This window comes from Streptomyces sp. NPDC020299 (assembly GCF_044387825.1).
In the GTDB taxonomy this organism is placed as follows: domain Bacteria; phylum Actinomycetota; class Actinomycetes; order Streptomycetales; family Streptomycetaceae; genus Streptomyces.
Genome location: NZ_JBIRWL010000007.1, coordinates 270,968 through 327,444, shown reverse-complemented (window position 1 = coordinate 327,444; position 56,477 = coordinate 270,968). Strand labels below are relative to the sequence as shown.

51 protein-coding genes, 1 tRNA gene and 1 pseudogene (1 of these 53 cut by a window edge) are annotated in these 56,477 nt (G+C 70.9%); 29 read left to right on the top strand and 24 right to left on the bottom strand.

Going from position 1 to position 56,477, the window contains the following annotated elements:
• On the bottom strand, window positions 1-1,515 hold the 5' portion of the coding sequence (locus ACH45E_RS20500; protein WP_361443507.1) for an FtsX-like permease family protein. It extends 1,068 nt beyond the left edge of the window; only the first 1,515 of its 2,583 coding nucleotides appear in the window; its start codon is at window positions 1,513-1,515; the stop codon falls past the left edge of the window.
• Window positions 1,512-2,300: an ABC transporter ATP-binding protein gene (locus ACH45E_RS20495; RefSeq protein ID WP_361443504.1), complete on the bottom strand. Its 789-nt coding sequence runs from the start codon at window positions 2,298-2,300 to the stop codon at window positions 1,512-1,514. The genes ACH45E_RS20500 and ACH45E_RS20495 overlap by 4 nt, the downstream gene beginning before the upstream one ends.
• Window positions 2,301-3,081: 781 nt before the next feature.
• On the opposite strand from ACH45E_RS20495, the gene ACH45E_RS20490 reads away from it, so the two are divergent.
• A complete protein-coding gene (locus tag ACH45E_RS20490; RefSeq protein ID WP_361443501.1) occupies window positions 3,082-3,516 on the top strand; it encodes a DUF485 domain-containing protein in 435 nt (144 codons plus the stop codon).
• Complete coding sequence (locus tag ACH45E_RS20485; RefSeq protein WP_361443498.1) at window positions 3,513-5,117, top strand: cation acetate symporter; 1,605 nt, start codon at window positions 3,513-3,515, stop codon at window positions 5,115-5,117. The genes ACH45E_RS20490 and ACH45E_RS20485 overlap by 4 nt, the downstream gene beginning before the upstream one ends.
• A gap of 212 nt (window positions 5,118-5,329) precedes the next feature.
• Here the strand turns inward: ACH45E_RS20485 and ACH45E_RS20480 are convergent, their stop codons facing one another.
• From ACH45E_RS20480 to ACH45E_RS20470, 3 genes are all read right to left on the bottom strand, one after another.
• Window positions 5,330-6,214 carry a cellulose-binding protein gene (locus tag ACH45E_RS20480; RefSeq protein ID WP_361443495.1) on the bottom strand — a complete coding sequence of 295 codons (885 nt, stop codon included), beginning with the start codon at window positions 6,212-6,214 and terminating at the stop codon, window positions 5,330-5,332.
• A gap of 194 nt (window positions 6,215-6,408) precedes the next feature.
• A complete protein-coding gene (locus ACH45E_RS20475; protein ID WP_361443492.1) occupies window positions 6,409-9,072 on the bottom strand; it encodes an SUKH-4 family immunity protein in 2,664 nt (887 codons plus the stop codon).
• Between the two features lie 9 nt (window positions 9,073-9,081).
• On the bottom strand, window positions 9,082-10,080 hold the full coding sequence (locus tag ACH45E_RS20470) for an SMI1/KNR4 family protein (RefSeq protein ID WP_361443489.1): 999 nt from the start codon (window positions 10,078-10,080) through the stop codon (window positions 9,082-9,084).
• 235 nt (window positions 10,081-10,315) lie between these two features.
• Between ACH45E_RS20470 and ACH45E_RS20465 the strand changes: the two genes are divergently transcribed.
• Window positions 10,316-10,831: a YwqJ-related putative deaminase gene (locus ACH45E_RS20465; protein ID WP_361443486.1), complete on the top strand. Its 516-nt coding sequence runs from the start codon at window positions 10,316-10,318 to the stop codon at window positions 10,829-10,831.
• A 47-nt stretch (window positions 10,832-10,878) separates the two neighbouring features.
• Window positions 10,879-11,373 carry an SUKH-3 domain-containing protein gene (locus ACH45E_RS20460; RefSeq protein ID WP_361443483.1) on the top strand — a complete coding sequence of 165 codons (495 nt, stop codon included), beginning with the start codon at window positions 10,879-10,881 and terminating at the stop codon, window positions 11,371-11,373.
• Between the two features lie 31 nt (window positions 11,374-11,404).
• Here ACH45E_RS20460 and ACH45E_RS20455 read toward each other — a convergent pair whose 3' ends face one another.
• Entirely contained in the window at window positions 11,405-12,706 is a 1,302-nt protein-coding gene (locus tag ACH45E_RS20455; RefSeq protein ID WP_361443480.1) for a histidine kinase, read from the bottom strand.
• Window positions 12,707-12,872: 166 nt separating this feature from the next.
• Here ACH45E_RS20455 and ACH45E_RS20450 point away from each other — a divergent pair, with 166 nt between their 5' ends.
• From ACH45E_RS20450 to ACH45E_RS20420, 7 genes are all read left to right on the top strand, one after another.
• The gene (locus ACH45E_RS20450) at window positions 12,873-13,730 is read left to right on the top strand and encodes a hypothetical protein (RefSeq protein ID WP_361443477.1); all 858 of its coding nucleotides are present in this window, start codon (window positions 12,873-12,875) and stop codon (window positions 13,728-13,730) included.
• Between the two features lie 29 nt (window positions 13,731-13,759).
• A tRNA-Gln gene (locus tag ACH45E_RS20445) sits at window positions 13,760-13,834 on the top strand.
• A 110-nt stretch (window positions 13,835-13,944) separates the two neighbouring features.
• Window positions 13,945-15,393 (top strand): bifunctional UDP-N-acetylglucosamine diphosphorylase/glucosamine-1-phosphate N-acetyltransferase GlmU, encoded by a 1,449-nt coding sequence (glmU, locus tag ACH45E_RS20440; RefSeq protein WP_361443474.1) that lies wholly within the window; start codon window positions 13,945-13,947, stop codon window positions 15,391-15,393.
• Between the two features lie 88 nt (window positions 15,394-15,481).
• Window positions 15,482-16,462: a ribose-phosphate diphosphokinase gene (locus ACH45E_RS20435; RefSeq protein ID WP_361443471.1), complete on the top strand. Its 981-nt coding sequence runs from the start codon at window positions 15,482-15,484 to the stop codon at window positions 16,460-16,462.
• Window positions 16,463-16,680: 218 nt separating this feature from the next.
• Window positions 16,681-17,277: a 50S ribosomal protein L25/general stress protein Ctc gene (locus ACH45E_RS20430; RefSeq protein WP_361443468.1), complete on the top strand. Its 597-nt coding sequence runs from the start codon at window positions 16,681-16,683 to the stop codon at window positions 17,275-17,277.
• A 79-nt stretch (window positions 17,278-17,356) separates the two neighbouring features.
• Window positions 17,357-17,953 carry an aminoacyl-tRNA hydrolase gene (pth, locus tag ACH45E_RS20425; protein WP_361443465.1) on the top strand — a complete coding sequence of 199 codons (597 nt, stop codon included), beginning with the start codon at window positions 17,357-17,359 and terminating at the stop codon, window positions 17,951-17,953.
• Window positions 17,954-17,995: 42 nt separating this feature from the next.
• The gene (locus tag ACH45E_RS20420) at window positions 17,996-18,508 is read left to right on the top strand and encodes a hypothetical protein (RefSeq protein WP_361443462.1); all 513 of its coding nucleotides are present in this window, start codon (window positions 17,996-17,998) and stop codon (window positions 18,506-18,508) included.
• Between the two features lie 67 nt (window positions 18,509-18,575).
• Here the strand turns inward: ACH45E_RS20420 and ppc are convergent, their stop codons facing one another.
• Window positions 18,576-21,308: a phosphoenolpyruvate carboxylase gene (gene ppc / locus ACH45E_RS20415; protein ID WP_361443459.1), complete on the bottom strand. Its 2,733-nt coding sequence runs from the start codon at window positions 21,306-21,308 to the stop codon at window positions 18,576-18,578.
• A 311-nt stretch (window positions 21,309-21,619) separates the two neighbouring features.
• Here ppc and ACH45E_RS20410 point away from each other — a divergent pair, with 311 nt between their 5' ends.
• The 4 genes from ACH45E_RS20410 to ACH45E_RS20395 all read left to right on the top strand — a co-directional run bounded on the left by ACH45E_RS20410 (window position 21,620) and on the right by ACH45E_RS20395 (window position 23,862).
• The gene (locus tag ACH45E_RS20410) at window positions 21,620-22,627 is read left to right on the top strand and encodes a fatty acid desaturase (protein ID WP_361443456.1); all 1,008 of its coding nucleotides are present in this window, start codon (window positions 21,620-21,622) and stop codon (window positions 22,625-22,627) included.
• Window positions 22,624-23,301: a TetR/AcrR family transcriptional regulator gene (locus tag ACH45E_RS20405; protein ID WP_361443453.1), complete on the top strand. Its 678-nt coding sequence runs from the start codon at window positions 22,624-22,626 to the stop codon at window positions 23,299-23,301. Before ACH45E_RS20410 ends, ACH45E_RS20405 begins: the two co-directional genes overlap by 4 nt.
• Window positions 23,302-23,362: 61 nt before the next feature.
• Window positions 23,363-23,617 carry a type II toxin-antitoxin system Phd/YefM family antitoxin gene (locus ACH45E_RS20400; protein ID WP_361443450.1) on the top strand — a complete coding sequence of 85 codons (255 nt, stop codon included), beginning with the start codon at window positions 23,363-23,365 and terminating at the stop codon, window positions 23,615-23,617.
• On the top strand, window positions 23,614-23,862 hold the full coding sequence (locus ACH45E_RS20395) for a type II toxin-antitoxin system RelE/ParE family toxin (RefSeq protein WP_361443447.1): 249 nt from the start codon (window positions 23,614-23,616) through the stop codon (window positions 23,860-23,862). Before ACH45E_RS20400 ends, ACH45E_RS20395 begins: the two co-directional genes overlap by 4 nt.
• Here ACH45E_RS20395 and ACH45E_RS20390 read toward each other — a convergent pair.
• Window positions 23,837-24,040: pseudogene (locus tag ACH45E_RS20390) on the bottom strand (glyoxalase); the annotation flags it as partial. The gene ACH45E_RS20395 and the pseudogene ACH45E_RS20390 sit on opposite strands and share 26 nt — an antisense overlap.
• 52 nt (window positions 24,041-24,092) lie before the next feature.
• Window positions 24,093-24,905 carry a trans-aconitate 2-methyltransferase gene (locus ACH45E_RS20385; protein WP_361443441.1) on the bottom strand — a complete coding sequence of 271 codons (813 nt, stop codon included), beginning with the start codon at window positions 24,903-24,905 and terminating at the stop codon, window positions 24,093-24,095.
• A gap of 104 nt (window positions 24,906-25,009) precedes the next feature.
• Between ACH45E_RS20385 and tamR the strand changes: the two genes are divergently transcribed.
• Window positions 25,010-25,507 carry a MarR family transcriptional regulator TamR gene (gene tamR, locus ACH45E_RS20380; RefSeq protein WP_361443438.1) on the top strand — a complete coding sequence of 166 codons (498 nt, stop codon included), beginning with the start codon at window positions 25,010-25,012 and terminating at the stop codon, window positions 25,505-25,507.
• 96 nt (window positions 25,508-25,603) lie between these two features.
• On the opposite strand, the gene ACH45E_RS20375 is transcribed toward tamR, so the two are convergent.
• On the bottom strand, window positions 25,604-26,377 hold the full coding sequence (locus ACH45E_RS20375; protein ID WP_361443435.1) for a response regulator transcription factor: 774 nt from the start codon (window positions 26,375-26,377) through the stop codon (window positions 25,604-25,606).
• 231 nt (window positions 26,378-26,608) lie between these two features.
• Between ACH45E_RS20375 and ACH45E_RS20370 the strand changes: the two genes are divergently transcribed.
• The gene (locus ACH45E_RS20370; protein ID WP_361443432.1) at window positions 26,609-27,064 is read left to right on the top strand and encodes an N-acetyltransferase; all 456 of its coding nucleotides are present in this window, start codon (window positions 26,609-26,611) and stop codon (window positions 27,062-27,064) included.
• Here ACH45E_RS20370 and galK read toward each other — a convergent pair.
• Genes galK through galT form a run of 3 tightly spaced genes read right to left on the bottom strand, consistent with a single transcriptional unit; the run spans window position 27,057 to window position 30,237 of the window.
• Window positions 27,057-28,211 carry a galactokinase gene (gene galK, locus ACH45E_RS20365; RefSeq protein ID WP_361443429.1) on the bottom strand — a complete coding sequence of 385 codons (1,155 nt, stop codon included), beginning with the start codon at window positions 28,209-28,211 and terminating at the stop codon, window positions 27,057-27,059. The genes ACH45E_RS20370 and galK overlap by 8 nt on opposite strands.
• Complete coding sequence (gene galE / locus ACH45E_RS20360) at window positions 28,211-29,179, bottom strand: UDP-glucose 4-epimerase GalE (RefSeq protein WP_361443426.1); 969 nt, start codon at window positions 29,177-29,179, stop codon at window positions 28,211-28,213. The genes galK and galE overlap by 1 nt, the downstream gene beginning before the upstream one ends.
• Window positions 29,176-30,237: a galactose-1-phosphate uridylyltransferase gene (galT, locus tag ACH45E_RS20355; RefSeq protein WP_361443423.1), complete on the bottom strand. Its 1,062-nt coding sequence runs from the start codon at window positions 30,235-30,237 to the stop codon at window positions 29,176-29,178. Before galT ends, galE begins: the two co-directional genes overlap by 4 nt.
• Window positions 30,238-30,358: 121 nt before the next feature.
• On the opposite strand from galT, the gene ACH45E_RS20350 reads away from it, so the two are divergent.
• Window positions 30,359-32,044: a sodium:solute symporter family protein gene (locus ACH45E_RS20350; RefSeq protein WP_361443420.1), complete on the top strand. Its 1,686-nt coding sequence runs from the start codon at window positions 30,359-30,361 to the stop codon at window positions 32,042-32,044.
• Window positions 32,045-32,065: 21 nt separating this feature from the next.
• Entirely contained in the window at window positions 32,066-32,401 is a 336-nt protein-coding gene (locus ACH45E_RS20345) for a hypothetical protein (RefSeq protein ID WP_361443417.1), read from the top strand.
• 31 nt (window positions 32,402-32,432) lie between these two features.
• Here ACH45E_RS20345 and ACH45E_RS20340 read toward each other — a convergent pair whose 3' ends face one another.
• From ACH45E_RS20340 to ACH45E_RS20325, 4 genes are all read right to left on the bottom strand, one after another.
• Window positions 32,433-33,110, bottom strand: coding sequence for a response regulator transcription factor (locus tag ACH45E_RS20340; protein ID WP_361443414.1), 678 nt, complete (start codon window positions 33,108-33,110; stop codon window positions 32,433-32,435).
• Between the two features lie 215 nt (window positions 33,111-33,325).
• Window positions 33,326-35,089 (bottom strand): PQQ-binding-like beta-propeller repeat protein, encoded by a 1,764-nt coding sequence (locus ACH45E_RS20335; RefSeq protein ID WP_361443411.1) that lies wholly within the window; start codon window positions 35,087-35,089, stop codon window positions 33,326-33,328.
• A 67-nt stretch (window positions 35,090-35,156) separates the two neighbouring features.
• Entirely contained in the window at window positions 35,157-36,851 is a 1,695-nt protein-coding gene (locus tag ACH45E_RS20330; protein ID WP_361443408.1) for a PQQ-binding-like beta-propeller repeat protein, read from the bottom strand.
• A gap of 172 nt (window positions 36,852-37,023) precedes the next feature.
• A complete protein-coding gene (locus tag ACH45E_RS20325) occupies window positions 37,024-38,832 on the bottom strand; it encodes an ABC-F family ATP-binding cassette domain-containing protein (RefSeq protein ID WP_361443405.1) in 1,809 nt (602 codons plus the stop codon).
• 170 nt (window positions 38,833-39,002) lie between these two features.
• Here ACH45E_RS20325 and ACH45E_RS20320 point away from each other — a divergent pair, with 170 nt between their 5' ends.
• Window positions 39,003-39,608 carry a Uma2 family endonuclease gene (locus ACH45E_RS20320; protein ID WP_361443402.1) on the top strand — a complete coding sequence of 202 codons (606 nt, stop codon included), beginning with the start codon at window positions 39,003-39,005 and terminating at the stop codon, window positions 39,606-39,608.
• A 424-nt stretch (window positions 39,609-40,032) separates the two neighbouring features.
• Here ACH45E_RS20320 and ACH45E_RS20315 read toward each other — a convergent pair whose 3' ends face one another.
• The 6 genes from ACH45E_RS20315 to rsmI all read right to left on the bottom strand — a co-directional run bounded on the left by ACH45E_RS20315 (window position 40,033) and on the right by rsmI (window position 45,831).
• Window positions 40,033-40,947, bottom strand: a complete 915-nt coding sequence (locus ACH45E_RS20315) for a 4-(cytidine 5'-diphospho)-2-C-methyl-D-erythritol kinase (protein ID WP_361443399.1) — start codon at window positions 40,945-40,947, stop codon at window positions 40,033-40,035.
• Window positions 40,944-41,849 carry a 16S rRNA (adenine(1518)-N(6)/adenine(1519)-N(6))-dimethyltransferase RsmA gene (gene rsmA / locus ACH45E_RS20310; RefSeq protein ID WP_361443396.1) on the bottom strand — a complete coding sequence of 302 codons (906 nt, stop codon included), beginning with the start codon at window positions 41,847-41,849 and terminating at the stop codon, window positions 40,944-40,946. Before rsmA ends, ACH45E_RS20315 begins: the two co-directional genes overlap by 4 nt.
• A gap of 33 nt (window positions 41,850-41,882) precedes the next feature.
• Window positions 41,883-43,256, bottom strand: coding sequence for a ubiquitin-like domain-containing protein (locus ACH45E_RS20305; RefSeq protein WP_361443393.1), 1,374 nt, complete (start codon window positions 43,254-43,256; stop codon window positions 41,883-41,885).
• Window positions 43,257-43,388: 132 nt separating this feature from the next.
• The gene (locus ACH45E_RS20300; RefSeq protein WP_361443390.1) at window positions 43,389-44,288 is read right to left on the bottom strand and encodes a TatD family hydrolase; all 900 of its coding nucleotides are present in this window, start codon (window positions 44,286-44,288) and stop codon (window positions 43,389-43,391) included.
• Between the two features lie 34 nt (window positions 44,289-44,322).
• Window positions 44,323-44,736, bottom strand: a complete 414-nt coding sequence (locus ACH45E_RS20295) for a hypothetical protein (protein WP_361443387.1) — start codon at window positions 44,734-44,736, stop codon at window positions 44,323-44,325.
• A gap of 243 nt (window positions 44,737-44,979) precedes the next feature.
• Window positions 44,980-45,831 carry a 16S rRNA (cytidine(1402)-2'-O)-methyltransferase gene (gene rsmI / locus ACH45E_RS20290; protein WP_361443384.1) on the bottom strand — a complete coding sequence of 284 codons (852 nt, stop codon included), beginning with the start codon at window positions 45,829-45,831 and terminating at the stop codon, window positions 44,980-44,982.
• A gap of 107 nt (window positions 45,832-45,938) precedes the next feature.
• On the opposite strand from rsmI, the gene ACH45E_RS20285 reads away from it, so the two are divergent.
• The 3 genes from ACH45E_RS20285 (at window position 45,939) to ACH45E_RS20275 (ending at window position 51,191) form a co-directional block, all read left to right on the top strand.
• Window positions 45,939-47,681: a phospholipid carrier-dependent glycosyltransferase gene (locus ACH45E_RS20285; protein ID WP_361443381.1), complete on the top strand. Its 1,743-nt coding sequence runs from the start codon at window positions 45,939-45,941 to the stop codon at window positions 47,679-47,681.
• A gap of 126 nt (window positions 47,682-47,807) precedes the next feature.
• Window positions 47,808-49,418: a penicillin-binding transpeptidase domain-containing protein gene (locus ACH45E_RS20280; RefSeq protein ID WP_361443378.1), complete on the top strand. Its 1,611-nt coding sequence runs from the start codon at window positions 47,808-47,810 to the stop codon at window positions 49,416-49,418.
• 105 nt (window positions 49,419-49,523) lie between these two features.
• Window positions 49,524-51,191 carry a penicillin-binding transpeptidase domain-containing protein gene (locus tag ACH45E_RS20275; protein ID WP_361443375.1) on the top strand — a complete coding sequence of 556 codons (1,668 nt, stop codon included), beginning with the start codon at window positions 49,524-49,526 and terminating at the stop codon, window positions 51,189-51,191.
• 7 nt (window positions 51,192-51,198) lie between these two features.
• Here ACH45E_RS20275 and ACH45E_RS20270 read toward each other — a convergent pair whose 3' ends face one another.
• Window positions 51,199-51,561: an SsgA family sporulation/cell division regulator gene (locus tag ACH45E_RS20270; RefSeq protein WP_361443372.1), complete on the bottom strand. Its 363-nt coding sequence runs from the start codon at window positions 51,559-51,561 to the stop codon at window positions 51,199-51,201.
• A 142-nt stretch (window positions 51,562-51,703) separates the two neighbouring features.
• Between ACH45E_RS20270 and ACH45E_RS20265 the strand changes: the two genes are divergently transcribed.
• The 6 genes from ACH45E_RS20265 to ACH45E_RS20240 all read left to right on the top strand — a co-directional run.
• Window positions 51,704-52,747, top strand: coding sequence for an energy-coupling factor ABC transporter permease (locus ACH45E_RS20265; RefSeq protein WP_361443369.1), 1,044 nt, complete (start codon window positions 51,704-51,706; stop codon window positions 52,745-52,747).
• Between the two features lies 1 nt (window position 52,748).
• Entirely contained in the window at window positions 52,749-53,510 is a 762-nt protein-coding gene (cbiQ, locus tag ACH45E_RS20260; protein ID WP_361443366.1) for a cobalt ECF transporter T component CbiQ, read from the top strand.
• Window positions 53,498-54,295, top strand: a complete 798-nt coding sequence (locus ACH45E_RS20255; protein WP_361443363.1) for an ABC transporter ATP-binding protein — start codon at window positions 53,498-53,500, stop codon at window positions 54,293-54,295. Before cbiQ ends, ACH45E_RS20255 begins: the two co-directional genes overlap by 13 nt.
• Window positions 54,292-54,759: a MarR family transcriptional regulator gene (locus ACH45E_RS20250; protein ID WP_361443360.1), complete on the top strand. Its 468-nt coding sequence runs from the start codon at window positions 54,292-54,294 to the stop codon at window positions 54,757-54,759. The genes ACH45E_RS20255 and ACH45E_RS20250 overlap by 4 nt, the downstream gene beginning before the upstream one ends.
• 105 nt (window positions 54,760-54,864) lie before the next feature.
• Window positions 54,865-55,311, top strand: a complete 447-nt coding sequence (locus tag ACH45E_RS20245) for an organic hydroperoxide resistance protein (RefSeq protein WP_361443357.1) — start codon at window positions 54,865-54,867, stop codon at window positions 55,309-55,311.
• 74 nt (window positions 55,312-55,385) lie between these two features.
• Window positions 55,386-56,477: serine hydrolase domain-containing protein (locus tag ACH45E_RS20240; RefSeq protein WP_399041122.1), on the top strand; the 1,092-nt coding region annotated here is incomplete at its 3' end.

Below are 56,477 nucleotides of genomic sequence, written 5' to 3'. Positions count from 1 at the left end.
GATCATCAGGGCCGCGCCGGTGGCGCCGGTGCGGCGCGGGTTGCGCAGGGCGTTGCGCTCGGCCATCCGCCCCACCGGGCCGAAGACCCGCAGCAGCACGGCGCTGAGCACCCGTACCAGGCCGCCGGCGAGCAGCGGGCCGATGACGACGAAGCCGATCAGGGTCAGCACGATGCCCAGGCCGAGGTACGGGGTGCCGTCCTTGGCCTTGTCGACCGAGGCGGCCGCGTACAGGCTCAGGCCGCCGGCGCCGGTGAGGACGGTGCCGATCAGGGCGCGTATCCAGCCGGCCCTGGCGTCGGCCGGGGTGCCCGCGTCGCGCAGCGCGGCCATCGGGGAGACCTTGCCGGCCCGCCGGGCGGGCAGGTAGGCGGCCAGGACGGTGACCACGACACCAAGGACCAGACCGACCACCGGGGTCGTCCAGGCGACCGTCAGATCGTCCGTGGACAGGTGCATGCCCATCAGCCCCATGAGCTTCATCAGGCCGACCGCGATGCCGACGCCCGCGCCGACACCGAGCACGGACCCGACCACGCCCAGCAGCAGGGCCTCGGCCAGCACCGAACGGTTGACCTGCTTGCGGGAGGAGCCGATGGCCCGCATCAGGCCGATCTCCCGGGTGCGCTGGGCGACCAGCATCGAGAAGGTGTTGACGATCAGGAAGATGCCGACGAGGAAGGCGATCCCGGCGAAGCCGAGCATCGCGTACCTCATGACGTTCAGGAGGCTCTCGACGCCCTTCTTGTTGGCGTCGGCGACCTCCTTGGCCGTCTGCACCTTGTAGCCGCCGCCGAGTTCGGCCGTCACGTTCTTCTTCAGCTGGGCGTCGGTCACGCCCTTCGCCGCCGTGACGTTGACGTTCGTGTAGACGCCGGTCTCGCCGACGAGCGTCCGCTGGGCGGTGCGGGTGTCGTAGTAGAAGATCGCCGCGCCGGGGTTGGTGACCTGGAAGGTGGCGATGCCGGAGATGCGGGCGGTGTGCGTGCCGACCGTGGTGATCACACCGATCTCGTCGCCGAGCTTCAGGTGGTGCTTGTCGGCGGTGTCGGCGTCGACCATGATCTGGCCGGAGCCCTTGGGCGCCGTACCGGAGGTGATCTTCATGGTGCGGGCGTCGTTGCCGTTCCAGCTGCCGACGATGGTCGGCGCGCCGCTGCTGGGCGAGAGGTCGTCCTTGTCGGCGTCGACGACGGTGGCATTCGTGGAGAACACCGTCCCCTCGGCCGCCTTGACGCCCTGGGCCTTGCGGACCTTGCCGAGCACCGAGGCGGGCATCACCGGCGGCTTGCCGTTGTCGGAGGTCGTCTCACCCGTGTCGGAGGCGTCCTTGGCGCTGACCTGCACATTGGAGGAGGTGGCCTGGAACAGCTTGTCGAAGGTGGTGTTCATGGTGTCCGTGAAGACAAGAGTCCCGCTCACGAACCCCACCGACAGCAGCACCGCTATCGCCGACAGCGCCATGCGGCCCTTGTGCGCGAAGAAGTTGCGCATCGAGGTCTTCAGGACGGTCATGACGTACGCCCCCGGGCGTCGAAGTCCTTCATGCGGTCCAGGACCTGATCGGCCATCGGCTGGTACATCTCGTCGACGATCCGGCCGTCGGCGAGGTACAGCACCCGGTCCGCGTACGACGCCGCCACCGGGTCGTGGGTGACCATCACGATGGTCTGGCCCAGCTCGTCCACGGACGTGCGCAGGAAGCCGAGGACTTCGGCGCCGGCGCGCGAGTCGAGGTTGCCGGTCGGCTCGTCCCCGAAGATGATCTCGGGGCGGGCGGCCAGGGCGCGGGCCACGGCGACGCGCTGCTGCTGGCCGCCGGAGAGCTGGGTGGGCCGGTGCCTCAGCCGCCCGGCGAGGCCGACGGTCTCCACCACGCGGTCCAGCCACCCCTGGTCGGGCTTGCGTCCCGCGATGTCCATGGGCAGCGTGATGTTCTCGAGCGCGTTCAGCGTCGGCAGCAGGTTGAACGCCTGGAAGATGAACCCGATCCGGTCCCGGCGCAGCTGGGTGAGCTTCTTGTCCTTCAGGCCGGTGATCTCGGTCTCGTCCAGGTAGATCTGGCCGCTCGTCACCGTGTCGAGCCCGGCCAGGCAGTGCATCAGCGTGGACTTGCCGGAGCCCGAGGGGCCCATGATCGCGGTGAACTGGCCGCGGGCGATGTCCACGTCGACGTGGTCCAGGGCGACGACGCGGGTCTCCCCCGACCCGTACGCCTTCACGACCTGCCGCGCCCGCGCGGCAACGGCCGTACGCCCTCCAGTGCCCCCGTGCCTGGGAATGGTCACAGCCGATGTCACGGTAAGTCTCCTATATCGGTCGGCAGGTGTGCGGATGCGCCCCGGTGAGCCGGTGCGTCGTCCTGGATGCGTCGTTTGGAACGTCGTTCTGGGTACGTCGATGAGTCTCGCGTCCGGCGGGGCCGCGGCGCGCTGGTGCGAAGCCCCGTCTTCCAGGGGGGTTAACCCCACCCCCGCCGGTTCGGTCAGCCGCCCCCCGACGGCGTAAAGCCAGGTTAAGGAGGCAACGGGTGCCGTCTCGTCCTCCGGCGGTACGAACCCTCCCCTGGCCGTTGTACGGAGGAACCCCTAGGGGCGTTCCACCCGCGGGTGGAGCCGGTCTCGGGGTCCACTCCACCCGGCGGCCCGTTCAGGCTGCATCCTCCGGTGCTCACGAGTGCGCTCGGCCGGTCAGGGCAGCCGGACGGACACCTCGGGGTTCCGCGGTGCCGGCCCGTCGAGCAGCGGCTGCGGGATGCAATCTGCTCATGCCCCCAGACGCTAGGCGGCGGTCCGCGGACCGGCATCGCCTCAGGGAGGTAGGCGCCCCTGGTCCCGCAGGGGCACAGGAGCCCCTGCGGGCGGACATCCGGGGCCGGGCGTCCGACTCCGGTCGCACGTCCGCGAGTTAACGCCGGTAACACCCGAGGTCAGACACGTTTTCGCATAGTAAGCGCATACCGACCGTCCAGTTTGGTGAAAACCCCACGCGCCCCGGAAGCCTGCGAGTAGCGTGCGCAATCGCTCCCCCCACCTCCCTGCGGTCCGCCGCCACGGACCCGAGCCACGCAAGGAGCACGGGATGTCCTACGACCCGTCGCCGCGCCACCCCACGCACCACCCCGCACACCACGCCACGCACCTCACCTACCCCTGGCAGCCGCCACCCCCCGAACCCCAACGCCCCCGCAGCGCACCTCAGCGCGAACCACTCGGCCACCACAGCGATCTGCGGATCCTGCGCAGCGCCTACCGCTGGCAGCGCCGCACCGCCACCCTCACCGCACTCGGCTACTTCACCCTGTTCCTGCTGCTGTCGGCGTTCGCACCGGACCTGATGACGGCCCCCGCCACCGACGGCATCCCCACCGGCCTGCTCCTCGCCCTGGCCCAACTGCCCGTCACCTGGCTGGCCATCGCCCTCTACGAGCACACCGCACGCCGCCGCGTCGACCCCCTCGCCGACCGCATCCGCAAGCACGCCGAACTCGACGCCAAGCGGGGGGCCGCACGATGACCGGCTTCAGCGACTCGGCGCAGGCGTGGTCGCTGGTCGCCTTCTGCACCGTCGCCACCATCACCCTGCTGCTGTGCGTGATGACCGGCCCGGACCGGGACGACCTCGACGAGTTCTACACCGGCTACGGCTCACTCTCCCCGCTGCGCAACGGCCTCGCCATCGCCGGCGACTACATCTCGGCGGCGACCGTGCTCGGCACCGGCGGCGTGATCGCCCTGTGCGGCTACGACGGGATCGTGCTGGCCCTGAGCACGGCCCTGTCGCTGATGCTGCTGATGTTCCTGCTGGCCGAACCCCTGCGCAACACCGGCCGCTTCACCATGGGCGACGCGCTCGCCCGCCGCACGCCCGGACGCGGCGCACGGATCGCGGCCTGCGCGGTCACCATCGCCGCGCTGCTGCCGCTGATGCTGGTGCAACTGGCGGGCGCGGGGCAGCTGATGGCGTTCCTGCTCGGCTTCTCCAACGAGTCGGTGAAGACCGGCTGCGTGGTCGGCATCGGTGCCCTGATGATCAGCTACGCGGCGATCGGCGGGATGAAGGGCACCGCCCTCATCCAGATCCTGAAGATCGTGATGCTGCTCGGCTCCGGCGCCGTCATCGCCGTCCTCGTGCTGCACCGCTTCGACTGGGACCCCGGCGCGCTGTTCCACCAGGCCGCGCGGCAGAGCGGCGCGGGACCGGCCTTCCTCCACTCCGGTCTGCAGTTCGCGGGCGGTGCCGCGCCCCGCCTGGACATGATCACGTCCGAGCTGACGATCGTGCTCGGCGGTGCCTGCCTGCCGCACATCACCATGCGGATGTACACCGCGTCCAGCGCCCGTCAGGTGCGCCGCTCGATGTCCTGGGCGGTGTCCTGCGTGGCCCTGTTCGTGCTGGTCATCACGGTCGTGGGGGTCGGCGCGACGGCGCTCGTCGGCAGCAGGGCCATCGCGGGGGCCGACCCGCAGGGCAACACCGCCTACCTGCTGGGCGCGCGGGCCGCGTTCGGCTCCGACATCTCGACCGCGGAGACGCTGCTGTTCACCACGGTCACGTCCGCGATCTTCCTGACCCTGCTGGCGTCCGTCGCCGGGATGATCCTCGCCTGCGCCAACTCCCTGGCCCACGACGTCTTCGCCGCCCGCGTGCAGGAGATGCCCGCTCCCCGCGAGATGGCCCTGGCCCGGCTCTCGGCCCTCGCCATCGGCATCCCCGCGGTCCTTCTGGCCACCCTGGTCCAGCACCACAGCCTGCAGCCCCTGGTGACCCTCTCCTTCTGCCTGGGCGCCTCCGCCATCGCCCCCGCCCTGGTGTACAGCCTCTTCTGGCGCCGCTACACCCGAACGGGCCTGCTGTGCACCCTGATCGGCGGCTCCCTCACCGTCCTGCTGCTCATGCCGGGCACCAACCTGGTCTCCGGCTCCCCCGTCGCCGCCTTCCCCGACGCCGACTTCAACTGGTTCCCGTTCACCACCACCGGCCTGGTCTCCATCCCGGCCGGCTTCGCCTTCGGCTGGCTGGGCACGATGGCCTGCGGCCGGCACAAGGCCGAGGAGCAGCGACGGCAGTACGAGGCGGTGGAGGGCTGGATTCTGGCGGGGGTGGTACGACGGTAAAGGCGGCGCCGGAGGAAGGACAGCGGGCGTGACCGGGGCGGAACGCACGCGGCGCGACGCCGACGAAGCCAGGCCGCACGGCCCGCACCAGCCGGGCAAGCCACGCGGCCGAGCACCAGCCCGGACAAGGCGCACCCCCCACCACCACCCAGGGCCGGCCGGGGCGAGGCCCGTCGGCCCGGTAGCCGCGCGGGGACGTGCGTCTCCTCCGGCTACTCGGCCGCTCGGCCCTTCCATGTCGTGAGGCTGCTGCGTACGTAGTCCATCTGTGCCTGCATGGCGTCCCACGTCTCCCCGTGCTCGCGCAGCACCCGCTCGGTCTCCCGGGCGATGAGGTCCTCGCGTACCCGGGCCTCGGCGAGGATCTCGGCGGCACGCGCGCGTGCCTCCTCCTGCCCGGGCGCGTCCCACTCCTTCGCCGCCACGAGTTCCCGCTCGGCGTCCGTCACCGCGGCCTCCGCCCGGGCCACCTGCTCGGCGTGCAGGGCATCGAGCGCGGCCGACCGCTCAACCTCCTCCCGTTCCAGCGCCGCCCATCGCTCGGCGTGCTCCTGGGCCTGCTCGGTCAGCATGCCCGAGGTCCGCTGCCGTACCTCCCGCAGGGCCGCGAGCGCCTCGCTGCGGCCCTCCTTCACCGCCCGCCGCGTACCGACCCGGAGCGCGTCGGCCTCGGCCTGCGCCGCGAGGAGCCGCTGGCGGGCCCATTCCTCGGCATCCCCGACGAGCGCGTCCGCGTACTCCTCGGCCGCCCGGCCCACGCTCTCGGCGTACGCCCGCGCCTCCGTGAGCTCGGCCCGCGCGGCGTCCCGCGCGGACTCCCGTACGGCGTGCGCCTCTTCCACCCCGAGCTGGAAGAGACGCCGCGCGCTCTCGCCGAGCGACTCGTACGTCGGCGGTGCGAGCTGCGCGATCGTCTCGCGCAGCCGGGCCACCTCCGCCGCCATGTCCTTGGCGAGCACGGTGAGCCGGGCGGCCCGCTCCCAGGCGGCGTCCCGGTCCCGAGAGAGCGCCTCCGTGAACGCGTCGGCCCGGTCGGGCCGGTAGCCGCGCCCCCGGACGGAGACGAAGCCGTGCGGCGACACCGGTGCACTGCCCATCCTGTGAACCCCTCTCCGTCAGACACACACGAAATGATGATTTCGCGCATATCTTGATGTATCGGACGCAAGTGTTCATAACGCGACACTCCGCAGACACAACACGGCAAGGTTCTGGCAGCACGCGGAGGGGCCGGCCCCGGTCACCCGGGGCCGGCCCCTCCGACTGCAAAACAATCGCTACGACAACCGAGCTACAGCAGCCCGTCCCACATCTGCTCCAGCAGCACCGACCACCAGTTCTCCGGCGACCCCAGCGCCGCCGGGTCCAGCGAGGCCAACTGCGCCTGGAAATCGACCGTCCAGCGACCCGCCTGCTCCGGATTCAGACCGAACCGCAGCCGCCACATCCGGCCCAGCAGCGCCAGACAACGCGCGAACTCCGGCAGCCCCGAGTTCACGAACTGCGGCGGTACGGGCCCACCGCCCGGCCCCGCCTCCACCGGCACGGCGACGATGTTCGCCGTCCCGTACTGCACGCAGATCGCCTTGCCGAAGTCCGTACCCATGACCAGGTACGACCCCGCGTCCGGCGCCGGCTGCACCCCGCGCTCCGCCGCCAGCTCCGCCAGCGTCGGCACCGGACGCCCCGGCTGCGCCTGCGCCCAGAAGAACGGACCCAGGTCCAGCGGCAGCCCGGCCACCACCAGCGTGTGCGCCACGATCGGCGGCACACCCTGCCGCGACACCGCCCCCTGGTCGAACCGGAACACCCCCGGCCCGAACGCCGCCGCCAGCTCCTGCGCGATCGCCTCCGGCGGAATCGGCGGCGCCGACTGCACCGGCGGCAGCGGCGCCCGCACCGGCGCCGGCCGCGCGGGACCGTCCGCCACCTGGTGCAACTCGCCCTGGTGCGCAAGCAACTGCTGCATGCCCTGCTGCCGGCTCGCGTGGTCCGTCCCGTACGGCGCGATGCTCGCGATCCGTGCCTGCGGCCACTGCTCCCGGATCATCCGCGCACAGTACGCACCCGGCAGCTCGCACGACTCCAGCTCCGTGTGCAGCTCCAGCACCTGGTTCGGCGGCACGTTCATCGCACGCAGCTCATGGAAGATCTGCCACTCCGGATGCGGCGTACCCGGCGCCGAACGCCGGATCAGCTGCTGCTCGGAACCGTCCTGCGCGCGATAGCGCAGCACGGCCTGATACCCCGGGCCGACCATCGGCTGTCCCTGCTGCTGCGGGTAGCCGTACGCCGGAGGCTGCCCGGGCGGCGGCATGGCACCGGGGGGCGGCATGGCACCAGGCGGGGGCATGGCACCAGGCGGCGGCATCGAACCGGGAGGCGGCATGGCGCCCGGCGGCATCGGCTGCGGGGCAGCCGGTACACCGGGGGCAGGCGGCGGAGGCGCACCGGGCCCGGACACCGGGGGTGCGGCCAGCACGGTCTCCGCGTGATGCACCCCGCCAGGCCCACCACCCGTCGAAGGCCCTTGCGGAGCAGGCGGCTTGGGCACACCCGGGCCGGCCGGAGCACCCGGCGGCTGCGGACCCGCGGGCCCCTGAGGACCGAGCGCCGACACCATCTGCGTCGGCACATACCCGCCCGCCGACGCACCCGGCGCACCCGGCGCTCCAGGCGCACCCGGCGGAGGCGGCGGCGCGGCACCCGGCATCCCCGGAGCACCCGGCGGAGGCGGCGGCGCACCCGCCCCGCCGCGCGCCCGGCGCGGCGGCGGCGCGGCCTTGCTCGTCGCGGCGTCCGCGATGTCCCCGGCGTTCGGCGCCAACGGCCGCCCCGGACCAGCCGGACCAGCCGGACCACCCGGCCGCCCCGGACCGACCGGAGGCTGAGGCGCGCCCGGAGCACCCACCGGCGCACCCGGGCCCTGCGGATAACCGTATCCAGGAGCACCCTGCGGGCCACCAGACGGCGGCGGAGGCGGCGGAGGAGCGCTGCCCTGCGGCACGCCCACGTTCGGCGGCGGAGGCGGCGTACTCCCCTGCGGCACACCCGGCGCCTGCGGGTAACCGTACGACGCCGCACCCGGCGGCGGAGGCGGTGGCGTGTTCCCCTGCGCAGGCCCCGGAACCGGCGCGGCAGGCGGAGCCCCCGGACCGTCCACCGCCGGCTCGACAGCCGTAGGCGGCAGCTGACTGCCCCCCGACAACAGCGCCGTCTTGGCATCCGGCGGAGTCGGCGGAGTCGGCGAACCGTTGCCGGACTCGCTCAACGGCGGCGAGAACACCGTCGCGGGCAACGGCACGGACCGGTCCTCACCCGCGTCCCCGTTGGTGTCCGTACCCGCCCAAGGCGTCGCCCCCGCGGGCACCGGCCCAGCGGAGCCACCCCGCTCACCGGCCCCGGCGGCCGGCCACGGCGCACCGCTAGCCGGCGCGCCGTCCGACGGCGCACCATGCGCCGGCACGGCATCCGAAGGCACCGCGTCCGAAGGCTCGGCCCCCGAAACACCAGCAGGCCCCGAGACCGGCACCCCCGCCTGCGTCCGGGGCAACTCGCCGCCCTGCGACCGCCGATCCGGAATCCCCAGCTTGTCCGCCGCCTCCTGCAACCACTCCGGCGGACTCAACAAGAACGACGTCTGATTCAGATCCACCCGCGCCGCGGGCGCCGGCACCGCATCCGCCGGCTCGGCCTCACGGCCGTACTCCTCCTCGTACCGGCGGATCACCTCACCCACCGGCAACGCCGGCCACAGCGTCGCCTCACCACTGTCCCGGGCGATGACCAGCCGCTGCCCGCCCGCGTCCGAACGCGGGCCCTCCGCTCGGTCCTCACCCCACACCACGAAGCCGAGGTCGAACTCCCGCACCCGCACCTCACGGTGCTGGTACACCGGCACGTCCCCGTTGATCCACTCTTCCGCGCGCTCCTGCGCCTTCGCGAACGTCACCATCGCCGAAGCTCACTCCCCCACGGAAGAAACGGAAGACACCGCAACGGCACGCGCGAAACCGCCGTCCACCATCAGGTTCGCCACCGTCTCCAACTCCGGCGGACTGCCCGCCAGCCGCGACAGAAAGGCGTCGAAGTCGTCACCGCACGGCAGCAGCAACCGCTCCACCCGCTCCGCCGGGGGCCACGCCGGATCCACGTCCCGCGCGTCGTCATACGCGCAGAACCACACCGAACCGGCCCGCTCCCCGCGCACCTTCACCGCCAGCAGACCACCCTGCACGAAGGCCACCCCCAGGTAGTCCTTCGTCAGATGGTCACGCAAGCACTTGTTCACATACACCAGGTCATTGACCGCCGCCTCATCACGCACCGTGAAGAACGGCTGATCCACCAACAACCCCAACTCGGCGACCAACGCCGTCCCCACCGGCGCACACCCACCCGCCGCCTTCAGGAACGACCGGTAAGCACCCGGCAACCGGTACCCCAGGTCCTCCTCGACCCCCTGCACCTGCTGCTCCGTCACCGCCACACCCGACTTCGGCAGACCGAAATGCGCCGGACGCGTCTCCTGCAACGGCCGCGTCCCCCGCTTCCCGTGGTCCACACCGGCCGTGGCCACCCCACCGTGATGCCGCAGCAACGCCTTCACCTCGACCGGAACCAGCTCCAGCCGCCGCGAACCCACCACGTGATGCCACGTCCAGCCATGCGGCGTCGCCACATCGGGCACCGTGTCCCACAACTCGTGCCCCGACGCCGCCAACGCCGCGTTCGCCGACACATAGTCCGTCAGCCGCAACTCATCGACACCGAAACCCTCAGGCGGCTCGGCGACCTCCGCCGCCGCACGCGCATACGGCGAGAAATCGGGGTACCCGCGCTCATCGACACGTACCCCCCTCGGGTGACGTGCCGCCCGGACCGGATCCGGGAAATGCACGACCTGCCCGGCATAGGCCGCGTTCGGCGGCGCGGCTTGCTGCCCGAGCCGACCTGTCGTCATGGCGGTAGCCCCCTGCGGCGTTCTCTCAGGCCTGTACGGCGGATTCGATCGCGGATGCCGACAGCCTATGCGGTACGCAGACCCCGGTCACCGGCCCTCCACTTCCGTGACCAGCCGTCACCCCGCCGTGACAGCCCGACCCGAACAGGGCGTGTCGCACCGCCCCAGCTTCCGCACCCGCCACGCGATTTGGCAATCTGTGTCCCTCGGGGGACGCCCGGGAGGGAAGAGGACCATGAACACCATGCGGGCCGGAGGCGGTGGAGAAGTACACGCGGGCGACCCCCGCATCGGCTGGAGCAGCGCCGAAACACCCCTGACCCCCACCCTCGCGCACCGCCGCGACGGCATCCTGCCCACCGTCGCCGCCGCCCTCTCCGTCCGCGGCACCACCCTCACCGGCACCGCCGCCCGCAGCGACCACACCCCGGCCCTGCACCCCCTCGTCCAGGACTTCCTCGACACCCTCGGCAGCGCCCAGCGCGACCGCTTCACCGGCCGCTGCGCCGAAACCATCCTCATCTCACGCCACATCACCGCCGCCGACGCCGAACGCAGCAGGCGTGCCGCCCGCAAACCCATGACCAACGGCGAAGCGCGCAAAGCCCTGAAACAAGCCAAACTCACCGCCCGCCGCATACGCGAGGACGGCGACCCCCTCCACGGCAGCTTCGCCACCCCCTGCCGCGCCTGCACCGCCCTCAGCGCCCACTTCGGCGTCCGCATCGTCGACCCCACCACCGACGACTGAACCCACCACCCGCACCAACCAGTACAAGCACGACGAACGAAGGGCAGATGCACGCCGACCGCACCGCCACCACACGCTTCCCCGTCCCCGTCGACGCCGCCCTGCGCACCGCCGGCTGGCAACCCGGACGCTGGGACATAAAGCAGGCGGAATACTGGGCCGACACCCTCCGCGACCACACCTCACCCGCCGGCCACCGCCACACCGTCTTCCCCGCGGCCGTCGAAGCCTGGGCCGAATTCGGCGGCCTCCGCATCACCCCCACCGGCCCCGGCCGCCAGATCGCCCCCGCGACCCTCCACCTCGACCCGCTGCACGGCGTCCACCACGCCCGCAGCCTCGGCGACCTCGGCCGCGCCCTCGGCACCGACGTCTGCCCCCTCGGCGAGGAGACCGACACCCACTCCCTCCTCGCCATCGACGCCGCGGGCCGCGCCTACGCCCTCGACCACACCGGCGACTGGTACCTCGGCCCCGACATCGACCACGCCCTCACCGCACTGATCTCCGGCATAGAACCGGTACGCCTCACCGCCGGCTGACCCCACCGGCCCCGCGACTCACTCAGTCGGCTCACGCCGCCGGAATCACCGCCGACACCCGGAAACCCCCCGCATCCGTCGGCCCCGACACGAACACCCCGCCCAGCGCCGAGACCCGCTCCCGCATCCCCACCAGGCCGTTACCACCCGACGGCAACCCCACCGCCGACGCCGACCCCACCTCCGGCGGCGGCTCGTTCTCCACCTGCATCGCGATCTCCGACACCCGATGCGCGAGCCGGACATACGTCTTCGCACCCGCCGCGTGCTTGTGGACGTTCGTCAACGCCTCCTGCACCACGCGGTACGCCGTCTGCTCGATCTCCCGCGCATACGACCGCGCGTCCCCCTCCACCGACAGATCCACCACCATCCCCGCGGCGGCCGACTGCCCCACCAGCTCGTCCAGCTCCGACAGACAGGGCCCGTCCTCGTCCACGGCCCGGGAAGCCGCCTTCGCGGCAGCCACGTCCACAGCCGCCAACTGCGCCTGCGCGGCCCGCCGCTCCACCCCGTCCCCCGACCGCAGCACCCCCAGCATCTCCCGCAGCTCGGTCAGCGCCTGCCGCCCCATGTCCCCCACCAGCGCCGCGTTCCGCACCGCCTTCTCGGGATCCTTGCGCGCCACCGCCTGCAACGCGGCCGCGTGCACCACCATCAGGCTCACCCGATGCGCGACCACGTCGTGCATCTCCCGCGCGATCCGCGTCCGCTCCTCACCACGCGCCCACTCGGCCCGCTCCTCCGCCCGCTCGGCCAGCAACTGAAGCTCCCGCTCCAGACTGTCCGCCCGCTCCCGCAGACTCTCCATGAGCCGTCGCCGGGCCCCCACGTACAGGCCGAGGAGCAGCGGGGGCGCGGTCAGCCCGAGGGACGTCGTGATGGAGGCGAAGGGAACGAACCAGTCCCCCAGCGTCAGATCCCCCCGCGCCATGTCCTGCCGCACCCGCACGAACGTCACGATCATCGTCCCCACCAGGGACATCCCCGCCAGCGCCACGATGATCCGACGCGGCAGCTCACACGCGGCCAGCGTGTACAGGCCCACGATCCCCATCAGGAAACCCATCTGGGCCGGCGTGATCGCGATCGCCACCAGCACGACGGCGATCGGCCACCGGCGGCGAATCAGCAGCACCGACCCCGCGAGCAACCCGAACACCATGCCGACGGCCACCGGAATTCCGGCATCACGCGCGAACGGGATCCCCTCCGCGCCACACTCCAGAGCCGACACCAGCGCGAGACTCCCGTCGAGCACCGCACTGCGCCGCCTCCCCCACCACCATGGGCCGGTCGGGCCCGTGGCGTGCTCTTCCCCCGTCGTGGTCATGCGTCCAGCCTACGGTCGGCAGGTGCCGCTTTTCCGGTGAGTTTCGCGGACTGGCCTACACCACACTCGGTAATCGAATCACTGCGAAACCGGCCGGTATCCCTCGAACTGCTGAACCACGCCCGTTCGAGGCCGGAACCGGGCATTCCGCCTGGATGGTATGCCTATGGCACATTCATTAGGCAAGTACGTGGACTTCGAGGCACTGCGGGAGCGGGCGGTCGCCTTGCGGCGGGCGGGGCTCAGCCGACGGCAGATCCGCGATCGGCTCCACGTGGACAACAACGACATCCTCAACCGGCTACTGGAGGGCGAGCCGCCCCCGGAATGGACCAAGCGGCCGAACGCGAAGGACGACCTGAGGGACAGGGCGAGGGAGCTGAGACTCCAGGGGTGGACCTACGACCAGATCCAGGTGGAGCTGGGGTGCTCGAAGAGTTCGATCTCGCTTTGGGTACGGGAGCTTCCGAAGCCGGAGCGCAAGCGCAGCCCCGAGGAAGCGGCAGCCATCGCGAGAAAGGGATGGGAGGAGAAGCTGCGCCTCCGCGACGAGGCGCGTCGACAAACAAAAGAGGAGGCCATGCAATCGATCGGCGGACTGTCGGCCCGCGAACTGCTCCTGGTCGGCGTCGGCCTCTACTGGGCCGAGGGCAGCAAGGACAAACTCTACGACCGCCGCGAAAATGTCACGTTCGTCAACAGCGACCCGGGGATGATCAAGCTTTATCTCGCCTGGCTCGACCTGCTCCAAGTCGAGCGTGAGCGCCTGCGCTTCAACGTCATGATCCACGAGAACGCGGACGTACAGGGCGCCGAACAGTACTGGGCCGACCTCGTCGGCGCCGACGTCTCCTCGTTCAACAAGACAACACTCAAGAAGCACAACCCGAAGACGGTCCGCAAGAACGTCGGCGACTCCTACCGAGGCTGCTTGGTCATCAAAGTCCTGAAGGGTGCCGAGTTGTACCGTCGCATCGAGGGCTGGTGGTACGGCATAGTAGATGCCGCGGCTTCAACGGACTGACCGAATGTCCGTTTCGGCACTATAAGCACTCCCCTGTGGTGTAATCGGCAACACGGGTCACTTTGGATGATTTGTTCCAGGTTCGAGTCCTGGCAGGGGAGCCAAACGTAATCCGGGCCCTGACACCTCTGTCAGGGCCCGCTCCCATGTCCCCCAAGAAACGCCCCGGTATCCTGCGGATGTCCCCACCCGTCCAAAGCCGAAGGGCAACCCCGTGAGCGTCATTCGCCCGGCAGCCGTCGTCGTTCTCGCAGCGGGTGAGGGCACCCGTATGAAGTCGGCCACACCGAAGGTCCTGCACGAGATCTGCGGCCGTCCCCTGGTGGGCCATGTACTGGCCGCCGCCCGTGAGTTGAACCCCGAGAACCTGGTCGTCGTGGTCGGCCACGCCCGCGAGCAGGTCACCGCCCACCTGGGCGAGGCCGACCCGAGCGTGCGCACGGCGGTGCAGGAGCAGCAGAAGGGGACCGGCCACGCCGTGCGGATGGGCCTGGAGGAGCTGGGCAGCGGTGTGGACGGGACGGTGGTCGTCGTCTGCGGCGACACGCCCCTGCTCACCGGGGCGACGCTCCAGCGGCTCGCCGAGACGCACCACGCGGACGGCAACGCCGTGACCGTGCTGACGGCGGAGGTCCCGGACGCGACCGGGTACGGGCGGATCGTCCGTGACGATGCCACCGGTGCGGTCACCGCGATCGTCGAGCACAAGGACGCCACCGCCGCCCAGCGGGAGATCCGGGAGATCAACTCCGGGGTGTTCGCCTTCGACGGGCAGCTGCTCGCCGACGCGCTGAAGAAGGTGCGGACGGACAACAGTCAGGGCGAGGAGTACCTAACCGATGTGCTCGGGATCCTGCGTGAGGCGGGTCACCGGGTCGGGGCTTCCGTCGCGGGTGATCACCGTGAGATCGCCGGGATCAACAACCGTGTGCAGCTCTCCGAGGCGCGCCGGATCCTCAACGACCGGCTGCTGGAGCGGGCGATGCTCGCCGGCGTGACGGTGGTCGACCCGGCGACGACGTGGGTCGACGTCACCGTCACCTTCGAGCAGGACGCCGTCGTGTACCCGGGCACGCAGTTGCACGGTTCCACCCACCTCGCCGAGGGTGCGGAGGTCGGCCCCAACAGCCGGCTGAGGGACACGCACGTGGGTGCGGGGGCCCGGGTGGACAACACGGTGTCCGACGGGGCGCGTATCGGAGCGCGGGCGAGTGTGGGGCCGTACGCCTATCTGCGTCCGGGGACCCGGCTGGGTGTGAAGGGCAAGATCGGGACGTACGTGGAGACGAAGAACTCCTCCATCGGTGAGGGGACGAAGATCCCGCATCTGTCGTACGTGGGTGACGCGACGATCGGTGACTTCACCAACATCGGTGCCGCGAGCGTCTTCGTGAACTATGACGGGGAGAGCAAGCACCACACCACCGTCGGGTCGCATTGCAAGACGGGTTCGGACAACATGTTTGTGGCGCCTGTCACGGTCGGGGACGGTGCTTACACCGCCGCGGGGTCCGTGATCACGAAGGATGTGCCGCCCGGTTCGCTGGCCGTGGCCCGTGGTCAGCAGCGGAATATCGAGGGCTGGGTGGCTCGTAAGCGTCCGGGCAGTGCGGCCGCGAAGGCGGCCGAGGCGGCTTCCGGGCAGGGGTCGCGCGAGGACTGACCGGAAACGGCCGCGTCGGACACGGCGTACCGTGATAAATGCAGATCCTGCACCCCACCTGCTGAGAGACCTCTGAGGAGACAGTGCTGTGACCGGGATCAAGACGACCGGCGAGAAGAAGTTGATGTTCTTCTCCGGCCGCGCCCACCCCGAGCTTGCCGAGGAGGTCGCCCTCCAGCTGGGTGTCGGGGTCGTCCCGACGAAGGCCTTCGACTTCGCGAACGGCGAGATCTATGTGCGGTATCAGGAGTCGGCGCGCGGTGCGGACTGCTTCCTGATCCAGAGCCACACGGCTCCGATCAACAAGTGGATCATGGAGCAGTTGATCATGATCGACGCGTTGAAGCGTGCGTCGGCCCGCTCCATCACCGTCATCGTGCCGTTCTACGGTTACGCGCGGCAGGACAAGAAGCACCGTGGCCGTGAACCGATCTCGGCGCGTCTGGTAGCGGACCTGATGAAGACGGCGGGTGCGGACCGGATCCTGACGGTGGATCTGCACACGGACCAGATCCAGGGCTTCTTCGACGGGCCCGTGGACCATCTGTTCGCGCTTCCGCTGCTGGCGGACTACGTGGGTGGGAAGGTCGACCGGGAGAAGCTGACCGTGGTGTCCCCGGACGCGGGTCGGGTGCGGGTGGCGGACCGTTGGTGCGACCGGCTCGGGGCGCCGCTGGCCATCGTGCACAAGCGGCGTGACAAGGACGTGGCGAACCAGGTGACCGTCCACGAGGTCGTGGGTGAGGTCAAGGGGCGTGTGTGTGTCCTCGTCGACGACATGATCGACACGGGTGGGACCATCTGTGCCGCCGCCGACGCGCTGTTCGCGCACGGTGCGGAGGACGTGATCGTGACGGCGACGCACGGTGTGCTGTCGGGGCCGGCGGCGGATCGGCTGAAGAACTCCCGGGTGAGTGAGTTCGTGTTCACGAACACGCTGCCGACGCCGGGTGAGCTGAACCGGGAGCTGGACAAGATCACGGTGCTGTCGATCGCTCCGACGATCGCGAGTGCGGTGCGTGAGGTGTTCGAGGACGGTTCGGTGACGAGTCTGTTCGACGAGCAGTGAGTTTGCAGTGAGGTTTCTGCACGGCCCGCGCGCGGGCTAGTTGAAGATCCTTTTGGTCCGGCCTCCCTTGCCGAGTAGACTGCTTCAGTTGCTCGGCGAGGGAGGCCGTACCCCGTTCTCGGGACCGTACGGCGATCCGTTATCGACGCGCTCTTCGTAGCAGGCCGTTCGTGGCCGGGTGACCACATTCGTTGCCTACGTTTCTACGAGGAGTGAACATGTCCGAGGTGAAGATCGCCGCCGAGACCCGTAGCGAGTTCGGCAAGGGTGCCGCCCGTCGTATCCGCCGTGACAGCAAGGTTCCCGGTGTGCTGTACGGCCACGGTTCGGACCCGCTGCACCTGACCCTTCCGGGCCACGAGCTGCTGCTGGCGCTGCGTACGCCGAACGTCCTGATCTCCCTGGACATCGACGGCAAGACCAACGAGCTGGCGATCCCGAAGTCCGTGCAGCGCGACCCGATCAAGGGCTTCCTGGAGCACGTGGACCTGCTGCTGGTCAAGCGTGGCGAGAAGGTCACGGTCGAGATCCCGGTGCACACCGAGGGCGAGCTGGCCCCGGGTGGCAACCTGCTCGAGCACGTCCTGAACGCGCTGCCGGTCGAGGCCGAGGCCACGCACATCCCCGAGTCGGTCACGGTGTCCGTGGAGGGTCTGGAGGCCGGTGCCTCGATCCACGCCAAGGACATCAAGCTGCCGAACGGCGTGACCCTGGCCGTCGACGAGGACGCCGTCGTTCTCCAGGTCCTGGCCGCCCAGGTCGAGGAGGCCCCGGAGGGCGAGGAGACCGCGGGCGAAGAGGTCGCCGAGGCCTGATCCCCGCCTCTCATCACCGTTCGCCGGCCGCTGTTCCCGTACGGGGACAGCGGCCGGCGCGTATCAAGGAGACACGGACGTGAGCACTCCCGCCAATGCCCCCTGGCTCGTCGTCGGGCTCGGCAATCCCGGGCCCGAGTACGCGATGAACCGGCACAACGTGGGTTTCATGGTGGCCGATCTGCTGGCCGAGCGGATCGGGGGGAGGTTCAAGCGTGCGGGCAAGGCGCAGGCGCAGGTGCTGGAGGGGCGGATCGGTCCTCCGGGGCCGGCGAACCGCCGGGTGATCCTGGCGAAGCCGATGTCGTACATGAATCTGTCGGGTGGTCCGGTGAACGCGTTGCGGGACTTCTACAAGGTGCCGGTGGCGAACATCGTGGCCGTCCATGACGAGCTGGACATCGATTACGGCGTGCTGCGGCTGAAACTGGGTGGCGGGGACAACGGGCACAACGGGCTGAAGTCGATGACGAAGGCGATGGGGTCGGACTATCACCGGGTGCGGTTCGGGATCGGGCGGCCGCCGGGGCGGATGCAGGTGGCCGATTTCGTGCTGAAGGACTTCTCCTCCGCCGAGCGGAAGGAGCTGGACTACTTCGTGGACCGGGCGGCGGACGCGGTGGAGGCCCTGGTGATCGAGGGGCTGGAGCGGGCGCAGAGTACGTACAACTCCTGACTTGTCGCCCGGCGAGGTTGACCGGTCGTAGGGGGATGGCCAATGATCCCGGCCATGCCAGCCACCGCCACCGCCGCCACTCGTTCTCGCCAGGCCTCGAATGCCGCGCTCCGTTTCGGTCGGGTCGCCGCGATGGGGACGGTCACGGCGCTGATCCTGATCGCGGGGGTGTGGGCGTCGTGGGGTACGGCGCAGCACGTGATGCTGACGAAGGGGCGGGAGCACGGCACGATCACGGTGGCGTCGTGCGGTGACAACACCTGTACGGGGTCGTATCGGCCGGTGTCCTCGGGGTCGCGGGCGCGGGGCCGTGTGGTGATCCCTCAGACGGTGGCGGTGCACCGGGGCGGTGTGTACAGCGTGGTGGTGAAGCCCGGGACGGACGAGGTGGTGCGTTCGGGTCCGGCCGGGATTGTCTATGCGTGGGTGCCGTTGGGCGGTGCGTTGTTGCTGGCGTCGGTGGTGGTGGCGGGTGGTCTGCGGCGGACGCGGGCGGCCTGGGTGCTGGCGGGGTCGGGGGTCGCGCTGCTGACGGCGGCTTTCGTGATGGTGTGACCGTATGACATGAGGGTGCCCCGGGTTCGTGTGAACCCGGGGCACCCTCATGTCGTGTCCGGGTGGGTCAGCCGGTGTTGCGCAGGCCCGCCGCCACGCCGTTGACGGTGAGCAGCAGGGCGCGGGAGAGCAGCGGGTCGGGCTGTTCACCGGCGGTCGCGGCGTCGCGCTGGCGCTTGAGGAGGGTGACCTGGAGGTAGGAGATGGGGTCCAGGTAGGCGTCGCGGATGGCGAAGGTCTGCTTGAGGACGGGGGTGGCGTCGAGCAGTTCCTTCTCGCCGGTGACCTTGAGGATCTCGGTGACGGTGAGCTCGTGTTCGGCCTTGATGGTGTCGAAGACGTGCTTGAGTTCGTCGGGGACGAGGGTGTCGACGTAGTGCTGGGAGATGCGCAGGTCGGTCTTGGCGAGGGTCATCTCGACGTTGGAGATGAAGTTGCGGAAGAAGTGCCACTGCTCGTGCATCTCGTCGAGGACGGTGTCGAGACCGGCCTCGCGCAGGGCCTTCAGGCCGGAGCCGACGCCGAACCAGCCGGGGACGATCTGGCGGGACTGGGTCCAGCCGAAGACCCACGGGATGGCGCGCAGTCCGTCGAGCGAGACGCCCGAGCCGGGGCGGCGGGAGGGCCGCGAACCCAGGTGCAGGTCGGCGAGCTGGTCGACCGGCGTGGAGGCGAGGAAGTACGTCGGCAGGTCGGGGTCCTCGACGAGCCTGCGGTAGGCGGCGTGGGCCGCGTCGGAGACGACGTCCATGGCGGCGTCCCAGCGGGCGAGGGCCTCGTCGGACTGGCGGGGTGCGGTGTGCAGGGCGGAGGCCTGGAGGGTGGCGGCGACCGTCAGTTCCAGGTTCTCCCGGGCGAGGGACGGGATGAGGTACTTGTCGGAGATGACCTCGCCCTGTTCGGTGACCTTGATCTCGCCTTCGAGGGTGCCCCAGGGCTGGGCGAGGATGGCGTCGTGGCTGGGGCCGCCGCCGCGGCCGACGGTGCCGCCGCGGCCGTGGAAGAGGCGCAGGCGTACGCCGTAGCGGTGGGCGACGTCGCGGAGGCGGCGCTGGGCGCGGTGGATCTCCCACTGGCTGGTGGTGATGCCGCCGAACTTGGAGGAGTCGCTGTAGCCGAGCATGACCTCCTGGACGTCGCCGCGCAGCGCCACGAGGCGGCGGTACGACGGGTCGGAGAGCATGTCCTCCAGGATCGTGTCGGCGGCCTTGAGTTCGTCGGTGGTCTCCAGGAGGGGGACGATGCCGATCTTGGCCCAGCCGGCGTGGAGGTCGAGGAGGCCGGCCTCGCGGGCGAGGACGGAGGCGGCGAAGACGTCGTCGGCGCCCTGGCACATGGAGATGATGTAGGACTCGATGACTTCGGGGCCGAAGACCTCGAGGGCCTTCTTGATGGTCTGGAAGACGCCGAGGGTCTTCTGGCCGGCCGCGTCGACGGGGGCCGGGGTGGGTGCCAGCGGCCTTCTGGAGCGGAGTTCCTTGGCGAGGAGCTTGGCCCGGTAGTCGCGGGGCATGTCGGCGTAGCGCCAGGATTCCTCGCCGAGGCGGTCGAAGAGCTGGCCGAGGGCGTGGTGGTGGGCGTCGGCGTGTTCGCGGACGTCCATGGTGGCGAGCTGGAGGCCGAAGGCGGCGAGGGTGCGGATGGTGCGGGCGAGGCGGCCGTCGGCGAAGAGGCCGCCGCGGTGTGCGCGCAGTGAGGTCTGGATGGTCCGCAGGTCCGTCAGGAGCTCGGTGGTGCCGAGGTAGTCGCGGCCGTCTTCGTGGGGGGTGCCCTTGGCGAGGCGCTGCTTGGTGTTGGCGAGCTTCTGCCGGATGCAGGTGGCCTTGAGGCGGTAGGGCTCTTCGGCGTTGAGGCGCTTGTAGCGGGGGCTGATCTCGGGCAGGCGTTCGAGGTCGGCGCGGAGGGATTCGAGGAGTTCCTCGGTGGCGCCGGTGTAGCGGATGGAGTTGGAGAGCAGGCCGCGGAGTTCGTCGATGGTGTCGAGGGCGTCGTTGATGCCGTGCTCGTGCTGGAGGATGAGGACGTCCCAGGTCACCTGGGGGGTGACGTTGGGGTTGCCGTCGCGGTCGCCGCCGATCCAGGTGCCGAAGGTGAGGGGGCGGGTGTCGTCGGGGAGCTTGACTCCGACGCGTTCGAGTTCGGCGGTGAGGTCCTCGAGGACGTCGCCGACGGCGCCGGCGTGGAGTTCGTCGAGGTAGTAGATGGCGTTGCGGGCCTCGTCGGCGGGTTCGGGGCGGACGACGCGGAGTTCGTCGGTCTGCCAGACGAGGTCGATGTTCTCGGCCAGCCGGGTGTCGTGGCGGCGGCGGTCGGAGTCGATGACGGGGGTGTCCAGGAGCGCGGCGATGCGCCGGAGCTTGTTGAGGACCGACCGGCGTGCGGCTTCGGTGGGGTGTGCGGTGAACACCGGTCGGACGTTGAGGTTGCTGACCGATTCGCGGACGTGCTCGGCGTCGGCGTCCTTGAGGCGGTCGGCGGTGCGGGCTAGGAGGCCGCCTTCGGCGGCGCGCCTGGCGCGCAGTTCGCGGCCGCGGTGGACCTGCTCGGTGACGTTGGCGAGGTGGAAGTAGGTGGAGAAGGCGCGGACCAGCTTGGCCGCGGTCTGAAGTTCGGTGCCGCGCAGCAGCTCGGCGGCGGCCTCGCCGTCCTCGCGGGTGAGGCGGCGGACCCTCTCGACGAGCTCGAGCAGCTCGGGGCCTTCCTGGCGGACGAGGGTCTCGCCGAGTAGGTCACCCAGTCGCCGGATGTCGGCGCGCAGCTCGGTGCTGGTCGTGGTGGTCTGGTCGTCGGCACTGCTCACAGGTGCGGCTCCTTGCAGTGTTGAAGCTCGTCTGGGAGGGGACCCGTGTGTCTGGGCCGTCTGCCGCGCGGCGGGCGCCGCATACGGGCCGGGCATCCGGGAAGAAAACAGAGCGGACCGCGCTGTCCGACCGACTCCAAGGATAGGTGTCCGCTCGGACGCGCAGGCTCTTGGGCTCTTGCCGCCGGTCGGCACGCTGCCATACTTACGACGCCGTAGGTTACGGAACCGTAGGGAACTGCCGCTCGAGTCCCGCTGGTTCCTTCCGGCCGCGGCACCTGTCTCGACCCTCGACCCCACAGGGGACGCGCATGACCTCAAGCTCCGATGTGATGGAAGACGCCCCGCAGTCGGCCGACACCCCGATCCGCTCCGCCACGCTGGGCGGCGAGCAGAAGCGCTCGATCGAGCAGATCACGCTGCTCCTCTTCATCACCGTCCCGTTCGTGGCGCTGCTGGCGGCGGTGCCGCTGGCGTGGGGGTGGGGGGTGAGCTGGCTGGACCTCGGTCTGCTGGTGTTCTTCTACTTCCTGGGCTGCCACGGCATCACGATCGGTTTCCACCGGTACTTCACGCATGGTTCGTTCAAGGCCAGGCGGCCCTTGAGGATCGCTTTGGCGATCATGGGTTCGCTGGCGGTCGAGGGCCCCCTGGTGCGCTGGGTGGCCGATCACCGCAAGCACCACAAGTTCTCCGACGCGGAGGGTGACCCGCATTCGCCGTGGCGGTTCGGGGAGACGGTTCCGGCGCTGGTCAAGGGCCTGTGGTGGGCGCACATCGCTTGGATGTTCGACGAGGAGCAGACCCCGCAGGACAAGTACGCGCCGGATCTGATCAAGGACCCGGCGATCCGGGCGATCTCGCGCCAGTTCGTGCTGTGGACGGTGGTGTCGCTGGCGCTGCCGCCGCTGATCGGCGGTCTGGCCACCATGTCGTGGTGGGGCGCGTTCACCGGGTTCTTCTGGGGGTCGCTCGTCCGGGTGGCGCTGCTGCACCATGTGACGTGGTCGATCAACTCGATCTGTCACGCGGTCGGCAAGCGCCCCTTCAAGTCCCGGGACCGTTCGGGGAACGTGTGGTGGCTGGCGGTCCTGTCCTGCGGCGAGTCCTGGCACAACCTGCACCACGCCGACCCGACGTCGGCGCGGCACGGTGTGGAGCGGGGGCAGCTGGACTCCTCCGCGCGGTTCATCCGCTGGTTCGAGAAGCTCGGTTGGGCGTACGACGTGCGCTGGCCGTCACGCTCCCGTATCGATTCGCGCCGTAACCCCCGGGAAGACGGCTCCCAGCACCGGAAGGGGACGGCCGAGGCGGCATGATTGACGCCGTGGCGACCGACTCCAGCAGCACCCCGAGCAATGAGAAGCCGCGGCGAGCGCGTCGCACCCGGATGACCGGTGCCGAGCGCCGCCAGCAGCTGCTGGAGATCGGTCGCACCCTCTTCGCGGCGAAAGGTTTCGAGGGCACGTCGGTGGAGGAGATCGCGGCGAAGGCCGGGGTGTCCAAGCCGGTGGTGTACGAGCACTTCGGCGGCAAGGAGGGGCTGTACGCGGTGGTGGTGGACCGCGAGATGCGGCGGCTGCTGGACATGGTGACCAGCTCCCTCACCGCCGGTCACCCCCGTGAGCTGTGCGAGCAGGCCGCGTTCGCGTTGCTGGACTACATCGAGGAGTACACGGACGGTTTCCGGATCCTGGTCCGTGACTCCCCCATCCCGCAGTCCACGGGTTCGTTCGCCTCGCTGATCTCCGACATCGCCACCCAGGTGGAGGACATCCTGGGCCGCGAGTTCAAGTCCCGCGGCTTCGACCCGAAGCTGGCCCCGCTGTACGCGCAGGCCCTGGTCGGCATGGTCGCGCTGACCGGGCAGTGGTGGCTGGACGTCCGCCGCCCGAAGAAGGCCGAGGTGGCCGCGCATCTGGTGAACCTGGCGTGGCACGGGCTGGACGGGCTGGAGCCGAAGCCGCGGTTGATCGGGCATCGGAGGAGCTGAGTTCACTCGAAGAGGTGACATCAATAGACCGCAAGGTGCATCTTGTGGCACCTTATGGGGCATGACTGAGATCGCTATCAGCGCAGCCCGCTCCCAGCTCGGTGACCTGGTCCGCCGTGCGGCCCACAGCCGGGAGACCATCGCCCTCACCGACCACGGGCATGTGGCCGCTCTCCTCGTCTCACCACAGGTGATAGAGGATCTCGAAGACGCCTTGGCCGTCGCCGACTACCAGCGGCGCAAGGCTGAGGGCACGCTGGGCGAGGGCATCCCTATGGCGGAAGTGCGCAGGCGGCTGGGGCTCGAGAAGCCGTGACCTACGAAATCATCTTCGAACCGCACGCCCTCGACACTGCGGCACGGTTTCTCAAGGAAGACCCCACCGGCCTCGCCAGGGTTCTGGACGCAATCGACGAGCTGGCCCATGATCCTCGCCCAGTAGGGTCGACGCCGTACGGTCCGGACATCCGCCGCATCCGCGTCGGCGAGTACCGGGTTATGTATGTCATCGACACAAAGGTCATCCGGGTCCTCATCACCCACCTCGGCCGGACGACCTGACCGCCTCCAGGAACTCCAGCCTGTTGCCCACCGGATCCCCGGAGTAGAAACGCCGGTGGCCGGGCAGGTTGTCGTCCCAGGTCACCGGTGCTCCGAGTGTCGCCAGCCGCGCCGCGTACGCCTCGATGCCCGTCACCCGCAGCCCCGGATGGGCCTTCTTCGCGGGCCGACAGTCACATTTTCCGCCTCCGGCGGGGCCGCCAGTTGCACATGGTCCACCGCGGTGAGCATCACGCCTCCCTCGTCGCCACGGCGAAGATCCGCCGGAACGGGAACGGCGTGCCGTGCGGGCCCGCCGGGTAGGCCTCGCGCAGGGCCGCCCGGTACTCGGCGAGGAAGTCCTCCCGGGCCTGAGGGTCGTCGGCGAGCGCGGTGAGGACCGGGCGCAGTCCCGTCCCCTTGACCCAGTCGAGGACCGGGTCCTCGCCCTGGAGCAGGTGGATGTACGTCGTCTCCCACACGTCCGCCGTACAGCCCCGCCCGCTCAGCCGGTCGAGGTACGCCTCGGGCGTGAGCACCGCGTCCTCGTGGCGCAGGACGTCCGCGAGGCGGTCCTTCCAGCGGGCGGAATGGGCCAGGGAGCGCATCAGGCGGTGACTGGGGGCGGCGAAGTTGCCGGGGACCTGGAAGGCGAGGGTGCCGCCGGGCTCCAGGGCGGTGACCCAGTCGGCGAAGCGGTCGGCGTGGCCCGGGACCCACTGGAGCGTGGCGTTGCTGATGATCAGATCGTGGGGTCCGGCGGGCGTCCAGGTCCGGGCGTCGGCGGGGGCGAAGTCGAGGCGGCCACCGCCCGCGGTGGGGCCCGCGTGATCCACGTGGGCCTTGTCGAGCATCTCGGGCGAGTTGTCGTACCCGGTGATGTGCGCGGTGGGCCAGCGTGCGGCGAGCAGTGCGGTGACGTTGCCGGGGCCGCAGCCGAGGTCGGCGATGCGGGGCGGGGCGCCGGGGAGGTCGGGGACGCGGGCGAGGAGGTCGGCGAAGGGGCGGGCGCGGTGGCCGGCGTGCCGGAGGTACTGGGCGGGGTCCCAGGCGGGAGTGGTCATGTTCCCCACCTTCCCAATCCAGTTATCTCGCCGTCAAGAGATTCGACATCAAGAAACTTCACATCAAGAGACTTCACGTCGACACAACCACTACACTGATCGTCATGGAGGACGAGGTCGATCGGCTGGTCGCTGCGTGGCGCCGGGAGCGCCCGGACCTCGACGTGGAACCGCTCGAGGTGCTCAGCCGGGTCAGCAGACTGGCCCGGCACCTGGACCGGGCACGCCGGCTGGCCTTCGCCGAGCACCAGCTCGAGCCCTGGGAGTTCGACGTGCTCACCGCGCTCAGGCGTGCGGGGACGCCGTATCAGCTCTCGCCGGGGCAGTTGCTGACCCAGACCCTGGTCACCTCGGGCACGATGACCAACCGCATCGACCGGCTGGCCAAGAAGGGCCTGGTGGAGCGGCTGCCCGACCCGAGCGACCGGCGGGGCGTGCTGGTCCGCCTGACCGGCGAGGGCCGGGACCGCGCGGACCAGTCGCTGGCGGGCCTGCTGGACCAGGAACGGGCGATCCTCGCGGAGCTGACCAGCGCCCAGCGCAGCGAACTGGCCGGTCTGCTACGCCAGCTGACCGCCCCGTTCGACAACATCCCCGGCTGAGGAGCCTGCCGGGCGGACCAGGCCGGAGACGCGGGGTCTGGCACGCACTCCCCCACTCTCGGCTTCTCCCCCATCGCCCCCGCTCACCCAAGCTGGTCAGGCACTGTTGGTTTCCTCCGGCCTGATCCGCCCGGCAGGCTCCAGGTCGGCAGGCCCGACCCCGGCCCGCCGGGCCAGGGCGACGGCCGCCAGGGTGGAGTGGACGCCCAGTTTGCCGAGGACGTTCTGCATGTGGGTGCGGACGGTGTGCGGGGAGAGGAACAGCCGTTCGGCGACCGCCTTGCGGCCGAGGCCCGCGACCATGCAGCGCAGCACCTCCCGTTCACGCGGGGTGAGGGACTCCACCAGCCGCTCGCTCTCGGTGCGGTGCTTGCGCGCGGCGGTCAGTTCCCGCAGCACCCCGGTGAGCAGGGCGGGCGGCAGATGCGTCTCGTCGCGCAGGACCCCGCGGATGACGTTGAGCAGCCGGGACAGCGAGCAGTCCTTGGCGACCCAGCCCGAGGCGCCGGCCTGGAGCGCGAGGGCGGCCCGGCGCGGGTCGTCCTTCTCGGCGAGGACCACGGTCCGTACCGCCGGCTGTGCCGTCCGGACACCCGCGACCAGCGAGATCCCGTCGACGAGGCCCTCCTCGTCGCCGTCCTGCACCGGTACGGCCGGGCGTATGCCGGGCACATGGCCGCCCAGGTCGGCGTCGACGAGCAGCACGTCGTAGCGGCGCCCCTCGGCGGCCGCCCGCTCCAGGCAGCGCAGCGCGGCCGGGCCGCTGCCGGCGGCGGAGACGTCGACGTCGGGCTCGGCCGCCAGGGCGGCGGCGAGCGACTCGGCGAAGATACGGTGGTCGTCGACGACCAGGACTCGAATGCGAACCACTGAAACCCCCACTGGTCCGGGAAACGACGACCTTGCGGGTACGACCCCACGGCTGACGGAAACGCAACCGCACGGCCGCCGCCGTGCGGAGACTGCTACCCCCACCGCGGGCGTCGTACCCGCGTGTCTCGCCCCCTGATCAGCACCGGCCCCCACCGGTGCTGCACATCAGGGTACGGACCGGGGCGGGCGGCGGAAGCCTATTTGCAGAACTGGCCGTCCGGCGCGTTTATGGTGTGCCGCATGTTTCGTATTGAGGCGGAAGTCGACAAGGCCCGACATGATCTGCTCCGCTCCCGCCTGCGCGACGCCAACACGGCCGCATCGCCGGTCCTGGCCGCCCTGCGCGGCAGCCCGGGGGAACGGGAGCGTCCGCTGCACCTGTGGGCGTCGGACGAGACGGGCGATTTCGCCGGCGGACTGGTCGGCCACACCTGGGCGACCTGGCTGCACGTGACGTACCTGTGGGTCGACGCCCGCCACCGCGGCGCGGGCCTGGGCTCCCACCTGCTCGCCGCCGCCGAGCGGATCGCCCGCACCGACCACGGCTGCCGCAGCGCCCGCCTGGAGACCTGGGACTTCCAGGCCCCGGACTTCTACCGCCGGCAGGGTTACGAGGTGGTGTGCGTGATCCCCGGCTACCCGCCGGGGATCACGGAGTACACGCTGACGAAGAACCTCAGCTGATCCGCCGCGCCCCCGGCGCCGGTACCGCCTCGAACACGCGGGGGGCCGTGAAGCCCGCCGCCGCGAAGGCCTCCTCGACGGCCTTGGTGATCGTGTCGACCTCGGCGGCCTCGGCCAGGACGATCGCCGAGCCGCCGAAGCCGCCGCCGGTCATCCGGGCGCCCAGGGCGCCGCTCGCCAGCGCGGTGTCGACGACCAGGTCCAGCTCGGGGCAGGAGATACGGAAGTCGTCCCGCAGGGAGGCGTGGCCCTCGCTCAGCACCGGGCCGATCGCCCGGGTCTCGCCCGCCCGCAGCAGGGACACGACCCGCTCGACCCGCTGGTCCTCGGTGACGACGTGGCGCACCAGACGGCGCACCTCCTCCTCGTCGCCCAGGCGGGCGAGGGCCGCGTCCAGGTCGCCGTAGGGGATGTCCCGCAGGGCGTCCACGCCGAGCAGCGCCGCGCCCTTCTCGCAGCCCGCGCGCCGCTTGCCGTACTCGCCGCCGCTGTGGGCGTGCTTGACCTGGGTGTCGACGACCAGCAGGCGCATGCCCTCGGCGGCCAGGTCGAAGGGGATCTGCTGCTGGGACAGGTCGCGGGTGTCGAGGAAGAGGGCGTGGCCCTCCTCGCAGCACGCGGACGCCGTCTGGTCCATGATGCCGGTGGGGGCGCCGACGTAGACGTTCTCGGCGCGCTGGCACAGGCGGGCCAGCTGCCAGCGCTGGAGCCCGAGCTCGTACAGGTCGTTCAGGGCGAGCGCGACGACGACCTCCAGGGCCGCCGAGGAGGACAGGCCCGCGCCGGTCGGGACGGTCGAGGACAGGTGGATGTCGGCGCCGGTGACCGGGTGGCCGGCCTCGCGCAGCGCCCAGACCACGCCCGCCGGGTACGCCGTCCACTCGCTGTCGCTCTCGGGGGTGAGGGCGTCCAGGGAGAGTTCCGCGACGCCGCCCTCGATGTCCGCCGAGTGCAGGCGCAGCACGCCGTCGGCGCGGCGCGAGACCGCGGCGGTCGCCACGTGCGGCAGGGCGAACGGCATGACGAAGCCGTCGTTGTAGTCGGTGTGCTCGCCGATCAGGTTGACCCGGCCGGGCGCCGACCAGACGCCCTCCGGCTCGGCTCCGTACAGTGCGGCGAAGGCCTCGCGGACCTGCTGTGCACCCACTAGTGCTCCCTTGCGATGTGCTGGGCGAACTCCCAGGCGTCGGCGACGATACCGGCGAGGTCCGAGCGGGTCGGCTGCCAGCCGAGGCGCTCGCGGGCGGCCTGGGCGGACGCGACCAGGACGGCGGGGTCGCCGCCCCGGCGGGGGGCCACGACCTCGGGGATCGGGTGGCCGGTGACCTTGCGGACGGTCTCGATGACCTCGCGGACGGAGAAACCTTCGCCGTTGCCGAGGTTGCAGATCAGGTGCTCGCCGGGCCGCGCGGCCTTGAGGGCCAGCAGGTGGGCCTCGGCGAGGTCCGCGACGTGGATGTAGTCGCGGACGCAGGTGCCGTCCGGGGTCGGGTAGTCGTCGCCGTAGACGGAGATCGACTCCCGGCGGCCCTGCGCGACCTGGAGGACGAGGGGGATCAGGTGCGACTCGGGGTCGTGGCGCTCGCCCTGCGCGCCGTACGCGCCGGCCACGTTGAAGTAGCGCAGCGAGACGGCGCCGAGCCCGTGGGCCGCGGCCTCGCCGGTGATCATGTGGTCGACGGCGAGCTTGGAGGCGCCGTAGGGGTTGGTGGGCTTCGTCGGCGCGGTCTCGACGATCGGGACCTGCTCCGGCTCGCCGTAGGTGGCGGCCGTGGAGGAGAAGACGAGCCTGTGCACGCCCGCCTCGCGCATCGCGCCGAGCAGGGCCATGGTGCCGCCGACGTTGTTGTCCCAGTACTTCTCGGGCTTCACGACCGACTCGCCGACCTGGGAGGACGCGGCGAAGTGCAGGACGCCGTCGTAGGAGGGGTCGAGCCACTTGCCCGCGTCGCGGATGTCGCCCTCGACGAACACGGCCCCGGCGGGCACGCCCTCACGGAAGCCGGTGGTGAGGTTGTCCAGGACGGTGACCTCGTGTCCGGCTTGAAGCAGGTGCTGGGCGACCACGCTGCCGACGTAACCCGCCCCGCCCGTCACCAGGTACTTACCGCTCATGAACTCGCTACCTCTCGCAGTCGCTGAGCCGCGCGCTCCGGCGGCACGTCGTTGATGAACACGTTCATGCCGGATTCGGAACCGGCGAGGAACTTCAGCTTGCCGGAGGTGCGGCGGATGGTGAAAAGCTCGAGGTGGAGCGCGAAGTCGTCCCGTGTGACGCCCTCGAAGTCCTCCAGGTGGCCGAACGGCGCCTGGTGCCAGGCGGCGATGTACGGCGTGGGAGGCTCACCGTCCCCGAAGATCCGGTCGAAGCGCCTCAAGAGTTCCAGATAAACCTTGGGGAATTCTGAGCGTGCCGCCTCGTCCAGGGCGAGCAGATCGGGGACGCGGCGCTTGGGGTACAGGTGGACCTCGTACGGCCAGTGCGCGGAGTACGGCACGAAGGCCACCCAGTGTTCACCCTCAAGGACGACCCGCTCATCGGCGAGTTCCCTCTCCAGGATGGCGTCGAAGAGGTTCTCGCCGCCGGTGGCCTCCTTGTGCGTCGCGAGCGAACGCAGCATCAGCGCGGTGCGGGGGGTGGTGAAGGGGTACGCGTAGATCTGTCCGTGCGGGTGTCCGAGCGTCACGCCGATCTCGGCGCCACGGTTCTCGAAGCAGAACACCTGCTCGACGGAGGGGAGGTGCGACAGCTCGGAGGTCCGGTCGGTCCAGGCGTCCAGCACCAGTCGCGCCTGCTCCTCGGTCAGGTCGGCGAAGGAGGCGTTGTGGTCGGAGGTGAAGCAGACGACCTCGCAGCGCCCGGAGTCGCCGGCCAGCGAGGGGAAACGGTTCTCGAAGACGACGGCGTCGTACGACGAGTCGGGGATCTCGCTGAGACGGTCCCCCTGCGAGGGACACAGGGGGCACTCGTCGGCGGGCGGGTGGTAGGTGCGGCCCTGCCGGTGCGAGGCGATCGCCACCGCGTCACCGAGCAGCGGGTCGTGGCGTACCTCCGAAGTGGTGACCGTGCGCTCCAGCGGGCGCCGGTCCACCGCGTCGCGCACCGCGTCGTCCTTCAGGTCGTAGTAGATGAGCTCACGACCGTCGGCCAACCGGGTCGAGGACTTCTTCACCGCGACTCTCCATCCGTACACCCAGCAAGGCACCAAACAGAACCGAACACATCAAACCACAAACCCCCACGCCCGTCACCATCACAATCAAACAAAGAACACCAAGCAAGGTGAAAGCCGCATGCGAACCCCCACGTACCTGGCCGCCGAGCTCCGGCTCCCGACCAACTGGCTCGACTACACGATCCTCGCGATCTACTTCGTCGTCGTCCTGGGCATCGGTTTCGCCGCCCGCAAGTCGGTGAAGACGAGCCTCGACTTCTTCCTCTCCGGACGCTCGCTGCCCGCCTGGATCACCGGCCTCGCCTTCATCTCGGCGAACCTGGCGGCCACCGAGATCCTGGGCATGGCGGCCAACAGCGCCCAGTACGGCGCCTACACCGTCCACTGGTACTGGATCGGCGCCATCCCCGCCATGGTCTTCCTCGGCCTGGTGATGATGCCCTTCTACTACGGCAGCAAGGTCCGCTCGGTGCCCGAGTTCCTGCTGCTGCGCTTCGACAAAGGGGCGCACCTGCTCAGTTCGATCCTGTTCGCGTTCGCGGCCATCCTGATCTCCGGAGTGAACCTCTACGCCCTGGCGATCGTCGTCGAGGCGCTGCTGGGCTGGCCGCAGTGGGTGGCCATCGTGGTCGCCGGCGCCTTCGTCCTCGCCTACATCACCCTCGGCGGTCTGTCCTCCGCCATCTACAACGAGGTGCTCCAGTTCTTCGTGATCCTGGCGGCCCTCATCCCCCTCACCGTCCTCGGTCTGAAGAGGGTCGGCGGCTGGGGCGGCCTGACCGACCGGCTCACCACCCTGCACGGCCACAACTTCACCACCGCCTGGGGAGGCACCGGCATCGGCAGCGCCAACCCGCTGGGCGCCAACTGGCTGACCATCGTGCTCGGCCTCGGCTTCGTGCTCTCCTTCGGCTACTGGACGACGAACTTCGCCGAGGTGCAGCGCGCGCTGTCCGCGAAGAACCTCTCCGCCTCGCAGCGGACCCCGCTGATCGCCGCGTACCCGAAGGTCTTCATCGTCTTCCTGGTGATGATCCCGGGCCTGGTCGCGGCGGCGCTGGTGCCGAAGATCGGCACGCCCGGCTCGGGCCTGCAGTACAACGACGCCATCCCCTACCTGATGGAGCAGCTGCTGCCCAACGGCGTGCTCGGCATCGCCGTGACCGGTCTGCTCGCCGCCTTCATGGCGGGCATGGCGGCCAACGTGTCGTCCTTCAACACCGTCTTCACCAACGACATCTGGGGGAGGTACGTGGTCCGGCACCGCCAGGACGACTACTACGTGCGCTTCGGACGGCTGATCACGGCGGTCGGCGTGGTGGCGTCCATCGGCACGGCGTTCCTCGCGTCGTCCTTCTCCAACATCATGGCCTACCTCCAGACGCTGTTCTCCTTCTTCAACGTGCCGATGTTCGTCGCCTTCATCGTCGGCATGTTCTGGAAGCGCGCGTCCGCCAAGTCCGGGTTCTGGGGTCTGCTCGCCGGGACGGTGACCGCGATGGTCAACTACTTCGTGTTCTACAAGAAGGGCATCATCGGCATCCCCACGGACCAGGGCGCCAACTTCGTCTCCGCGATCGCCGGGTTCGTCGCCGGCGCGGTGGTCATGGTCGTGGTGTCGCTGTTCACCCGGCCGAAGCCGGAGCACGAGCTCCAGGGGCTGGTGTACGGCACCAGCTCACCGGGCATGGCCGAGCCGGCCGCCGCCGGGGACGACGCCTGGTACCGCCGGCCGGCGCTGCTGGGCTGGGGCGCGGTGATTCTGGCCGCCGCCTGCTACGTCCCGTTCTCGTTCTCACTCTGATCGCGGGAGGATGAAGAGACCATGTCCGAGTCCGAACACTCCTGGTACTCCGAGGAAGACGTCCAGCGGGAAGTCACCGAGCTGGAGCAGAAGTCCGAGACGGCCGCGCGGATCTTCGACCTGCGGCGGATCATCGGCGGGCTGTTCGTGCTGTACGGGATCATCGTGACGATCGCCGGGATCACCGCGTCCGATGCCGAGATCGCCAAGGCGCAGGGGGTGAACATCAACCTGTGGACCGGGATCGGGATGCTGCTGCTGGGGTTGTTCTTCCTGGCGTGGCTGAAGCTGCGGCCGACGCCGCCGCCGGTTCCGCAGGTCGCGCCGGACGAGGAGCGAGACGGCGCGGGCGAGTGACGGGCGCCGGGTGCCTGTGACTCACCCTGCGCTACCTCTCCGGCCCGGTTGCCGCCCGGTCCAGCAACCCAGTGCGCGCGGCCAGTGCCGCCGCCTCCAGGCGGGAGCCCACGCCCAGTTTCATCAGGACTCGCTGGACGTGGGTCCGGGCTGTCGACGGGGCGATGCCCATGCCGGCCGCGATCAGGCGGGTGTCCTCGCCGTCGGCGACCCGGACCAGGACCTCCACCTCGCGCGGGGTGAGCATCTGCAGGAGGCGCTGGCCCTCGTCGTCGGGCTGCGCGGCGGGGTTGAGCAGCTCGCTGAAGGCGCCCTGCAGCAGCTGGGGGGCGACGGCCGCCTCACCGGACCTGGCCTTCATGATCGCCCGCTCGACGCCCTCGATGCGCTCGTCGTGCCGGACGTAGCCGGAGGCACCCGCGGCGAAGGCCGCCGCGATGCCCCGGGGCGACGGGACCGGGCCCAGCACCAGGACCGCGACCTGCGGGCGCTCCCGCTTGATCTTCACCACGGGGTCGAAGATCCCCGGCTCGGCGGGCGCCGCCGTGCCCAGCAGGCACACCTCGGGCGCCCGGCTGATCACCAGGTCCGCCGCGCCCGCGGCCGGTGCCGCCGCCGCGAGGACCCGGTGCCCCCGCAGCTTCAGCGCCGAGGCCAGCGCCTCCGCGAGCAATCGGTGATCGTCGACCACCATGAGCCGCACTCCCATGCAGCAACCCCCCAGTCCCCCCATGGATGCCCACTATGGATGCCCACGGCCCACTTGGACAGAGGGCCCCCCGGCACCCCGCCCTTCATGCCCCCGGAAGCTACACGCTTGTTCGACGTCGCGCTGCCCCTACTGGTGAGAAGTGCCCCTGATCGCTGGAATTTCCGCTGTTCCTCACCATCGGCAGCGCCTGACGGGTGATCAGTTCCTGGTGATCAGCTCTTGGTGCCGAACGCGACGACCAAGTCCTTCTCGCTGTCCGAGGAGGACGACCTGTCCGCGTAGATCGCCGACATGTACAGCCGGCCCCGGGAGAAGAGGAGCTCCGCGTACTCCGGCAGCATGTCGGTCTCCGCGTCGCGCACCGACTCGGTGGCCGGGTTCTCCAGCAGCTTGGTCTCCTTGAAGGAGCCGCCGGCGATGCTGACGATCTGCCCGCCCTTGTCGTAGGGCGGACGCTTGTACGCGAGCAGGTTGCCGCCGTCCATGCGCAGCGGGGAGATCGTGTAGCCGTCGCCGGCGTCGGCGCGCTGGCCGGTCTGCTTGCCGGTGCCCAGGTCGAAGGCGACGATCTCGTTGGTCCTGCTGTACTGGCCGGTGCCGTCGTGCTCCTCGGTCGGCACGTACAGCTTGTCGTTGCCGACGACGATCTCCTTGCAGTACTCGACGCGGCTGATGCCGTCGCAGCGGCCGCCGAAGGAGTCGCCCGGCGCGGAGATCCGGGTGCGCAGCTTGCCGGTCTTGTTGTCGATGGAGAAGTAGTCCGAGATGCCGCTGCCGTCGCCCGCGCTGTTCCCGACGTCGGCGGCGACCACCAGCGGGTCGGTGGAGACGACACTGGCGTACTCGATGCCCGCGGTCATCTTGTACTCGGAGATCACCTTCCCGGACTTCGGGTCGATGGTCTGGATGTGCAGCTGGCGGTTGTCGTACGGGCCGCACTTGCGCACCGCCACCAGCTTCTCGCCGCCGCCGTACCCGGCGTCGTAGCAGGTGTCGTCCGACTTCGGCTGCCACAGCACCTTGCCGGAGGCGATGTCGAAGGCGGCGCCGCCGTTGGTGCTGCCGACGGCGACGGTGTTCTGCGCGACCGTCACATTCTCGAAGCTGATCGGGTAGTCACCGGAGTCGACCGACTTCGTCCACAGCTTCTTGCCCGCGGCGAGGTCGATCGCGGCGATCTGGCTGCATCCCTCGGCGGAGTTCTTCGCGGGCATCTTCGGCTGGAAGGTGATCGCCGTCCGGCCGTCGGACGTGACGTGGTTCGTGACCGCGCAGACCGGGCCGGGCAGCTTGACCGTCCACAGCTTGGTGCCCTTGGCGGGGTCGTAGCCGACGATCTGGGCGACGCCGGTCTTGGCGTACACCTTGTCGGTGAGCCAGGAGCCGGCGGTGGAGACGGTGTCGTCCGCCTTGGGCAGCGGAACCTTGAAGAGCTGCGTGGCGGCGGTGTCGGCGGGCGCCTTCTCCTTGCCGCCGGTGGAGGTGCCGCCGGTGCCGCCGCCCTTGTCGTCCTTGCCGCCCGTGCCCCCGTCGGAGCTCGCGGTGTCCTTCTTCCCGCTGCCGTCACCGCCGGACTTCGCGTACCAGACCCCGCCGCCGATGATCAGGGCGACCGCGACCAGCGCCGAGACGATGATGACCACCGAGCTGTTCACCTTGCGCCCGCCGCCGCCCGGCTGCCCGGGCTGCGGGTGCATCGGCATGGTCGGCTGCCCCGGGTAGCCGTAGCCGGGCTGGCCGTACGCGGTCGGCTGCTGGGGGTACGGGGCCTGCGGCTGGGCGTACGGGTTCGGCTGCTGTCCGGGGTAGCCGTAGCCCTGCGGGGGCTGCGGTGCGTGCGGGTAGCCGTAGCCGGGCTGCGGGGCCGGAGGCGTCTGGGGGGCCGGCGGGTTCTGCGGTAGCTGCGGTGGCTGCGGCGGGCCGAAGCCGCCCTGCTGCGGGGGCTGGTTCGGGGGCGGAGGCGGCGGCTGGGTCATGACTGATGTACCTCGGCAGAAGGCTCGGGGAACGGAGCGGAGCGGAAGGCGGCGGAGGGAACCTGTCTCACTTGCCGAAGGCGAGCATCAGCTTCTCCTTCGCGTCGTCGTTCCCGGACAGCCGGGTGGAGGAGATGTAGAAGCGCCCGTCGGCCCAGGCCACGGCGCCGTCGTAGAAGCCGTCCTCGATCTCCGCGGTGCCGCTGGGGTTCTGCAGCAGCTTCGTCGTCCGGTGTGCGGAGCCGCCGGTCGGGATCGACACGACCTGGCCGCCGGTGTCGTACGACGGGTGGACGTACGCGACGAGCTTGCCGCCCTCGACCTCGACGGGGACCATCGCCTCGTCAGCCGGGGACTTCACGCGCCACTTCGCCTTGCCGTTCGCGAGGCTGATCGCGACGATCTCGTTGGCGCCGCTGGTGGTGTCGGTCGGCAGGTAGAGGGTGCCGGCGTCGACGGCGACGCCCTGGCAGCCCTGGAGGTCGCGTTCGAGGATGGTCCAGCCGCAGCTCGGGGCGAACTTCTCGTCGACCTTGACCTCGGAGCGGAACTTGCCGTCGTCGGTGAAGGAGGAGATGTTCCAGGCCTTCTTGTCCTCGTTGGTCAGATAGACCACGAGCGGGTCGACGGAGTACGTCCGTGCGACCGTCCAGCCCTTCTTGACCTGCTGGGTCCACTTGACCTTGCCGGTGGCCGGGTCGAGCGACTGGATCTCGTCGTGCTCGTCGCTGCCGGTGGCGTCGCAGGAGGCGACGGAGATCAGCCGGCCGGTGCCGCCCGCGAACGCGGTCGGGAAGCAGTCGGTGCCGTACTTCTTCTTGTCGTACAGCTTCTTGCCGGTGCCGAGGTCGTACGCCGTGCCCGACTGGGAGCGGCCCACCATCAGCGTCTTGCCGCTGATGGTCAGTTCGACGTTGAGCGCGCTGTCGAACAGCCCGCCGTCGGCGACCTCGCCGCTCCAGCCCTTCTTGCCCGTGTTCAGGTCGATCTGCTGGAGCTGGTTGCACTTGGCACGGTCGCTGGTGCCGCTCATGTACGCCACGACGACCTTGTCGTCGGCCGACTTGTGCGGGGTGACCGCGCAGATCTTCTGCGGGAAGGTGAGGGGGGACCAAGTGGGGTCGCCGTCGCCCACGTTGTAGGCGAAGACCTGCTTGTAGGCCGCCTTCACCGCCGTCTTGCCGGTGATCCACATGCCGGGCGCGTCGGCGCCGGAACCGGGCGCGTCCGGTGCCGTCTTGTACCAGAGCACCTTGGCCTCGCCGGGCTTGCGGCCCGCGTTGAGGTCCGCCGGGTCGGACTTGCCGTCGCCGCTGCCGTCACCGGGGTTGACCGGGGTGCCGGTCGCGGTGGGCTTGGTGCCGTCGCTCTTCTGCGCGACCGGCTTCTTCTTGCCGCCGCCGTCATCGCGCGTGACCGCGTACACGGTGCCGCCGATGACCAGCAGCGCCGCCACCGCCGCCCCGATGACGAGTGCGGTCCTGCCCTTGAAGGGGCCGCGCGGGCCGCCGGGTGGCGGGGTGCCGGGCGCGCCGGGGTACTGCGGCTGCCGCGGGTAGCCGTACCCGGGCTGCCCGCCGTACGGGCCCGGCTGCTGCGGCTGGCCGTACGGGCCGGGCGTGCCGGGCGCCGCGTACGGGCCGGGCTGGGCGTAGGGGCCGGGCTGCTGCGGGTAGCCGTACCCCGGCTGGGGCTGCGGCGGCTGGGCCGGCGGTGGGCCGAAACCGCCCTGCTGCGGTGGCTGTTCGGGCGGCTGTGTCATCAGCGCGTCTCCCCCTCGTTCACTGATTTCTAGCCAGTTCTCAGACCGCTCTTTCTACCACCCGGGTCCGACAGCACGGCGGGCCGGACCAACCCCTGTTCCCAAGGGAGGACCGGCCCGTGATGCCGTCGTTACGCGCCTGCGCACCCCCTTCACACGGTGCGCGCACCGCCTACGCGTCCTCGGCGAGTTCCAGCCAGCGAAGCTCCAGTTCCTCGCGTTCCCCGGCCAAGTCCCGCAGTTGGGCGTCGAGTTCGGCGACCTTGGCGAAGTCCGTGGCGTTGTCCGCGATCTGGGCGTGCAGCTTGGTCTCCTTCTCGGAGACGCGGTCCAACTGCCGCTCGATCTTCTGGAGTTCCTTCTTGGCGGCGCGCTGGTCGGCGGCACTCTTCTCCGCGACGGCCGGCTTGGGTGCCGCGGCGGAGGAGGAGGCGGCGACCGCCTCCTCCATGCGCTGCCGCCGCTCCAGGTACTCGTCGATGCCGCGCGGCAGCATCCGCAGGGTGCCGTCGCCGAGGAGGGCGTACACCCGGTCGGTGGTGCGCTCGACGAAGAACCGGTCGTGGGAGATGACGATCATCGAGCCGGGCCAGCCGTCGAGGACGTCCTCGAGCTGGGTGAGGGTCTCGATGTCGAGGTCGTTGGTGGGCTCGTCGAGGAAGAGGACGTTGGGCTCGTCCATCAGCAGCCGCAGCAGCTGGAGCCGGCGCCGCTCACCACCGGACAGGTCCCCGACGGGCGTCCACTGCTTCTCCTTGTTGAAGCCGAACGTCTCGCACAGCTGACCGGCGGTCATCTCGCGCCCCTTGCCGAGGTCGACGCGTTCGCGGACCCGCTGCACGGCCTCCAGGACCCGCAGGTTCGGGTCGAGTTCGCCGACCTCCTGGGAGAGGTAGGCGAGCTTGACGGTCTTGCCGACGGCGATCCGCCCGCCCACCGGCTGCGCCTCGCCCTCCGTGCGGGCCGCGTCGGCCATGGCCCGCAGCAGGGAGGTCTTCCCCGCGCCGTTGACGCCGACCAGGCCGATCCGGTCGCCCGGGCCCAGCTGCCAGGTGACGTGCTTGAGCAGCACCTTGGGGCCGGCCTGGACGGTGATGTCCTCCAGGTCGAACACCGTCTTCCCGAGCCGGGAGGAGGCGAACTTCATCAGCTCGCTGCTGTCCCGGGGCGGCGGCACGTCCTTGATCAGCTCGTTGGCGGCCTCGACGCGGAAGCGCGGCTTCGACGTACGGGCGGGCGCCCCGCGCCGCAGCCAGGCCAGCTCCTTGCGGACCAGGTTCTGCCGCTTGGTCTCCTCGGTGGCGGCGATGCGCTCCCGCTCGGCCCGCGCGAAGACGTAGTCGGAGTAGCCGCCCTCGTACTCGTAGACGGCCCCTCTCTGCACGTCCCACATGCGCGTGGCCACCTGGTCGAGGAACCACCGGTCGTGGGTGACGCAGACCAGCGCGGAGCGCCGCTCGCGCAGGTGCCGGGCCAGCCAGGAGATGCCCTCGACGTCGAGGTGGTTGGTGGGCTCGTCGAGGACGAGCAGGTCCTGCTCCTCGATGAGCAGCTTGGCCAGCGCGATCCGCCGCCGCTCGCCACCCGACAGCGGCCCGATGACGGTGTCCAGACCCTTCGGGAAGCCCGGCAGGTCGAGCCCGCCGAACAGCCCCGTCAGAACGTCCCTGACCTTGGCGTTCCCGGCCCACTCATGGTCGGCCATGTCCCCGATGACCTCGTGCCGGACGGTCGCCGCCGGGTCGAGGGAGTCGTGCTGGGTGAGCACCCCGAGCCGCAGCCCGCCGGAGTGCGTGACCCGCCCGGTGTCGGACTCCTCCACCTTGGCCAGCATCCGGATGAGGGTGGTCTTGCCGTCGCCGTTGCGCCCGACGACCCCGATCCGGTCCCCTTCGGACACGCCGAGCGAGACACCGTCCAGCAGCGCACGGGTGCCGTACACCTTGCTGACGTTCTCGACATTGACCAGGTTGACGGCCATTTCACTCCTGCCGGCGGGACTGTATCGATGTGCGGCTCCGCCGCGGGGATCAGCCTTCTAGCGTAGAGCCTGCGGGGCGGGGGGCGGGGCTTGAGGGGGTCGTCACTCTTTGTGGTGACTTGATCGGGATACGGCCGCTACCGTGGATGACAGGCAGCAGGATCCCGTCCATGGGAGGAACCATGACCGCCGAGTCCGTAAAGCACCGCCGTTCCTGGCCGGTGCCGCCCCCGGACGGCTACACCGTGGACGACCTGTTCACACTGCCGGATCTCCCGCCACACACCGAGCTGATCGACGGGAGCCTGGTTTTCGTGAGTCCGCAGCGCCGTTTCCACTACCTTGTGATCAACCTGCTGTTCAACGGCCTCTGCAGCTCTCTCGGCCCGGAGTTCAGTGTCGAGCGGGAGATGACCATCATCCTTGACAAGCGCAACGGCCCCGAACCCGACGTGAGCGTAGTCCGAGCCGACGCTGTCACCGGGCTGGACCAGACCAGCTTTCAGGCCGAGGACGTCCTGCTCGCAGTCGAGGTTGTCTCCCCCGACTCAGAATCCCGTGACCGTACGACCAAACCGCAGAAGTACGCCGCCGCAGGGATCCCGAACTTCTGGCGCGTCGAGCAGGACGGAATCACCGGCGGACCCGTCATCCATGTCTATGAGCTCGAACCACTCAGCAAGTCGTACGTACACATGGGCATGCACCGCGACCGCATCAAGGCCGACAAGCCCTACGCCATCGACATCGACCTGACCGCCATCGACAAGCTCTGATCACTTCGAACGACTGCCGCCCCGGCGTCGGTGCCCTGAGCGAGCCAGGTGCACCAGGCGTACTCCCCGCGGTCCATGACCCTCTCCCGCCGCACGGGCCCGTCCTCGCCGCCGCGACGGCGCAGTTCGGCCTCCACGCCGGTCTCGGCCCAGTGCCGGGCACGCGCCATGAGTTCATCTCCACCGAGCCGCCGTTGACCGCCCGGAGCAGCGGGGTCGAACCGTCCGGCAGCGGCCGGAGCCGGTCGGCTCCCGCGTCCACCAGGACCCCGGCGATCTCCTCGTCGTAGGCCGCGACGGCCGAACAGAGCAGGGGCAGGCCCGTCTCCGGGTCGACGGTGTCGGGATCGGCCGTGTCGAGCAGCCTGCGCGAAGGGGGCAGCCTAGTTGCGGCCGGCGGCTCGGGCAGCCGGATTTTCGCCGCCTACTGCGCCACTGCCTCCGGTGACAGCACGCTCGCCCCCGGCGCCGGCGCCGTCGCGATCCGGACCGTCCGGCACGTCCCGGACGCACGCAGCGCCTCGGCCACCGCCGTCGCGGCCTCCGGGTCGCGGACCAGGAAGGCGGTGGTGGGCCCCGAGCCCGAGACCAGCGCGGTGAGGGCGCCGGCCGCGCGGCCCGCGGCGAGGGTGTCGGCGAGCTCCGGGAAGAGGGAGAGGGCGGCGGGCTGGAGGTCGTTCGAGACGGCCTCCGCCAGCTTCTCCGGGCCCCCCTTCGCCAGCGCCTCCAGCAGCTCCGCCGAGGCCACCGGCTCCGGAATGTCCCGCCCCTGGGCCAGCCGGTCGAACTCGCGGAACACGGCCGGGGTCGACAGCCCCCGCCCGGCCATCGCGAACACCCAGTGGAAGGTGCCGCCGACCTCCAGTGCGGTGAGCAGCTCGCCCCGCCCGGTGCCGAGCGCCGCCCCGCCGACCAGGCTGAACGGCACATCGCTGCCCAGCTCGGCGCAGATGGCGAGGAGTTCGGCGCGGGAGGCGCCCGTCCTCCACAGCGCGTCGCAGGCGACCAGCGCGCCCGCGCCGTCCGCGCTGCCGCCCGCCATGCCCCCGGCGACCGGGATGTCCTTGGCGATGTGGATGTGCACGGCCGGCTCGATGCCCCGGCGCTCGGCGAGGGTGAGGGCCGCGCGCGCGGCGAGGTTGGTGCGGTCCAGGGGGACCTGCTCGGCGTCCGGCCCGGCGCAGGTGATCCGCAGCTCGTCGGCCGAGGTGACCGTGACCTCGTCGTACAGGCCGACCGCGAGGAAGACGTTGGCCAGGTCGTGGTAGCCGTCGGGGCGGGCGGCGCCCACCGCCAGCTGGACGTTGACCTTGGCGGGGACGCGTACCGTGACGCTCACTTACCGCTCTCCTCGTTCGGGGGGCGCGGGGGTCGCCCCCGCAGTGACGCAGCTTCCGCGATGCGCGCGAACTCCTCGACCGTCAGTGACTCCCCCCGCGCCTGCGGCGAGACCCCGGCGGCGACCAGGGCCGCCTCGGCCGCCGCCGCCGACCCGGCCCACCCGGCGAGGGCGGCCCGCAGGGTCTTGCGGCGCTGTGCGAACGCCGCGTCGACCACCGCGAAGACCTCCGCCTTCGACGCCGTGGTCTTGACCGGCTCGGCCCGGCGCACCAGCGAGACCAGACCGCTGTCGACGTTGGGCGCGGGCCAGAAGACGGTGCGGCCGATGGCGCCGGCCCGCTTGACCTCGGCGTACCAGTTGGCCTTCACCGACGGGACGCCGTACACCTTCGAGCCGGGCGCGGCGGCGAGCCGGTCGGCGACCTCCGACTGGACCATGACGAGGGTGCGCTCGATGCTCGGGAAGGTGGCCAGCATGTGCAGCAGCACCGGCACGGCCACGTTGTACGGGAGGTTCGCCACCAGCGTGGTCGGGGCGGGGCCCGGCAGCTCGGTGACGTGCATCGCGTCGGAGTGGACGAGGGCGAAACGGCCGGCGCGCCCGGGCATGCGGGCGGCGATGGTGGCGGGCAGGGCCGCGGCCAGTACGTCGTCGATCTCGACGGCCGTGACGTGGTCGGCGACCTCCAGCAGGGCGAGGGTGAGGGAGCCGAGCCCCGGTCCCACCTCGACCACCACGTCGTCCGGGCGGACGTCGGCGGTGCGGACGATACGGCGGACCGTGTTCGCGTCGATCACGAAGTTCTGGCCGCGCTGCTTGGTGGGGCGCACTCCGAGGGCGGCCGCCAGTTCACGGACGTCGGCGGGGCCCAGGAGGGCGTCGGGGGTGGGGCTGCTCACCCGACAAGGGTACGGGGCCGCGGCCCGCGCCCTTCACCCGTGCAGCCGAGTCCCGCAGTGCGGCCAGGGAGCGGCCCCGCTCCGTACGTAGAGCTTCTTCGCCCGGTACGTCTGTTCCGCGGCCGGGGCGTCCTGGGGGCGGCCGGTGCCGCCGAGGCCGTGCCAGGTGCGGGTGTCGAACTGGTAGAGGCCGCCGTAGGTGCCGGAGGAGTCCACCGCGTCGGGCCGTCCCCCGGACTCGCAGGCCGCGAGCCCCTTCCAGTCGAGGTGTTCGGCGCCCCGCACGGACGGGGGGTGCGCCTTGGTGCCCACCTTCACCAGCTGTGTCCGGGGCGTGCGCACCACCTCGGACTCCTCCTGGCGCGGCTGCTGTCTGACCCCGTTCACGGTCCGCTGGAGGTAGGTGACCCGTCTCAGTCCCGGCTGACCGGCCCGTTCGACCACCTCCGTGCCCTTGAACAGGGAGGGGTCGTTCGTCCGCCGTACGTCGAAGGGGATCGCCTCCTCGCGGACCTCCTTGGCGCCGGTGATCCGCAGCACGGTCACCGTCTGCCCGTCGCGCGGGAAGCTGCCGGGCGGCACGGAGGTGGTGTCCTGGCCGTGCAGGGTGATCCCGGCCTCGGCCACCGCCTCCCCCACGGTCGCCGCGTTGGTGCGGATGGTGCGGGCGCGGCCGTCCGCCATGACCGTGACGGTGCGTTCGGTGCGTACGTCGAGCGCGAGCCCGGTACGTCCGATGGGCCGGGCGAGCGAGGTCGACAGGTACGCGCCCTCGGCCCGCACCCCGAGCTGTTCGAGCGCCTCGCGCACCGTGTGCGCCGTGGTCCACACCTCGCGCCGGTGCCCGTCGAGCGTGAGCCGCACGGGACGCCCGTACCGCACCTCGACCTCGTCGCCGCTGGCCAGTGCCGTGCCGGGGGCGGGCACCACCACGTCGTGCGCGCCGACCGGCACGCCTTCCTCGGCCAGCAGCTCGGTCACGTCGTCCGCGAAGGTGTGCAGGGTGCGCGGTCTGCCGTCGACGTCCAGCTCGACCGCCTTGTCCTTGGCGACGAAGGCGGTGGTGCCGCCGGCGAGGAAGGCGACGACCAGCGCCTGCGGCAGCAGCCGGCGCACGGCGGACTCCGGACGCTCGGCGGAGCGCGCCCGGTGCCGTCGGGCGGCCCGCCCGGCGGGTGCGACGGGCTCCGGGCACACCGCCTCGGGCATCGCCTCGGGCACGCCCGCCACCCGCCTCGACAGCGGCAGCACCGGCTCGGTGACGAAGTACGCCTCGGCTTCGTAAGCGGGCCGGTAGGTGTCCTCGTACATCGTGTACGGCAGGGTCTCCGCGCTGTGCACGGAGACGTCATGCACGGAGGCGTCATGGCCGTACGGTCCGTACGTCTCGTACTGCGACTTGCTCACGCCGACACGCTCCAGGAGGCCAGAGGGGTCCGGATCGGGCCCCCAGAACCTAGCGGAGCGAAGGTCACTCTCCAAAGCGACGCGACTACGGACGGTGGCCCCTCGAAATGGCGAAACCCGTCGAACTGGCGGTCAGTAGTCGAAGGCGCGAGCCGTGTTGGCGCCCAGCGCCGTCGCCAGGGTGTCCTCGTCGATGCCGCGTACGGCGGCCATGGCGCGCACGGTGACGGGCACGAGGTAGGGGGCGTTGGGCCGCCCGCGGTAGGGCGCCGGGGTCAGGAAGGGCGCGTCGGTCTCCACGAGGACCAGCTCCAGCGGGGCGACGGCGAGGGCGTCGCGGAGGTTCTGGGCGTTCTTGAAGGTGACGTTGCCGGCGAAGGACATGTAGTAGCCCTCGCGGGCGCAGATCTCGGCCATCTCCGCGTCGCCGGAGTAGCAGTGGAAGACGGTGCGCTCGGGCGCGCCCTCCTCCTTGAGTACCCGCAGTACGTCGGCGTGGGCGTCCCGGTCGTGGATGACGAGTGCCTTGCCCCGGCGCTTGGCGATCTCTATGTGGGCGCGGAAGGACCGCTCCTGAGCCGCCTTGCCCTCCGGCCCGGTGCGGAAGTGGTCGAGGCCCGTCTCGCCGACGCCCTTGACCTGCGGCAGCCCGGCCAGCCGGTCGATCTCGGCGAGCGCCTCGTCCAGCGCGGCGTCTCCGCCGGGCTCGCGGGCGCCCTGCCTCGACCAGCCGTCAGGGTCTCCGTGGACGATGCGCGGGGCCTCGTTCGGGTGCAGGGCGACCGTCGCGTGCACGCTGTCGTACGCCGCCGCCGTCTCGGCGGCCCACCGTGAACCCTTGATGTCGCAGCCGACCTGGACGACCGTCGTCACCCCCACCGACGCGGCCTTCGCGAGGCCCTCCTCCACCGTGCCGGACTGCATGTCCAGGTGGGTGTGGGAGTCGGCGACGGGCACCCGGAGGGGCTCCGGGAGCGGCGGTGCGGCGTGCTTGTCGTGCTGGCCGCCCGCGGCGGAGGCGTTCGAAGGCATGCCCCGATCCTACGAAAGGGGCATGCCCGGCCGGTCAGCTCGCCTTGCGCTGGAACGCGTGGAGGAGATCGGACAGGTGCCAGTGGTGGTCCTGCTTGGCCGTGGCCTCCGCGGCCACCGAGGGGACCTTCGGCGCCTCGACCGGTCCGGCCTGCGGCACGTGGTGCCGCTCGGCCGCGCCGCGCACCGAGGAGACCTGGCCCGCGCGCATGATCCGCACGATGTGGCCGTCGCAGTTCTGGCACGCGGGCCGGCTCAGCGGGGACGGCACGACCTGGCCGGCTGCCACGTACAGGACGAACTCGTGGTTGTCGGCGTCCATGTGGTGCTCTATCTCGTACGACTGTTCCCAGCCGTGCCCGCACCGCATGCAGGCGAAGGAATACGACTCGTGTACGACTGCGGTCGCGGTACCGCGCGGGCCGGTCTGCCCAGCGATCTCACTCATGCCAGCTCCTCCCCTTGGGGGCGAGGGACAGGTGCGTCCCTGCGACCAGTGGACTCTTCCGCCGACGTGAATGCAGCAGGGCCTGTCGAGTGTTGGAGGCGATTTGGACGTCGCTTGCCAAACCGGCCCGGCGGCGGGGTCTGCGCTTTGCCTTCGGCGGCAGTGCTTTGCCCACCCATGGGGCGCACGCTCATGGGAGAAGAGGCCTGCTCAGAGGGGGTGTGAGCCCCTTCACACCCCCTTTCACACCCCCTTGGCGTTCTTCGCCGCCACGACCGCGTCGAACACCTCGCGCTTGGGGATCCCGGCCTCCACGGCGACCGCCGCGATCGCCTCCTTGCGGCGCTCCCCGGCCTCCTCCCGGACCCGGACCCTGCGCACCAGTTCCCCGGCGTCGAGCTCCTCGGGTCCGCGTTCGGGGGCCCCCTCGACGACGACGGTGATCTCGCCGCGCACGCCCTCGGCCGCCCAGGCCGCCAGCTCGGCGAGCGGGCCGCGCCGTACCTCCTCGTACGTCTTGGTCAGCTCCCGGCAGACGGCGGCCCGCCGGTCGCCGCCGAAGACCGCGGCCATCGCGGCGAGGGTGTCGTCGAGGCGGTGCGGGGCCTCGAAGTACACCAGCGTGCGCCGCTCCTCGGCGACCTCCCGCAGCCGGGTGAGCCGCTCCCCCGCCTTCCTCGGCAGGAAGCCCTCGAAACAGAACCGGTCCACGGGCAGCCCCGACAGGGCGAGCGCGGTGAGCACGGCCGACGGCCCCGGGACGGCGGTGACCCGGACGTCCCGCTCGACGGCCGCGGCGACCAGCCGGTACCCGGGGTCGGAGACCGACGGCATCCCGGCGTCCGTCACCAGCAGCACCCGCGCGCCGTTCACGAGTTCCTCGACCAGCTCCGGCGTCCGGGCGGACTCGTTGCCCTCGAAGTACGACACCACGCGCCCCTTGGGCGTCACGCCGAGGGCCTGGGTCAGCCGGCGCAGCCGGCGCGTGTCCTCGGCGGCGACGACATCGGCGCCCGCCAGCTCCTCGGCCAGCCGGGGCGGCGCGTCCGCGATGTCGCCGATGGGGGTGCCCGCCAAAACAAGGGTTCCAGTCACACGGCCATCCTCTCAGGGGCCGCCGGGCGGCCGGTCGGCGCGGACGCAGGGCGACCGGTACCACCCATGCACGGGACTCACACAGAACGGTTCCCTACGATGGCGCGGTGACCAGTACCGCGTCCTCCACGGACATCCGGCAGAGCCGGGCCCCGCACGACGAGCGGCCGGCGTGGCAGCAGCGGCTGCGCCGATTCGGCTACACGGCGGGGCCGAGAAGCGATCTCCGCGACCGGCTGGTGCCGCCGTACGCCGAGCCCAGCTCCCGTCTGTGGCCGGCGCTGGGCGTGCCGCCGAGGCTGGCCGAGCGCATCACCCGCTGGTCCGGGTGGGGCGGTCCGCTGCTGGTGACGCTGATGGCGGGCCTGATGCGGTTCTGGGACCTGGGCAGCCCGAAGAAGGTGATATTCGACGAGACGTACTACGCCAAGGACGCCTGGGCGCTCGTCCACCGGGGCTTCGAGGTCAACTGGGACAAGAACGCCAACGATCTGATCGTGCAGGCGAACGGCCATGTCGCCGTCCCGACGGACGCGGCGTACGTGGTGCATCCGCCGGTCGGCAAGTACGTCATCGGGCTCGGCGAGCTGATGTTCGGCTTCGACCCGTTCGGCTGGCGCTTCATGACGGCACTCCTGGGCACGCTCTCGGTGCTGCTGCTGTGCCGCATCGGCCGCCGCATGTTCCGCTCGACGTTCCTCGGCTGCCTGGCCGGGGCGCTGATGGCGGTGGACGGCCTGCACTTCGTGATGAGCCGGACCTCGCTGCTCGACGGCGTGCTGATGTTCTTCGTGCTGGCCGCGTTCGGCTGCCTGATCATCGACCGGGACCGAACACGTGAGCGGCTCGCGGCCGCGCTGCCGGTCGACGCCGACGGCCGCCTGCGCCCGGACCCCGCCGTGGCCGACAACCTCCGCTTCGGCTGGCGTCCCTGGCGCTGGGCGGCCGGCGTGCTGCTGGGCCTGGCGATCGGCACCAAGTGGAACGGCCTGTACATCCTGGCCGCGTTCTGTCTGATGGCGCTGCTGTGGGACGTCGGCGCCCGGAAGGTGGCCGGCGCATGGCGCCCTTACCTGGCCGTCCTCAAGTACGACACCGGCCTCACCTTCCTGGCCACGGTCCCGGTGGCCGTCGGCGTGTACCTGCTCTCCTGGATCGGCTGGATCCTCTCCCCGGCCGACGGTACCGGCGGCTACTTCCGCAACTGGGCCGCCACCGACGGCAAGGGCGGCGTCTGGTCGTACGTCGCGCCGGACTGGCTGCGCAGCCTGTGGCACTACGAGCACGAGGTCTACAAGTTCCACGTCGGCCTGTCCTCGCCGCACACCTACCAGTCCAACCCGTGGAGCTGGCTCGTCCTGGGCCGTCCGGTCTCGTACTTCTACGAGTCCCCCTCCCCCGGCGTCGACGGCTGCCCGGCCGACGCGGGCCAGAAGTGCGCCCGCGAGGTCCTCGCCATCGGCACGCCCCTGCTGTGGTGGACGGCCTGCCTGGCCATCCTCTACGTCCTGTGGCGCTGGGCCTTCCGCCGCGACTGGCGCGCCGGCGCCATCGCCTGCGGCATCGCGGCCGGCTACCTCCCCTGGTTCATGTACCAGCAGCGCACGATCTTCCTCTTCTACGCCGTCGTCTTCGTCCCCTTCCTCTGCCTCGCGGTGGCCATGCTGATCGGCGCGATCATCGGCCCCGCCAGATCCACCGACACCCGCCGGGTGATCGGCGCGGCGGGTGCGGGCGTCCTGGTCCTCCTGATCGCCTGGAACTTCATCTACTTCTGGCCGCTGTACACGGGTACGGCGATCCCGATCGACGACTGGCGTTCACGTATGTGGCTGGATACGTGGGTGTAGGGCCCTTGCGGGCATATCCCTGATCTCCATTCGGACACCGTTGCGAAAACTCTCCTCACAGGAGCCCCTCATGCCGCTTACAGTGCGAGCACGGGAAGTAACGGAAACGGGGGAGGGACGCGCGGGATGCGCAAGGGGGTCAAGGGCGCCGTCATAGGCGGCGTGCTGGTGGTGCTGGTGGGCGGGGCGGGGTACGGGGGGTACAACATCCTCTCCGCGCTGAACGACGACGGGACGGCGGCCGTGAAGACCGGGCCGCCGGACAAGGACGAGGTGGAGGAGACCACCGCCAAGTTCTTCGCGGCGTGGGAGAAGGGTCGGGCGACGACCGCGGCCTCGTACACGAACTACCCGGAGGACGCCGGGTCGCTGCTGACGGCGTACGGGCAGGCCGCGCACATCACCAAGGTGCGCATCACGCCCGGCACCGCGAGCGGGGACACCGTGCCGTTCACGGTGAGGGCGACCGTGTCGTACGAGGGGAGGTCCAAGGCCCTCGACTACGCGAGCCGGCTGAAGGTGGTGCGCGGCGAGACCACGCACCGGCCGCTGGTCGACTGGCGGCCCTCCGTCGTGTACCCGAAGCTGCGCAAGGGCGACACGCTCGTCACGGGCGACGCGGCGACGCCGCCGATCGAGGCCGTGGACCGGGACGGGAAGGTGCTGACGAAGGAGAAGTACCCCTCGCTCGGGCCGATCCTGGACGAGCTGCGCGGCCGGTACGGCGACAAGGCGGGCGGCACGGCCGGCGTCGAGCTGGCGATCAAGCACGCCGACCAGAACACCGCCGACACCACCCTCCTCACCCTCACCGAGGGCAGGGCGGGCAAGCTCCGCACGACGCTCAGCGCCGGTGTCCAGGCGGCGGCCGAGACGGCCGTGCAGAAGTACGCCGAGTCGTCGGTGGTGGCCGTCAAGCCCAGCACCGGCGAGGTGCTCGCGGTCGCCAACCACCGCGACGACGGTTTCAACGCCGCCTTCCTCGGCGAGCTGGCCCCCGGCTCCACCATGAAGATCATCAGCGCCGCCACCCTCATCGACAACGGCATCACCAAGGCCACCGGACCGGCCCCGTGCCCGCCCACCGCGACCTGGCAGAGCCAGACCTTCAGCAACCTCAAGGATCTGGCCCCCAACGAGCACGCGACCCTCTCCGAGAGCTTCGCCCGCTCCTGCAACACCGCCTTCGTGAAGTTCGCGGACGAGGTGAAGGCGGACTCCCTCACCAAGGAGGCCCAGGAACGGTTCGGACTCGGGCAGGACGACTGGAAGGTCGGCATCCCGTCCTTCGACGGCCGCGTCCCCGCCTCCGGCGGCCCCGACACGGCCGCCAACATGATCGGGCAGGGCCAGGTCCAGATGAGCCCGCTGAACATGGCGTCGGTGACGGCGACCGCGATGACGGGCACCTTCCGGCAGCCGGTCATCGTCTCCCCGAAGCTGGACGGACGGGACATCGCCACCGCCCGCGGCCTGCCGCCGGCCACGGTCGCCCAGCTCCGCGCGATGATGAACCGCACCGCCACCAGCGGCACGGCGGCCGGTGTGATGGCGGGCCTGGGCCCGAACTACGGCGCGAAGACCGGCTCCGCCGAGGTCGACGGGCAGGCGAAGTCCAACAGCTGGTTCACCGGATACCGGGGCGACATCGCCGCCGCCGCGATGACTCAGGACGGCGGCCACGGCATCGACGCGGCCGGTCCGATTGTCGCAACCCTGCTACGGAGTGGTGGCTGAGATCACCCGCGCGCCAGGGGACTCTAATGTGGATGCCGTCGTTGGGGATTGTGAGGGCTACGAGGGCGACGGGGACCCCGGGGATTCGCGGAGGATCGAAGAGCAGTGGGCAACAGAAGACGCGTCGCCGAGCGACGGAAGACCAGTCCCGCCGTACTCGGCGGGATGATCGCCGTGGTCGTCGGCGGCGCCGGTATCGGTGTCTACGCGCTGTACGGCGCCGGCGCGTCGGCCGACGACCGTGCGCACTCCGCCTCCGAGCACAAGCACGTGAAGACCGGCCCGCTGTCCGCCACCGAGGTGCGCACCACCGCCGCGCGCTTCCTGACCGCCTGGCAGCACGGCAAGGTCGCCCAGGCGGCGGCCGCCACCGACGATTCGGGCGCCGCCACCGCACTGCTCACCGGCTACGCCAAGGACGCCCACGTCACGGGCGTCAAGCTCACGACGGGCACCCGCACCGGCGCCAAGGTCCCCTTCTCCGTGAAGGGGACGGTGTCGTACAAGGGCCTCAGCAAGCCGCTGGCGTACGACAGCGCGCTCACCGTCGTCCGGCGGGGGAGTGACGGCAAGCCGCTGGTCGACTGGCACGCCTCCGTCGTCCACCCCGATCTGAAGGACGGCGACACGCTGGTCACCGGCGAGTCCGGCACCCCACCCGTCAAGGCGCTGGACCGTGACGGCGGCGAGCTGACCGCCGCCAAGTACCCGTCGCTGGGCACGGTCCTGGACGGGCTGCGCGAGAAGTTCGGCAAGGTCGCGGGCGGCAGGGCGGGCGTGGAGCTGCGTGTGGCGCGCGGCAAGGCGTCGACGAAGGCGAAGCTGTCCGACAAGACGCTCGTCGAGCTGAGCAAGGGCACGCCTGGCACGGTGAAGACCACGCTCGACCCGGCCTTCCAGGCCGCCGCCGAACAGCAGGTCGGCAAGCAGAAGCGGGCGTCGGTGGTGGCCATGCGGCCCTCGACCGGCGAGATCCTCGCGGTGGCCAACACCGACCACGGCTGGAACACGGCCTTCCAGGGCTCCCTCGCCCCGGGCTCCACGATGAAGATCGTGACGTCCACGATGCTGTTCGAGAAGGGGCTCACCAGCCCGGGGGCCTCGCACCCCTGCCCCAAGAAGTACAAGCTCGCCGGCTGGACGTTCCACAACGACGACGACTCCGAGATCAAGCACGGCACGTTCAAGATGAGCTTCGGCGCCTCCTGCAACAACGCCTTCATCAACTTCGCGCCGAAGCTGTCCGACAGCGACCTGACCAAGGAGGCCCAGCAGGTCTACGGCCTCGGCATGAACAACTGGGCCGTCGGCGTCCCGTCCTTCGACGGCTCCGTCCCGGTGCAGAGCGGCGCGCAGATGGGCGCCTCGCTGATCGGGCAGGGCGGGGTGCGCATGAACCCGCTGAACATGGCCTCGGTGGCCTCGACGGTGGAGTCGGGCACCTTCCGCCAGCCGTACCTGGTGTCCCCGGGCGTGGACCACCGTACGACGGCGAAGGCCTCGCGCACGATGTCCTCGAAGACGCAGTCCGAGCTGAAGGAGGTCATGCAGTACACGGCCTCCTACGGCACGGCGGCCAAGGCGATGGCCGGCCTTGGCCCGAACTACGGCGCCAAGACCGGCTCGGCCGAGGTCGACGGCCAGAAGAAGCCCAACGGCTGGTTCACGGCGTACCGCGGCGACCTCGTGGCGGCCGGTGTGGTCCAGGCGGGCGGGCACGGCGGTGACACGGCGGGACCGATCGTGGCCTCGCTGCTGAAGATGGGCGGCTGAGCCGAGGTCAGCCCCGTACGGGCTCGCCCCGTACGGGCTCGCGGACCAGGTAGGTCCGGCGCAGGAACCGGATCAGCGCCTTCGAATCGAACTGCACCACCGATACGCCCTGCTTGTCGTGGAACTCCACCACGGCCTGAACCCGGCCCAACGGCCACACCCGTACGTCCCCGCTCTCGACCGGCATGCGCAGCCCCTGCTCGAGCAGCGACCGGGAGAAGGTCCACTCGTGCGGCCCGGGCAGGCCGACCCGTACGGCGCGGGGGTCGGTATCGGGGTCGTAGCGAAGGACCACCGGCACGGCGGGATCCTCGGGGATGTCGTCGTCGGTGAATATGTGGGCTCGTGCGTACTGCTCGACTACGGACATCGGGCGGCCCCTTACCTTCGGTGACCTGTGCGGAAACTGTGCGTCCGCCTCCACTCCAATGTCGCATATCTCCCGTATTGCGCGCTCCACGCCGCCACCTCGCTCTTGCAAGACGTTCGCAACAAGCCTCTAAAATCAAACGGTGCACGTACCTGACGGATTCATCGACGCCCCCACCTCCGCTGTCACCGGCGTGGTCGCCGCCGGCGCCCTCGCCGTGAGCCTGCGCGGCGCGCGGCGCGAACTCGACGAACGGACCGCGCCGCTGGCCGGACTGGTCGCGGCGTTCATCTTCGCGGTGCAGATGCTGAACTTCCCGGTCGCGGCCGGCACCAGCGGGCATCTGCTCGGCGGCGCGCTCGCCGCGATACTCGTCGGCCCCTTCACCGGGGTCCTGTGCGTCTCCGTCGTCCTGCTCATGCAGGGCATCCTCTTCGCGGACGGCGGGCTGACCGCGCTCGGCGTGAACATCACCGACATGGCGATCGTCACGACCGTGGTGTCGTACGCCGTCTTCCGCGGCCTGGTGAAGGTGCTGCCGCGCAGGCGGCGCTCGGTCACCGTCGCCTCCTTCGCCGCCGCGCTGGTCTCCGTGCCGGCCGCCGCGGTCGCCTTCACCCTGATCTACGCCGTGGGCGGCACCACCGACGTGGCCCTGCCCAAGGTCGCCACCGCGATGATCGGCGTCCACGTCCTCATCGGCATCGGCGAGGCCGCGATCACCGCGCTCACGGTCGGCGCCGTGATCGCCGTACGGCCCGACCTGGTGTACGGCGCGCGGGGCCTGGAGCAAAAGCTCAAGCTGCGGGTGAACGGACAGCTCGTCGACGCGCCCGCCGCCGAGCCCGCCGTCCCGGTGGCCGCCGCCCGCTCGCACCGCAAGCTGTGGCTCACCGGCATGGTCAGCTCGCTGATCCTCGCCGGGTTCGTCAGCTTCTACGCCTCCGCCAACCCCGACGGCCTGGAGAAGGTCGCCCACGACAAGGGCATCGACAAGAAGGCGGAGCGGCACGCGAGCTCCGACTCCCCGCTGGCCGGCTACGGCGTCAAGGACATCGCCGACGCCCGCTTCTCCGGCGGCCTCGCGGGGGTGATCGGCGTCGGCGTCACCGTCGTCGTGGGCAGCACGGTGTTCTGGGTGGTCGCCCGCCGGCGCCGTACGAGCGAACCGGTCGAGGCCGCCTGAGATGGGCGCCGGACACGCGCACCGGCTCTACCGGCACGGGCACTCCCCCGTGCACGCCCTGCCGCCGCACACCAAGCTCGCCGCCGCCTTCGCCTTCGTGGTGGTCGTGGTGTCGACCCCGCGCGAGGCGATGTGGGCGTTCGGGCTGTACGCCGTCCTGCTCGGCTCGGTGGCGTACGTCGCGCGCGTGCCCGCCGGTTTCCTGCTGAAGCGACTGCTGATCGAGGTGCCGTTCGTCGCCTTCGCCGTGCTCATGCCGTTCGTGGCGGAGGGCGAGCGGGTCGATGTCCTCGGGCTCTCGCTGAGCGTGAACGGCCTGTGGGGCGCCTGGAACGTGCTCGCCAAGGGCACCCTGGGCGTCGCCGCCTCCGTCCTGCTCGCGTCCACCACCGAACTGCGCGAACTCCTCCTCGGCCTGCAGCGCCTGAGGCTCCCGCCGCTGCTCGTGCAGATCGCCTCCTTCATGATCCGCTACGGCGACGTCATCACCGACGAGATGCGCCGCATGCGGATCGCCCGGGAGTCCCGCGGCTTCGAGGCGCGGGGCGTACGGCACTGGGGCGTGCTCGCCAAGTCGGCCGGCGCGCTGTTCATCCGCTCCTACGAACGCGGCGAGCGTGTGCACCTGGCCATGGTGAGCCGCGGCTACGCCGGTTCGATGCCGGTGATCGACGAGGTGACCGCGTCCCGGGCGCAGTGGTCGTACGCCTTCGCACTCCCCTCGGCCGCCCTCGTCGTCTGTCTGCTGGGATGGACCCTGTGACTCCTGCTTCGACCACTGCCTCGACCACCGCCGCGGCCACCGCTTCCCTGGAGGTCTCCGGCCTCGCCTTCGCCTACCCCGACGGCCACCAGGCTCTCTTCGGCGTGGACTTCGAAATCGCCCGCGGCGAGCGGGTCGCGCTGCTCGGCCCGAACGGCGCCGGCAAGACGACCCTCGTGCTGCACCTCAACGGCATCCTCGGCGGCGGCGCCGGCACGGTGACCGTGGCCGGGCTGCCGGTCGGCAAGAAGCACATGGCCGAGATCCGGCAGAAGGTCGGCATCGTCTTCCAGGACCCCGACGACCAGCTGTTCATGCCGACCGTACGGGAGGACGTGGCGTTCGGTCCGGCGGCGGCCGGGCTGAAGGGGCCGGTGCTTCAGGAGCGGGTGCGTACCGCGCTGGAGCGGGTCGGCATGCAGGACTTCGCCGACCGGCCGCCGCACCACCTCTCGTTCGGCCAGCGGCGCCGGGTTGCGGTGGCGACCGTGCTCGCCATGGAGCCGGAGATCCTCGTCCTGGACGAGCCCTCCTCCAACCTCGACCCGGCCTCCCGCCGCGAGCTGGCCGACATCCTGCGCTCGCTGGACGTGACGGTCCTGATGGTCACGCACGACCTGCCCTACGCGCTGGAGCTGTGCCCGCGCGCGCTGATCCTCAGCGACGGGGTGATCGCCGCCGACGGCCCGACCGGCGAACTCCTGTCCGACGACGCGCTGATGCGTGCCCACCGCCTGGAACTGCCCTTCGGCTTCGACCCGCGGTCCGTGACAATGGGCGCGTGACACATCAAGAGGAGTCCGGGCCGCCGCCGTCGCCGCTCCTTGACGAGCAGTTGTGCTTCGCGCTGTACGCCGCCCAGCGCGCGGTGACGGCCGCGTACCGCCCGCTCCTCGACGAGCTCGGGCTCACCTACCCGCAGTACCTGGTGCTGCTGGTGCTGTGGGAGCGCGGCGAGACGACCGTGAAGGAACTGGCCGGCGCCCTGCGGCTCGACTACGGCACGGTGTCGCCGCTGCTGAAGCGGCTGGAGGCGGCGGGTCTGGTCCGCCGTGAGCGCTCGGCGCGGGACGAGCGCTCGGTGCTCGTCGCGTGCACGGGGCGCGGGGAGGACCTGCGTGAGCGCGCGGCCCGCGTACCCGGCACCCTCCTGACGACGACGGGGCTCGAGGCGGCGGAAGTCACGCGGCTCCGCGAGGAGTTGTGGCGGCTCGCGGAGCGCACCGCGCGAGCGGCGACCACGCGGTAAGCGAAGTTACCCGCAGTTACCTCCCCCGGCGGGCGACAGCCGACGTACCGGCCAGTACCTTGTGCACGATGTACTTGTGCGCACCTGTTCCGGGGAAGGCCGACCATGACTGACGGCACCGCTGTCGACACCCGCCCTACGAAGATCATGTACGTCGCCGAGGCCACCGCGCACGGCGGCCGGGACGGCTATGTGACCAGCCAGGACGGCCATATCGAACTGCGGGTGGCGATGCCTCCGCAGCTGGGCGGCGACGGCAACGGCACCAACCCCGAGCAGCTCTTCGCGGCCGGCTACAGCGCCTGCTTCCACAACGCCCTGATCCTGGTCGGCAACCGCTCGGGCTACGACCTCACCGGCTCCACGGTCGCCGCGAAGGTCGGTATCGGCCCCAACAAGACCCGCGGCTACGGTCTCGCGGTCGCCCTCAGCGTCTCCCTGCCGGTCCTCGATGCGGACATCGCCGCCAAGCTGGTGGACGCGGCGCACGAGGTGTGCCCGTACTCGAACGCCACGCGCGGCAACATCGATGTAACGATCGTCCTCGGCTAGCGAGACGCAGGAATCCCAGGCTCAGGGTCGGCGTTGCCATCGCTGTCGAAGGTCAGCCGAAGGGAAGCGCGGGCATGCACACGGACGTGAACGGAGCGGTGGCCGAGGGCTTCGAGCCGGTCAGGGAGGCGTTCGCGGCCAACTTCGAGCTGCGGGGCGAACGGGGCGCGGCCGTGGCCGTGTACCGGGACGGGCACAAGGTCGTCGACCTGTGGGCCGGCACCAAGCACGTCGACGGCGCGGACGGCCCGGACGGTACGGCTCCCTGGGAGCGGGGCACCGCCCAGATCGTGCGCTCCGCGACCAAGGGCGTCGCCGCCGCCGCGCTGCTGCTCCTGCACCAGCGCGGCGAGCTGGACCTGGACGCCCCGGTCGGCGAGTACTGGCCGGAGTACAAGGCGGCGGGCAAGGAGCACACCCTGGTCCGGGACCTGCTCGCGCACCGGGCCGGTGTGCCCGTGCTTGACCGGCCGCTGACGCCCGAGCAGGCCGCCGATCCCGGCCTGGGCGCGGCGGCCGTGGCGGCCCAGGCACCGGTGTGGGAGCCGGGCACCGACCACGGCTACCACGCGCAGACCTACAGCTGGCTCACAAGTGAGGTGCTCCGGCGGGTCACCGGCCGCCCGATCGGCGAGTGGATCGCCGCGGAGATCGCCGGGCCGGCCGGCGCCGACCTGTGGGTGGGCCTGCCGCACACGGAGGCCGGACGCGTGGGCCGGATCGGCCCGGTCGAGGCCCCCGAGACGGCCGGCGCGCTCAAGACCCGCCCGAAGCGGGCGGTCACCGATGCCTACGCCGACCCCGGCTCACTGACCCGCCGCGCCTTCGCCGCGATCACCCCGCTGCCCGACGAGAACTCCCCCGCCTACCGGGCCGCCGCCCTGCCCGCCTCCAATGGCATCGCCACCGCCGACGGTCTGGCCCGCTGCTACGCGTCCCTGATCGGCGAGGTGGACGGCGGCACCCGCCTGTTCACCCCTCAGACGGCCCAGCTGGCCCGCACCGAGCACTCCGCCGGCCCGGACCGCGTCCTGGTCGTGCACACCCGCTTCGGCCTCGGCTACATGCTGTACGGCCCCGCGTCCCCGCTCCTGACCCCGTCCTCCTTCGGCCACCCCGGCCGAGGCGGCGCCCTCGGCTTCGCCGACCCCGAGACGGGCATCGCC

Excerpts from the sequence above, each read along its gene's own strand:
- ACH45E_RS20490 (WP_361443501.1), top strand. The coding sequence starts at position 3,082 with ATGTCCTACGACCCGTCGCCGCGCCACCCCACGCACCACCCCGCACAC.
- ACH45E_RS20485 (WP_361443498.1), top strand. The coding sequence starts at position 3,513 with ATGACCGGCTTCAGCGACTCGGCGCAGGCGTGGTCGCTGGTCGCCTTC.
- ACH45E_RS20480 (WP_361443495.1), bottom strand. The coding sequence starts at position 6,214 with ATGGGCAGTGCACCGGTGTCGCCGCACGGCTTCGTCTCCGTCCGGGGG.
- ACH45E_RS20475 (WP_361443492.1), bottom strand. The coding sequence starts at position 9,072 with ATGGTGACGTTCGCGAAGGCGCAGGAGCGCGCGGAAGAGTGGATCAAC.
- ACH45E_RS20470 (WP_361443489.1), bottom strand. The coding sequence starts at position 10,080 with ATGACGACAGGTCGGCTCGGGCAGCAAGCCGCGCCGCCGAACGCGGCC.
- ACH45E_RS20465 (WP_361443486.1), top strand. The coding sequence starts at position 10,316 with ATGAACACCATGCGGGCCGGAGGCGGTGGAGAAGTACACGCGGGCGAC.
- ACH45E_RS20460 (WP_361443483.1), top strand. The coding sequence starts at position 10,879 with ATGCACGCCGACCGCACCGCCACCACACGCTTCCCCGTCCCCGTCGAC.
- ACH45E_RS20455 (WP_361443480.1), bottom strand. The coding sequence starts at position 12,706 with ATGACCACGACGGGGGAAGAGCACGCCACGGGCCCGACCGGCCCATGG.
- ACH45E_RS20450 (WP_361443477.1), top strand. The coding sequence starts at position 12,873 with ATGGCACATTCATTAGGCAAGTACGTGGACTTCGAGGCACTGCGGGAG.
- ACH45E_RS20430 (WP_361443468.1), top strand. The coding sequence starts at position 16,681 with ATGTCCGAGGTGAAGATCGCCGCCGAGACCCGTAGCGAGTTCGGCAAG.
- ACH45E_RS20420 (WP_361443462.1), top strand. The coding sequence starts at position 17,996 with ATGATCCCGGCCATGCCAGCCACCGCCACCGCCGCCACTCGTTCTCGC.
- ACH45E_RS20410 (WP_361443456.1), top strand. The coding sequence starts at position 21,620 with ATGACCTCAAGCTCCGATGTGATGGAAGACGCCCCGCAGTCGGCCGAC.
- ACH45E_RS20405 (WP_361443453.1), top strand. The coding sequence starts at position 22,624 with ATGATTGACGCCGTGGCGACCGACTCCAGCAGCACCCCGAGCAATGAG.
- ACH45E_RS20400 (WP_361443450.1), top strand. The coding sequence starts at position 23,363 with ATGACTGAGATCGCTATCAGCGCAGCCCGCTCCCAGCTCGGTGACCTG.
- ACH45E_RS20385 (WP_361443441.1), bottom strand. The coding sequence starts at position 24,905 with ATGACCACTCCCGCCTGGGACCCCGCCCAGTACCTCCGGCACGCCGGC.
- tamR (WP_361443438.1), top strand. The coding sequence starts at position 25,010 with ATGGAGGACGAGGTCGATCGGCTGGTCGCTGCGTGGCGCCGGGAGCGC.
- ACH45E_RS20370 (WP_361443432.1), top strand. The coding sequence starts at position 26,609 with ATGGTGTGCCGCATGTTTCGTATTGAGGCGGAAGTCGACAAGGCCCGA.
- galE (WP_361443426.1), bottom strand. The coding sequence starts at position 29,179 with ATGAGCGGTAAGTACCTGGTGACGGGCGGGGCGGGTTACGTCGGCAGC.
- ACH45E_RS20350 (WP_361443420.1), top strand. The coding sequence starts at position 30,359 with ATGCGAACCCCCACGTACCTGGCCGCCGAGCTCCGGCTCCCGACCAAC.
- ACH45E_RS20345 (WP_361443417.1), top strand. The coding sequence starts at position 32,066 with ATGTCCGAGTCCGAACACTCCTGGTACTCCGAGGAAGACGTCCAGCGG.
- ACH45E_RS20340 (WP_361443414.1), bottom strand. The coding sequence starts at position 33,110 with ATGGGAGTGCGGCTCATGGTGGTCGACGATCACCGATTGCTCGCGGAG.
- ACH45E_RS20335 (WP_361443411.1), bottom strand. The coding sequence starts at position 35,089 with ATGACCCAGCCGCCGCCTCCGCCCCCGAACCAGCCCCCGCAGCAGGGC.
- ACH45E_RS20330 (WP_361443408.1), bottom strand. The coding sequence starts at position 36,851 with ATGACACAGCCGCCCGAACAGCCACCGCAGCAGGGCGGTTTCGGCCCA.
- ACH45E_RS20325 (WP_361443405.1), bottom strand. The coding sequence starts at position 38,832 with ATGGCCGTCAACCTGGTCAATGTCGAGAACGTCAGCAAGGTGTACGGC.
- ACH45E_RS20320 (WP_361443402.1), top strand. The coding sequence starts at position 39,003 with ATGGGAGGAACCATGACCGCCGAGTCCGTAAAGCACCGCCGTTCCTGG.
- ACH45E_RS20300 (WP_361443390.1), bottom strand. The coding sequence starts at position 44,288 with ATGCCTTCGAACGCCTCCGCCGCGGGCGGCCAGCACGACAAGCACGCC.
- ACH45E_RS20295 (WP_361443387.1), bottom strand. The coding sequence starts at position 44,736 with ATGAGTGAGATCGCTGGGCAGACCGGCCCGCGCGGTACCGCGACCGCA.
- ACH45E_RS20280 (WP_361443378.1), top strand. The coding sequence starts at position 47,808 with ATGCGCAAGGGGGTCAAGGGCGCCGTCATAGGCGGCGTGCTGGTGGTG.
- ACH45E_RS20270 (WP_361443372.1), bottom strand. The coding sequence starts at position 51,561 with ATGTCCGTAGTCGAGCAGTACGCACGAGCCCACATATTCACCGACGAC.
- cbiQ (WP_361443366.1), top strand. The coding sequence starts at position 52,749 with ATGGGCGCCGGACACGCGCACCGGCTCTACCGGCACGGGCACTCCCCC.
- ACH45E_RS20255 (WP_361443363.1), top strand. The coding sequence starts at position 53,498 with ATGGACCCTGTGACTCCTGCTTCGACCACTGCCTCGACCACCGCCGCG.
- ACH45E_RS20245 (WP_361443357.1), top strand. The coding sequence starts at position 54,865 with ATGACTGACGGCACCGCTGTCGACACCCGCCCTACGAAGATCATGTAC.